Consider the following 55,053-nt stretch of genomic DNA (forward strand, 5'->3'; position numbering starts at 1 on the left):
GGGCTCGCGGTTCAGCCGCCCGGCCTCCGCCTCGAAGGCGTCCGCCCGCCACAGCGACAGCACGATCGTCGGTGCCATCCGGAAGAAGACGACCTCGCCCTCGGCCTCGAAGGCCGGCTCCCAGCCGAGCCCCTCGGCGTAGAACCGGCGGGAGGCGGACGGGTCCGGCACCGCCAGGGTGATGAAGTTCAGTCGCTGGTCCACGACGGCGACCGTAGCCCCGCACCGGTCCCGCGGCGCGCCGGTCGCCGGGGCCACGCCGGGCCGGCCGGGCCGGCGCGAGGCCCTCGAAGGGCCGGGCGCCTTCCGTCCGTAGCGCACCCGGCGCGGCGGGCGGCCCGAACACGCCGGGCCGGCGCCGGTGGCTGATCGCACACCGCACGTGCGAGCCGGGCACGGGCGTGTCGCGGTGCCGGCTGCTAGGGTCGAAGTCCGTGGTCAACCAACCGAGCCGGCTGCCCGGCAACCAGGCCAGCATCCCCCGCCAGATCTTCGTCACCGGCGGCGTCGTGAGCTCCCTGGGGAAGGGGTTGACGGCGTCCAGCCTCGGCCACCTCCTCCGCGCCAGGGGCCTGCGGGTCGTCATGCAGAAGCTCGACCCGTACATCAACGTCGACCCGGGCACGATGAACCCGTTCCAGCACGGCGAGGTGTTCGTCACCGACGACGGCACGGAGACCGACCTGGACATCGGCCACTACGAGCGCTTCCTGGACGTCGAGCTGTCCGGCAAGGCGAACGCGACCACCGGCCAGGTCTACTCCACCGTCATCGCCAAGGAGCGGCGAGGGGAGTACCTCGGCGACACCGTCCAGGTCATCCCGCACATCACCGACGAGATCAAGGCGCGCATGCGCGCGCAGGCCGAGCCGGTGGGCGGCGAGGAGCCGCCGGACGTCATCATCACCGAGATCGGCGGCACGGTCGGCGACATCGAGTCGCTGCCCTTCCTCGAGGCCGCCCGGCAGGTCCGCCAGGACCTCGGCCGCGACAACGTCTTCTTCCTGCACGTCTCCCTCGTGCCCTACATCGCGGCCAGCGGAGAGCTCAAGACCAAGCCGACGCAGCACTCCGTCGCGGAGCTGCGCTCCATCGGCATCCAGCCCGACGCCATCGTGTGCCGCTCCGAGCGGGAGCTGCCCGAGAGCGTCAAGGCCAAGATCGCGTCCATGTGCGACGTCGACCGCGAGGCCGTCGTCATGTGCCAGGACGCGCCGAGCATCTACGAGATCCCGGCCGTGCTGCACGCCGAGGGCCTGGACGCCTACGTGGTGCGCCGGCTCTCGCTGAGCTTCCGGGACGTCGACTGGACGGTCTGGGACCGCCTCCTGGAGCGTGTGCGCCATCCCAAGGACTTCGTCGAGGTCGCCCTCGTCGGCAAGTACATCGACCTGCCCGACGCCTACCTCTCCGTCACCGAGGCGCTGCGCGCCGGCGGCTTCCACCACCGCGCCCGGGTGAAGATCCGCTGGGTCGCCTCGGACACCTGCCAGACCCCCGAGGGGGCCCGCAAGGCGCTCGAGGGCGTCGACGCGGTGCTCGTGCCCGGTGGGTTCGGCGTGCGCGGCATCGAGGGCAAGCTCGGCGCGCTGCGCCACGCCCGCGAGAACCAGGTCCCGACCCTGGGCATCTGCCTCGGCCTGCAGTGCATGGTCATCGAGGCCGCCCGCAACCTGCTCGGCCTCGGCCAGGCCAGCTCCACCGAGTTCGACCCCGCCACTCCCGACCCCGTCGTGGCCACCATGGAGGAGCAGCTCGCGATCGTCGGCGGTGAGGGCGACCTGGGCGGCACCATGCGCCTCGGCCGCTACGAGACCGTCCTGGAGGCCGGCTCCCTCGCGGCCGAGGTCTACGGCGCCGAGCGCGTCACCGAGCGGCACCGCCACCGCTACGAGGTCAACAACTCCTACCGCGAGGTTCTCGACGGCGTCGGGCTGAGGATCTCCGGCCGCTCGCCCGACTCGAGCCTGGTGGAGTTCGTCGAGCTCGACCGCGAGCTGCACCCGTACTACATCGCCACCCAGGCGCACCCGGAGTTCAAGTCCCGGCCCACCCGCGCCCACCCGCTCTTCGCCGGCCTCGTGGGCGCCGCGCTGGAGCGGCAGCGCTCCACCCGGCTGCTGGACATCGAGGAGCCGGAGACCGTCGGCCTCGAGCACGCCGAGCCGGTGGCCGCGGCGGCCGCCGCCGAGAACGGGCGCCGCGAGGCCGGGGCCGAGGAGTGAGCCTGGGCGACGGCGACCCCGCCGGCGCCGGTCCGGCCGACGCCAAGGACCCTTCCCGCGAGGTGGTCAGCACCCGGACGCTGCACGAGGGCCGGGTGTTCGACGTGCTCGCCGAGGAGGTGCGGCTCGACCCGCAGGACGGCGCCCCCGTCCTGCGCGAGTACGTCCACCATCCCGGGGCGGTCGCGATCGTGGCCCTGCGGGAGACGGACGCGGGGGAGGAGGTGCTGCTCCTCCAGCAGTACCGTCACCCCGTGCGCGCCCTCCTCTGGGAGGTGCCGGCCGGCCTGCTCGACGTCGACGGCGAGGACTACGTCGCCGCCGCCGCCCGCGAGCTGTACGAGGAGGCCGACCTGCGCGCCGGCCGCTGGGACGTGCTGGTGGACTACTTCACCTCGCCGGGCGGCTCCGACGAGTCCCTGCGCGTCTACCTCGCCCGCGACCTCACCGACGTCGACGGTGACGAGCGGCACGAGCGGGAGGACGAGGAGCGCGACATGCCCACGGTCTGGGTCCCGCTGGACGCGGCCGTCGCGGCCGTCCACGCCGGCCGGGTGCACAACCCCAGCGCCGTCGTCGGGATCCTCGCGGCCTTCAGCGCCCGCGCGCATGGGTGGGCGACCCTGCGCCCCGCCGACGCGGAGTGGATGCGCTGACGTCATCCGGCCCCGGTCGGGGCCGACGCGACGCAGCCCTCAGCATGCTGACCGCGGCCGCGTCGTGTGATGCGCGCGAGGATGGGCCACCCGGAAGGTGACCGGGTCCCGTGGCCCCCACCTCGCGGGGCGAGGTCGCCGGCGCTCGACCGGGTCCGGTGGCGTCAGTGCGCGGGGACGAGCTCGTCGCGGATGTAGAAGGCGCTGCAGGCGTAGGTTGCGGCGACGACCACCAGCGCGGCGCCCAGCATGTGCAGGCCGACCAGCAGCTCGGGCAGCCCGAGGACGTGCTGCGTGTACCCGATGACGCCCTCGAGGGCGAGGACGGCGAGGAACCACGGCCAGGCGCGGCGGGCCCGGTCCAGGCGGCGGTCGCCACGGGAACGGCCCAGCACCACGGCCGCGGCCACCGCGACGATCACGAGCAGCCAGACGGATCCCGAGTGCAGCTTCGTGACGGTCAGCGGGTCGAGCGCGTAGCGGAAGGCGGCGTCCTCGTCGCCCGAGTGCGGGCCGGCGCCGGTGACGACCGTGCCGAGCGCGACCACCGCCGCCACCAGCGCGGCGAGCACCCAGGGCAGCTGCCGCAGCGCCGGGGGCGCGAGGCGCTCGACGGGCCCGTCGCCCTGGCGCAGCCGCACCAGGAGGTAGGTGGAGAGCGCCACGAGCGCCAGCGAGATGAGCATGTGCGAGCCGACGACGGCCGGATGCAGGTCCACCCACACGGTGATGCCGCCGACGACCGCCTGCAGGGCGATGCCCACCAGCGGCAGCCACGCCAGGCGCCGTAGCGCCGCGGGCCGGGAGGCGGTGGGCTGGCGCCGGTACACCGCCCACAGCAGCGCCACCGCGATGACGCCGAGGACCCCGGTGAGGGTGCGGTTGCCGAACTCGATGTAGGGGTGGATCGAGGTGGCCTCGTGGAACACGGGCGTGAACGACCCCGGCTCACACATCGGCCAGGTGGAGCAGCCCAGGCCGGAGCCCGTCAGCCGCACGGCGCCGCCGGTGACGATGATGCCGACCTGCGCCGCGAGGTTCGCCACGGCCAGCGCCCAGGTGAGCCGGTCCACCCGCGGCGGGGCGGGGGCGAGGGGGGCGCCGCCGCCGGGGCTGGCGCCCTCGTCGGTCGCCGCGCGGGCGCCGTCGTCGGGACGGCTGTTCGTCGTCGTGCTCACCGCACCAGGGTACGTGGGCCGGTGCCGGCGCCAGGACCGTCGGGGCGTGCCGGGGGTGCCCTCCCGGCGTGGGGTGCCGTGCCCGGCCCCGGTCAGTCCCAGCGGAAGAACCGCGCGGCCAGCCAGGAGCCGCCGGCCGCCCACACGGCCAGGACCGCCACGGCGCCCAGGTCCAGCCCGCCGCCCGTGGCCAGCGTGCGCAGGCCCTCGCCCAGGGCACCCGGGGGCAGCAGGAACACGACCGCGGCCAGCGGCTCGGGCAGGGTGCCCAGTGGCACCACCAGCCCGCCGCCGGCGAGCATGAGCACCCACAGCAGGTTGGCCACGGCGAGGACCGCCTCGGGACGCAGCGTGCCCCCGACCAGCAGCGCCAGCGCCACGAACGCCGCGGCACCGAGCAGCACGAGCAGCAGCGACCCGGCCGCCGCCCCGATGCCGGCGCCCTCGCCGCGCCATCCCAGCCCCAGCGCGACCGCGACCAGCACGACGGCCTGCACGGCGAGCACGCAGAGCACGGCCCCGAGCTTTCCGGCCAGCAGGCCGCGCGGCCCCAGCGGGGTGGTGGCGAGCATCCGCAGCACGCCCCAGCGACGGTCGAAGGCCACCGCGATCGCCTGGGAGGTGAACGCCGTGGAGGCGACCGCCAGGGCCAGCACCCCGGCGAGCGCCGCGGGGGCGCGGGTGGCCCCGGGCAGGGGCACCACATCGGTGCGCACCAGCAGCACCAGCGCGATCACCGGCAGGATGAACGTCAGCAGCAGCTGCTCGCCGTTGCGCAGCACGGCGGCGGTCTCGAACCCCGTCTGCGCGAGGACCCGGCGGGCGCCGGGGCGCGTCGTCGTGCTCAACTCTCCTCCTCGTCGGCCGTGCGCAGATCGCGCCCGGTGAGGTCCAGGAACGTGTCCTCCAGCGTCCGGCGGTGCAGCCCGACCCGGGCGCCGGCGTGCCCCGCCGCGGCGAGCGCGGTCGAGACGACGGCGAGCGTCCCGGCGTCGACGTCGTCCTGGGTGAGCACCTCCACGGCCCCCTGCCGGGTCACCACGGCGAGGTCGGCGCGGCCGGCGGCGTCCAGGCCCGCGCGGAGCGCGGCCTCCAGCTCGGCGGGTCCCGCCCCCGGTGGCGGGTCGACCCGTACCCGCGCCCCGCCCGTCAGGGCCGACGGCGTCCCCTCCGCGACCACGGCGCCGCGGTCGATCACCACGACGTGGTCCGCCAGCTCCTCGGCCTCCCGCATCAGATGGGTGGTCAGCACGATCGACGTGCCGCCTGCGCGCAGCTCGCGCAGCAGGTCCCACACCGCCAGCCGGGCCTGCGGGTCCAGCCCCGCGGACGGTTCGTCGAGGAAGACCAGCTCGGGCCGGCCGATGATGGCGCCCGCCAGGGCGAGGCGCTGACGCTGGCCGCCGGACAGCCGCCGCACCGGGGTGCGGGCGACGTCGGCCAGCCCCAGCCGGTCGAGCAGCGCGCCGGGGTCGAGCGGGTCGGCGTGCAGCCGCGACAGGTGCGTGAGGACCGCGCCGGCGCGAGGCGCCATGGGAAGGCCGCCGTCCTGCAGCATCACCCCGACCCGCTCGCGCAGCCGGGCGTCGGCGCCCGGGGCAGCCCGGTCGAGGCCGAGGACCTCCACGGTGCCGCCGTCGGGGCGGCGCAGGCCCTCGCAGCACTCCACGGTGGTGGTCTTGCCCGCACCGTTCGGCCCGAGGACGGCCGTCAGCTCGCCACGCCCGGCGTCGAAGGACAATCCGCGCACCACCTCGCGGGCGCCGTAGCTCTTGCGCAGCCCGCGCACGGCCAGCGCCGGGGTCGCCCGCCGGTCTGTCGGTGCCGGGTGGGACCCTGCTCGGGACGAGGGGAGGACGCGCACCCCGACAGCGTAGGTGGCGCGCGGGGGTGCCCCGGTGCAGGTGGGCCCACGCACCCGCCGCCGCGGGCCTCCCACGGCCCCGCGGGTGGGCGGCCTCACAGCCGGGTGAGGGTGACCTTCCTTGCCGGGAAGGTTTTTGGGCACGACAATGTTTCCTAATGACTGGGGCGGAACGGCCCAGACACCCTGCGGGCGGCGCCCGCAAGCACGAGACGAGTTTCGAGGGAGGTCCACGCCCATGAGCACCTCCGAGGCGACGACCGCCCGCCGCCGCGACCTCGACGAGTCCGGCACCCGTGAGCGCGTGCTGGAGCTGATCGTCGAGCGCGGGCCCGTCAGCGCGGGCACGCTCGCGCAGGTCCTCGAGCTCACCCCGGCCGCGGTGCGGCGCCACACGGCGCACCTGGAGGAGTCGGGCGAGATCGTCGTCCACGAGCCCGCCGGCGGCGGGACGCGCGGGCGGGGGCGCCCCGCCCGGCACTACGTGGCCACCGACGCGGGCCGCGCGGTGCTCAGCGACGCCTACTCCGACCTGGCCACCCACGCCCTGGAGTTCCTCCGCGACGTCGCCGGCGCCGACGCGCTGGAGGCGTTCGCCGACTCCCGGGTGGGGGAGCTCGAGCGGCGGTACGCCCCGCTGCTGGAGCAGGCCGGGCCCGTCCCGGCGGCCCGGGCGCGCGCCCTGGCCACGGCGCTCGCGGCGGACGGGTACGCCGCGACCACCCGCGCGGTGGGGCCCAAGGGCTTCGCGCTGCAGCTGTGCCAGGGGCACTGCCCGGTGCAGCAGGTCGCCGAGGCCTTCCCCCAGCTGTGCGAGGCCGAGACGCAGGCCTTCTCCCGCCTCCTGGGCGTGCACGTGCAGCGCCTGGCCACGCTCGCCACCGGCGGGCACGTGTGCACCACGCACATCCCGCTGTCGGCCGTGCCGACGCCGATGACCACTGCCGGCGCGCCCCGTTCCGCGGCCGGCCCCGCCCCGACGTCCTCCCAGACCACCACGCCGCCCGCGGGCGGCGTCACGGAAGGAAACTGATGACAAGTCCCACCCAGCAGGAGGTCAAGGCGCCCGACGCGCCCATGACCCAGGACGAGACGATCGCCTCGATCGGCAGCTACAACTACGGCTGGCACGACCCGGACGTCGCGGGCGCCAACGCCCGCCGCGGCCTGGACGGCGACGTGGTGCGGAACATCTCGGCCCTGAAGAACGAGCCGGAGTGGATGCTCAAGCGCCGGCTCAAGGCGCTGAACCTCTTCGACAAGAAGCCCATGCCGCACTGGGGCGCCGACCTGTCGGGCATCGACTTCGACACGATCAAGTACTTCGTGCGCTCCACCGAGAAGCAGGCCACGAGCTGGGAAGAGCTCCCCGAGGACATCAAGAACACCTACGACAGGCTGGGCATCCCGGAGGCGGAGAAGCAGCGCCTCGTCGCGGGCGTCGCCGCCCAGTACGAGTCCGAGGTGGTCTACCACCAGATCCGCGAGGACCTCGAGCGTCAGGGTGTCATCTTCCTCGACACCGACACGGGCCTGCGGGAGCACCCGGAGATCTTCGAGGAGTACTTCGGCTCGGTCATCCCCGCCGGGGACAACAAGTTCGCCTCGCTGAACACCGCCGTGTGGTCCGGCGGCTCCTTCGTCTACGTCCCCAAGGGCGTGCACGTGGAGATCCCGCTGCAGGCGTACTTCCGCATCAACACCGAGAACATGGGCCAGTTCGAGCGGACGCTGATCATCGCCGACGAGGGCTCCTACGTGCACTACGTCGAGGGCTGCACCGCCCCGATCTACCAGTCCGACTCGCTGCACTCGGCCGTCGTGGAGATCATCGTCAAGAAGGACGCCCGCGTCCGGTACACGACGATCCAGAACTGGTCGAACAACGTCTACAACCTGGTGACCAAGCGCGCCACGGTCGAGACCGGCGGCACCATGGAGTGGATCGACGGCAACATCGGCTCCAAGGTCACCATGAAGTACCCGGCCGTGTACCTGATGGGCGAGCACGCCCGCGGCGAGACGCTGTCCATCGCCTTCGCGGGCGAGGGCCAGCACCAGGACACCGGCTCGAAGATGGTGCACCTGGCCCCGAACACCTCCTCCTCGATCGTCTCGAAGTCGGTGGCGCGCGGCGGCGGCCGGGCGTCCTACCGCGGCCTGGTCCAGGTGCTGGAGGGCGCCACGCACAGCAAGTCGAACGTGCTGTGCGACGCGCTGCTCGTGGACCAGATCTCGCGCTCGGACACCTACCCGTACGTGGACGTGCGCGTCGACGACGTCGAGATGGGCCACGAGGCCACCGTCTCGAAGGTGAGCGAGGACCAGCTGTTCTACCTCATGTCGCGCGGCATGCCGGAGACCGAGGCCATGGCGATGATCGTCCGCGGCTTCGTCGAGCCCATCGCGCGTGAGCTGCCGATGGAGTACGCCCTCGAGCTCAACAGACTGATCGAGCTGCAGATGGAAGGGGCCGTCGGCTGATGACCGCCACCACCAACATGTCCACCGACCACAGCCGCGCCACCGCCGATGCCGCCCACACCCACGGCGGTGGCTCGGTGCCGGAGGCCTCCCGCGCCGACCGCGCGACGTCCTTCGAGCTGACCGACTTCCCGGTCCCCACGGGCCGGGAGGAGGACTGGCGTTTCTCCCCGGTGGACCGGCTCCAGCGGCTCTTCGCCGGTGACCTCACCGGCACCGGCCCGGCCGTGACGGTCGAGACCGACGACGCGGTGCGCGTCGAGCGCGTCGGGCGCGACGACGCCCGCCTGGGCAGGATCGGCGCGCCGGGCGACCGCGTCTCCGCCGCCGCGTGGCAGTCCTTCGGCGAGGCGCTCGTGGTGACCGTGCCGCAGGGCCACGTCGGCCAGCGGCACACCATGATCGCCATCAACGGCGACGAGGCCTCCGCCGCCGCACCCGCGGCCCAGCACGTGCTGGTCGTGGCCGAGGACCTCAGCGAGTCCCTCGTGGTCCTGGACCACCGCGGCGCCGCCGAGGTCGCCCAGACCGTCGAGATCGACGTCCGGGACGGCGCCCACCTCACGCTGGTGTCGGTCCAGGACTGGGAGAGCGGCGCCGTGCACGTGGGTAACCACCGCATCCGCCTGGGCCGCGACGCGCACCTGAAGCACATCGTGGTCACGCTCGGTGGCGACATCGTCCGCCTGACCCCCGACGTCGCGTTCACTGCCCCGGGCGGGGACGTCGAGCTGCTCGGCCTGTACTTCACCGACGCCGGCCAGCACCAGGAGCACCGGCTGTTCGTGGACCACGCGGTGCCCAGCTGCAAGTCCCGCGCGACCTACAAGGGCGCCCTGCAGGGCGCCGGCGCGCACTCCGTGTGGGTCGGCGACGTGCTCATCCGCCACGAGGCCGAGGGCACCGACACCTACGAGCTCAACCGCAACCTCGTGCTGACCGAGGGCGCCCGCGCCGACTCCGTGCCCAACCTGGAGATCGAGACCGGCGAGATCGAGGGCGCCGGGCACGCCTCCGCCACGGGCCGGTTCGACGACGAGCAGCTGTTCTACCTGCGCTCGCGCGGCATCCCCGAGGCGGAGGCCCGCCGGCTGGTGGTGCGCGGCTTCTTCGCCGAGCTCATCAACCAGATCGGCGTCCCGCTGGTCCAGGAGCGCCTCATGGAGGCCATCGAGCTCGAGCTGAGCAGGACCATGGAGGCCCCGGCCCGATGACCGCCCAGCACGCCTGCGACACCGCCGACCTCGAGCCCGGCGAGGCCATGCGCCTCGACCTCGAGGCCGCGGACGGATCGCCCCTGCCCGTCGCGCTGGTGCGCGACGAGGACGGGGAGTTCCACGCCCTCTCGGACATCTGCTCCCACGGGCAGGTGAGCCTGTCGGACGGCGAGGTCGAGGGCTGCACCGTCGAGTGCTGGCTGCACGGGTCCACCTTCGACCTGCGGACCGGCAGGCCGCTCAGCCTGCCCGCCACCCAGCCCGTTCCCGTCTACCCCGTGACCGTGGACGGGGAGCGCGTCCTGGTCGACGTCGACGCCACCGCCGACGTCCCCGGCTGACGCCCCCCGCACCGCACCCTCAGACCCAGGAAGAGAAGGACCAGATGTCCACCCTTGAGATCAAGAACCTCCACGTCAGCGTCGAGACCAACGACGGCCCGAAGCCGATCCTGCGCGGCGTGGACCTGACCATCCGCTCCGGCGAGATCCACGCCATCATGGGCCCGAACGGCTCCGGCAAGTCCACCCTGGCCTACTCCATCGCCGGGCACCCGAAGTACACCGTCACCGACGGCGAGGTGCTCCTCGACGGCGAGAACGTCCTGGAGATGAGCGTCGACGAGCGCGCCCGCGCCGGCCTGTTCCTGGCCATGCAGTACCCGGTCGAGGTCCCCGGCGTGACGGTGTCGAACTTCCTGCGCACCGCCAAGACCGCCATCTCCGGCGAGGCCCCCGCGCTGCGCAAGTGGGTCGGCGACGTCAAGGACGCCATGACCAAGCTGCGCATGGACCCCGAGTTCGCCCAGCGCGACGTCAACCACGGCTTCTCCGGCGGCGAGAAGAAGCGCCACGAGATCCTCCAGATGGAGCTGCTCCAGCCCAAGTTCGCGGTGCTGGACGAGACCGACTCCGGCCTGGACGTCGACGCGCTGCGCATCGTCTCCGAGGGCGTCAACCGCGTGCACGGGGCCACCGGCCTGGGCGTCATGCTGATCACGCACTACACCCGGATCCTGAAGTACATCCAGCCCGACTTCGTCCACGTCTTCGTCGACGGCCGGGTCGCCGACCAGGGCGGCCGCGAGCTCGCCGACCGGCTCGAGGACGAGGGCTACGACCGCTACCTGACCGCCACGGTCTGAGAGGTACCCGCATGACTGCTGCCGGAACGTCCTCCGCGGTGGCCGGCGTCGCCGCGCTGGCCGCCGGCCCCGCCCGCTCACTGAGCGCGGCGGAGCTGGCGGCCGTGCGCGCCGACTTCCCGCTGCTGGGACGCACCGTGCGTGACGGCCGGCCGCTGGTCTACCTCGACTCCGCCGCCACCTCGCAGAAGCCCCAGTGCGTCATCGACGCCGAGGTGGAGTTCTACGAGCGCACCAACGCCGCCGTGCACCGCGGCGCCCACGCCCTCGCCGAGGAGGCCACCGAGGCCTACGAGGCGGCCCGTGCCGCCGTCGCCCGCTTCGTAGGGGTGGACGAGGACGAGGTGGTCTGGACCAAGAACGCCACCGAGGGCATCAACCTCGTCACGTACGCCATGTCCAACGCCTCGCTCGGCCGCGGCGACGACCGCGCCCGCGAGCTGTTCGGGCTCGGCCCCGGCGACGAGGTCGTGGTGACCGAGGCGGAGCACCACGCCAACCTGGTGCCGTGGCAGGAGCTGTGCGCCCGCACGGGCGCGACCCTGCGGTGGATCGGCCTGACCGACGAGGGGCGGCTGGACCCGGAGACCTTTTCCGTCATCACCGAGCGCACCCGCGTCGTCGCGCTGACCCACGCCTCCAACGTCACCGGGGCGCTGAGCCCGGTGGCCGACGTCGTCGCGCTGGCCCGCCGCGCGGGCGCCCTGGTGGTGCTGGACGCCTGCCAGTCGGTCCCGCACCTGCCCGTGGACCTGCGGGCCCTGGACGTGGACCTCGCCGCGTTCTCGGGCCACAAGATGCTCGGCCCCACCGGCATCGGCGTGCTCTACGGCAAGCGGGACCTGCTCGCGGCCATGCCGCCGTTCCTCACGGGCGGGTCCATGGTGCAGGTCGTGACCATGGAGTCGACCACCTACGCCGCGCCGCCCGCCCGCTTCGAGGCCGGCACGCAGATGGTCGCGCAGGCCGTGGGCCTGCGCGCCGCCGCGGACTACCTCGGCGAGCTCGGGATGGACGCCGTCGCCGCGCACGAGGCGGAGCTGACCCGGCTGCTGCTCGACGGCCTCGCGTCGGTTCCCGGCGTCCGGGTGCTCGGGCCGGCCGACCCGGCCGACCGCCTAGCCGTGGTGGCGTTCGCGGTCGACGGCGTGCACCCGCACGACGTCGGGCAGGTGCTGGACGACGACGGGATCGCCGTCCGGGTGGGGCACCACTGCGCCCAGCCCGTGCACCGGCGCCTGGGCGTGCAGTCCTCCGCCCGCGCCTCGGCCGGGCTGTACACCACCGCCGAGGAGATCGAGATCTTCGTCGACAGGCTCGGCGGGGTGCGGAAGTTCTTCGGGGTGGACCATGGCTGACGCGCTGCAGCAGATGTACCAGCAGGTGATCCTCGACCACGCGCGCGAGCGCCACGGGGCGGGGGAGATCGACCCGTTCGACGGGGAGTCCTTCCAGGTCAACCCGACGTGCGGGGACCAGGTGACCCTCCGGGTCCGGCTCGACCACTCCGCCGGCCGCCCGCGCGTGGCGCAGGTCGGGTGGGTCGGCCAGGGCTGCTCGATCTCGCAGGCCTCCCTGTCCGTGCTCAACGACCTGGTCACGGACAGGGACATCGCCGACGTCGACCACCTCAACGAGACCTTCCGCGAGCTGATGCACGGCCGCGGCAAGGAGCTCGAGCCCGACCGCTCGGATGAGCTCGAGGACGCCACCGCCTTCGTGGGCGTGGCAAGGTTCCCCGCGCGCATCAAGTGCGCGTTGCTGGGCTGGATGGCCCTGCGCGACGCCCTCGCCCACGCCCTGACGGCGGAGCCGTCCGGGCCCGCCCCCGCCGACCCCAAGGAGATCGCATGAGCGAGACCACCAACCCGCCGACGGCGACCAACCCGTCCCCGACCACGGCGGCGGACGTCGAGGAGGCGATGCGCGACGTCATCGACCCCGAGCTGGGGATCAACGTCGTCGACCTCGGCCTCATCTACGGCATCACCGTGGACCAGAACAACGAGGCCGTGGTGGACATGACGCTCACCTCGGCGGCCTGCCCGCTGACCGACGTCATCGAGGACCAGGCGTCGATCGCGCTCGAGGGCCTCGTCTCCGGCGTGCGCATCAACTGGGTGTGGATGCCGCCGTGGGGCCCGGAGAAGATCACCCCCATGGGCCGCGAGCAGCTGCGCGCCCTCGGGTTCAACGTCTGAGCCGCGCCCCGCGGAGGTGTACCTCTACCGGGGCGAGGACCAGCGGTTCGACGTCGGGGTGGACACCGGGTCCCTGGCGGGGGATGACGCGGCGACGGTCCGGCGGATCGTCGGCTACGTCGTTCGCCGTCCCCGGGAGGGCCGGTGAACGGGGCGGCCGGTCCCCGGTGCGCGCACCGCGCCACGGGCAGCGCGACCCCCTCGCTGCGGGGCGGGCGGCGGGGCCGGTCGGGCGGCGCCCGGTGCGCTCAGAGCGGGGAGGCGGCGAAGGTGTCGCAGGCGGCCATGGTGCCCTGCTCGTACCCCGCGGTGAACCAGCGCGAGCGCTGCTCCGCGGAGCCGTGGGTCCACGCCTCCGGGTTCACCTGCTGCCCGGCGCCGGCCTGGATGCGGTCGTCGCCGACGGCCGCTGCGGCGTCCAGCGCGTCCTGGACCTGCGCGGGCGTCGGGGGCTGGATGAAGGTCTGCCCGGAGTCGGGGTCCACCACCGTGGCCGCGCGCCCGACCCACAGGCCGGCGTAGCAGTCCGCCTGGAGCTCCAGGCGGACCCCGTCGGACTCCGGCCCGGTGCCCTGGCGGTCGATCGTGGCCATCGTGCCCTGCTGGTTCTGGATGTGGTGTCCCCACTCGTGCGCCACGACGTACATCTGGGCCAGCGGGGCGTTCTCGGCCCCGAGCTGGGTCTCGAGCTGGTCGAAGAAGGCGATGTCGAGGTACACGGAGGCGTCGGCGGGGCAATAGAACGGCCCGACGGCGGAGGTGGCACTGCCGCACCCGGTCGGCACGGACTGCTCGAAGATCTCGAACCCGGGCAGCTGGTAGTCGATGCCCGCCTGCTCGGGCAGCGTGGTAGCCCAGTACTCGTCGAGCGCGTCGGCGGTGTAGACCATCCGGCAGTCGGTGTACCGGTTCGCGTCCGCGCCGCTCTGGCAGTGCGCGAAGCCGTCCACGGCGCCGGAGGTCGCCGGCTCGCCTGGGCCCCCGACCGTGAGCCCGGAGATGTCCACGCCGGTGAAGAGGTACACCAGCAGGGCGACGAGCCCCGCGCCGCCGCCGATGGCGGCGCCCCGGCCGCCGCGCGAGCGCCGGACCCGCCCGGTGTCGGCGCGGACGTCGTCGTTGAAAGTCATGGCGGTGAACGTAGTGGCCGCCGGGGGCGCCCGCCCCTCGGCGTCGTGCTCCCCGGGGGAGCCGCGGCTCGCCCGCGGGCCGTTCGCGGGAGCACCGGGTGCCGGCGCGTGCGGTGTGACGAACAAGAACTAGGGTCACGGCAGGGGGCGGCCGTAAACTGCTGGGGGTGCGCCGTCGCGCGCCGTCCCCCACACCTGTCGAGGTACGCCCCTGTGATCACCGCCCACGACGTCTCCGTGCGCATCGGCGCCCGCGAACTCCTGCACGAGGCGTCCTTCCGCGTGGACACCGGGATGCGCATCGGGCTCGTCGGCCGCAACGGCGCCGGCAAGACGACGCTGACGAAGCTGCTGTCGGGGCAGGAGGAGACCGCCTCCGTCATCCAGCACACCGGCCAGATCGTGCGCACCGGGGAGATCGGCTACCTCCCGCAGGACCCGCGCACCGGTGACGTTCACGTCCTTGCCCGCGACCGCGTGCTCTCCGCCCGCGGCATCGACGACATCGTGCGCCGCATCCGCAAGGCGGAGCACGCCATGGCCACCGAGACCGGCGACGCCCAGGCCAAGGCGATGGAGCGCTACGCCCGCCTGGACGCCGAGTTCGACGCCCAGGGCGGGTGGGCCGCGGAGTCCGAGGCCGCCCGGATCACCTCGAACCTGGGCCTGCCCACCCGCGTGCTCGAGCAGCCGCTGGAGACGCTCTCCGGTGGTCAGCGGCGCCGGGTGGAACTCGCGCGCATCCTGTTCTCCGGCGTCGACACCCTGCTGCTGGACGAGCCCACCAACCACCTCGACCACGACTCGATCATCTGGCTGCGCGAGTACCTGCGGAGCTACAGCGGCGGCTTCGTGGTCATCAGCCACGACGTCGAGCTGCTGCGCGAGACGGTCAACCACGTCTTCTACCTCGACGCCACCCGTGGCGTCCTCGACGTGTACAACATGGGCTGGGACGCCTACGTCAAGCAGCGTGAGGCCGATGAGCGCCGCCGCCGCCGGGAGCGCGCCAACGCCGAGAAGAAGGCCGGGACTCTCATGGCGCAGGCCGACAAGATGCGGGCCAAGGCCACCAAGACGGTCGCCGCGCAGAACATGGCGCGCCGCGCCGAGCGGCTGCTCTCCGGGCTTGAGGAGACTCGCCGCGCGGACAAGGTCGCGCACCTGCGCTTCCCCGACCCCGCCCCGTGCGGCAAGACCCCGCTGACGGCGGAGGGGCTGAGCAAGTCCTACGGCTCGCTCGAGGTCTTCACCGACGTCAACCTCGCCATCGACCGCGGGTCCAAGGTCGTCATCCTGGGCATGAACGGCGCGGGCAAGACCACCCTCCTGCGCATCCTCGGCGGCGTGGAGGACCCCGACACCGGTGAGGTCGTCCCCGGCCACGGCCTCAAGGTGGGCTACTACGCCCAGGAGCACGAGACACTCGACGTCGAGCGCACCGTGGTGGAGAACCTCCGCTCGGCCGCCCCGGACCTGGACGAGACCGGGGTGCGCAGCGTGCTCGGCTCGTTCCTGTTCTCCGGCGAGGACGCCGACAAGCCCGCCAAGGTGCTCTCCGGTGGAGAGAAGACGCGGCTCGCGCTCGCGGTCCTCGTCGTCTCCTCCGCCAACGTCCTGCTCTTGGACGAGCCGACCAACAACCTCGACCCGGCCAGCCGCGAGGAGATCCTCGGCGCGCTGCGCAGCTTCACGGGCGCCGTCGTCCTCGTCACCCACGACGAGGGCGCGGTCGAAGCCCTGGAGCCGGAGCGCGTTCTGCTGCTGCCCGACGCCGACGAGGACCTCTGGAACGACAGCTACCTCGACCTCGTCACGCTCGCCTGAGCGGCCCGCCGGCGGTCGCGCGGCCGGCGCGTCGTCGTGCGCTCACGCCTGGCCGTCGCCCTCCGGCGCCGCCGGGCGCTCCTCCTGCGGGGCGGGCAGCGCCGCCCGCGGGCCCGCGCCCGCCGGGAGCGCCTGCGCGCGGGAGGTTTGGGTGTACACCTCCAGGTCCTCCTCGAGCTCCGCGCGGCTCATCGTGCGCACCGGGCCCTGCCCGGCCCGCTCGGCGGCCTCCCGCCGCGCCAGGACGACCAGGGCGGCCAGCGCGCCGACGGAGAAGAGCCCCCACTGGAAGGTGTAGGACAGGTTCAGCGCGTAGTTGAACGACGGCTCCGGGAAGGCGCCCAGCTCGGTCGCCGCGGCCGGGTCCTCCTCCGTGGCGGCGACGTACCCGTCGAGCACGGCCACGCCCGCCGCCGCGGCCGCGGCGCCCACGCCGGCCGACTCGAGCACCTGGCCGGGGTCCAGCGCGTGGACCTGACCCTCCGGCCGGGCACGGTCCGACGGCGCCTCCGCCTCGCGGAGCCGGCCCGTCACCGCCACGCGCCCCTCCGGCGGCTCGGGCGCCACCGCGCCGACCGCCTCCAGCCGCGCCGAGGGCAGCCACCCGCGGTCGACGACCAGGAGGGTCGTGCCGCCGTCGACCTCGGCCTCGAACGCGGCCAGCACGTGGGCGGCCGGCGTGCCGTCGACCGGGCGGTTGCGCAGGAGCACCGTGGTGCCGGGGACGTACCGCCCTGTGAGCTCGACCGGCAGCCACTCGTCGGCGGGGCCGACGACCGGCGCGTCCAGGGCGTCGGCGAGGGCGACGGGGGCGTCGTCGTAGACGGCCTCCACCTGCCGCGCCTCGGCGAGGTGCGTCTCGTAGCGGCTCCACTGCCACCGGGCGAGGAAGACGCACGCCACCGACACGGCGACCATGAGCGCGATGAGAGCGAGCCAGCGGGGAGTGGTGAGGAATCCGTAGCTGCGCCGGGGCAGGTCGCTCACCCGTACGTCTCGTCGAGCTCGTCCACGCCGATCACCTCGCGCAGGAAGGAGCGTGCGGAGAGGAACCGGGAGAGGTGCTCGCGGTGCGCCTCGCAGGCCAGCCAGACCTTGCGCCGGCCCGCCCGGTGCAGCCGGGGGTTGTTCCACACGAGCGCGTGCACCGCGGCCTCGCGGCACCCCTTGGCGCTGCAGACAAGCTCGTCGACGTCGCCGGCCGGTGCGGCGTCAGGGCTCATGCGAGGTACTCCGTGTCGGGGTCGTAGGGCAGGCGGGGCAGCTGTCTCGGGGCGTCGGGGTCCGTGGTGGGGATGAGGTTCTCGGCGGGCGCCGGGCGCTCGCGGCCCGCGTTCGCGAGGAGCACGGCCAGCATCGGCAGGAAGATCGCGCCGAGCCCGCAGACCCACTTCCACCAGCCTGGCACCACCAGCAGCAGCAGCATGCACGTGGTGCGGATACCCATGGACGTGAGGTACCGCACGGTCCGGGCGTGCACGTCCTCCGCCAGGGCGCGGGGCGCCGAGGTGATGGAGTAGATCTGCGCCCGCTTGCGGCTGCGAAGGCCCCTCACCCCTCAAGGTTACGCCGCCGCGGGCCCGTGGTCCCGCCCCGGGCCGGGCGCGACGGACCCCGCGGCCCCGCCCCGTCGGGCGGCCCAGCCCCGTCGGGCGGCCCCGCCCTTGGGCGGTCGTCGCCCGGCGGGTGCCGGGTCGGCTACGGTTTCCCCGCAGGTGACCGGCAGACGAAGGGAAGTTGACGGGTGAGCGATCAGGGTGCGCGCAGCGTGCTGGTGACCGGGGCGAACCGGGGCATCGGCCGCGCGATCGCGGAGCGCTTCGTGGCCGCCGGGGACGCCGTCGCCACGATCTACCGCTCCGGCGAGCTGCCCGAGGGCGTGCACGGGGTCGTGGGGGACGTGCGCGACACCGCCTCGGTGGACGCCGCGTTCGCCGCGATCGAGGAGCACCAGGGCCCCGTCGAGGTCGTGGTCGCCAACGCCGGCGTCACCCGCGACCAGCTCCTCATGCGCATGAGCGACGAAGACTTCGCCACCGTGCTGGACACGAACCTCGGCGGCGCCTTCCGCGTGGCGCGCCGGGCGAGCAAGGGCATGGTCCGGCTGCGCCGCGGACGGATCGTGCTCATCTCCTCGGTCGTGGCCATGTACGGCGGGCCCGGCCAGGTCAACTACGCCTCCTCGAAGGCCGGGCTCGTCGGCATGGCCCGGTCCATCACCCGCGAGCTGGGCGGGCGGGGGATCACGGCCAACGTCGTCGCGCCCGGCTTCATCGACACCGCCATGACCCAGGCGCTGCCCGAGAAGAAGCAGCAGGAGTACCTCGGGGCCATCCCCGCCGGGCGCTTCGGGAGCGTGGACGACGTCGCCGCGGCGGTGGAGTTCCTCGCCGGCGACGCCGCGGCCTACATCTCCGGCGCCGTGATCCCGGTCGACGGCGGCCTCGGCATGGGCCACTGACACACATTTCCGGCGCGTCAGCGCCGCCGACCAGCGGGCACGACCCGCGGCAAGACAAGGAGAAAACACGACAATGGGCCTGCTCGAGGGCAAGACGATCCTGGTGACCGGGGTGCTGAAGGACAACTCCATCGCCTTCCACGTGGCGCGGCTGGCGCAGGAGCAGGGAGCCAAGGTCATCCTGTCCTCCTTCGGCCGGCAGTTCCGCCTGACGGAGGTCACCGCCCGCCGCCTGCCGCAGCCGGCCCCGGTGGTCCAGCTCGACGTGCAGAGCGAGGAGGACCTGGCGAACCTCGCCGACGCCGTGCGCGAGCACGCGGACCACCTCGACGCCGTCGTCCACTCCATCGGCTTCGCCCCGCAGTCCGTCATGGGCGGCAACTTCCTGGCGGGGGAGTGGAAGGACGTGGCGACCGCCATCGAGGTCTCCGCCTTCTCCCTGAAGTCGCTCGCCGTGGCCGCGAAGCCGCTGATGGGCGAGGGCGGGTCCGTCGTCGGGCTCACCTTCGACGCCAGCTTCGCCTGGCCAGTCTACGACTGGATGGGCGTGGCCAAGGCGGCGTTCGAGTCCACCGCCCGCTACCTGGCCCGCGACCTCGGCCGCGACGGCATCCGGGTCAACCTTGTCTCCGCCGGCCCGGTCCGCACCACCGCGGCGACCTCGATCCCCGGCTTCGACCAGGTCGAGGGCGGCTGGTCCGAGCGCGCCCCGCTCGGCTGGGACGTCACCGACGCCGAGCCGACCGCCCGCACCGTCGTCGCGCTGTGCTCGGACTGGCTGCCCGCCACCACCGCCGAGATCGTGCACGCCGACGGCGGTGTGCACGCGATGGGGGTCTGAATGACCCACACGCTCGTCCTGCTCCGCCACGCGAAGGCGGAGCCGGAGGGGGAGCTCGGGGACGCGATGCGGCCGCTGGCGGCCAAGGGCCGCAAGCAGGCCTCAGCGCTGGGGCCGCGGCTCGCGGAGATCACCGGGGCTGTCGACGTCGCCCTGGTGTCCTCCGCGCTGCGCACGACCGAGACGCTCAAGCTGGTGGCCGCGGGCCTGCGGGTCCGGGAGCAGACGGTGGTCGAGGACCTCTACCAGGGCGGCCCGCGCAAGGTGCTGGGGCTGCTGCAGGAGCTCGAGGAGTCGGCCGGGACCGTGCTCGTCGTCGGCCACGAGCCGACGATCTCCGGGCTGGCGTACCTCCTCCACGACACCCGCGACGACCTCGCACGCGAGGTGAGCCTCGGGGTGCCGACGGCGACCGCCTGCGTGCTCGAGGTGACCACCGCCTGGCGCGAGCTCGACCGCTCGACGGCGCACCTGACCCGGCTGGTCCGTCCCCGGCACTGACTGACGGTCTCCGCCTCCCCACCAGGTGTGGTGCCAGTCACCTTCCGGGCGCACACTGGAAGGTGCGGCGAAGGGAGTGACCATGTGCTACGACCGCTACTACAGCGAACGCTTCTGGGCAGAGAAGGAGCGGGAGCGCCGCAGCAGGGAAGAGAAGGCCAGGGAAGAGAAGGCCAGGGAGACGGAGACGGTACGGCCCGAGCCGGCCGAGGTCCCCGACGTCATGATCGAGGAGGAGTTCACGCCCGCGGCCCGCTGACGAGGCGGCTGCGCACGCCCGCCGGCGACCCGTCGCCGGCGGGCTTCCGACGCCCTGACCGGCCGGCGGCCCTACGGCCCCGGCCGGTCAGCGGCCCAGCAGCCCGAGGACGGCGTCGAGGCGCGGGAAGCTGACCGCGGCGTCGGCCTCCGCCTGCACCACCGGCTTGGCGCAGAACGCCACGCCGAGACCCGCGGCGGCGAGCATGTCGAGGTCGTTGGCGCCGTCGCCCACCGCGACGACGCGCTCGAGCGCGACGCCGTCGGCCCGGGCCCACTCGCGCAGGTGCCGCTCCTTGGCGGTGCGGTCCACCACCGCGCCGGCCGTGCGGCCGGTGAGCCGGCCGTCGTCGACCTCCAGCACGTTGGCCACCATGTGGTCGATGCCGAGGGACGTGGCCAGCGGGGCCACCACCTCAGCGAAGCCCCCGGAGACGACGCCGACCCGCCCGCCGGCGTCGTGCACGGCGTCGACGAGCTCGCGCGCGCCCGGCGTCAGGGTCACCGCGGCGCGCACGTCGGCGAGCGCGCCCGCGTCCAGGCCGGCGAGCATGGCCACGCGCTCACGCAGGCTCGCCGCGAAGTCCAGCTCGCCGCGCATCGCCCGCTCGGTCACGTCCGCCACGAGGTCCCGGGTGCCGGCGTGCTCCGCGAGCAGCTCGATGACCTCGGCGGTGATGAGCGTGGAGTCGACGTCCATCACCAGCAGCCCCACGCCGTCGGTGGCCAGCTCCCCGGTGACGAGCGCGGTGTCCACGCCGAGCGCGGTGGCGGGGCCCCGCAGCTCCTCTCGCGCCGGCCCGGGCCGTGCGCCGGGCCGCAGCGTGCCCGAGACGGCCAGCCCGTACCAGCCCGGGCGGGAGGTGTCGGTGACCTTGACGGCGTCGGCCACCTGCTCGACGACGGTCACGGCGTGCCTCAGGAGCGCGGCGGGGACGGGACGGGGGGAGACCAGGCCGGCGCGCACGGTGCCGGCGGGGACGGGGGCGCTCACGGGCGGCAAGCCTACGGTCCGCGGCGGGCCCCGTGCGGCGACGTCCGACCCGCGGCACGCTGGGCCCGTGGACGCCACCGTCGTCCTCCTGCACAGCCCGCTCGTCGGGCCCGGGACCTGGGCGGGCGTCGCCGCCGAGCTCGCCGCACGGGGCCACCGGGTGGTCGTGCCCGACCTGCGGGTGGCCCCGGCGCCGCCGCCGTGGTGGCCCGTCGCCGTCGAGAGCGCCGCCGCCCCGCCCGCCGGCACGACCGAGGTGGTGCTCGTGCCGCACAGCAACGCGGGGCTGCTCACGCCGGCGGTGACGGAGCGGCGGGAGGCCCGCGGCGTCCGGGTGCGGGCCTGCGTGTTCGTCGACGCCGCCCTGCCGGGCCCCTCGGGCACCGCGCCGCTCGGCGCGCCGCAGCTGATGCCGCTGCTGCGGGAGCTCGCGGTGGACGGGTGGCTGCCCCCGTGGACCGGCTGGTGGGACGCGGAGGACGTCGCCCGCCTGCTCCCCGACCCCGCGGTGCGCCGGGCGGTGACGGCCGAGGAGCCGCGGCTGCCGCTGGCCTACTTCGAGCAGCGGGTGCCCGTGCCCGCCGGCTGGGACGCGCGGCCGTGCGCCTACCTGTGGTTCGGCGGCGCCTACGACGACGACGCGGCGCGGGCGGTCGCACGCGGCTGGCCGGCGCGCCGGCTGCCCGGCGGGCACCTGCACGCCCTGGTCGACCCGGCCGCCGTGGCGGGCGCCGTGGTCGACCTCGCCGGCCTGCGCGGCTGACACGCGCCTTCGGCGCGCGGCCGCCGCTCAGCGCTTGACGACGGAGCCCTTGGGCACGACGGTGATGCCGGACTCGGTGACGGTGAAGCCGCGCTCGATGTCGCGCTCGTGGTCCAGCCCCACCTGGGCGCCCTCCTCGACCTGGACGTACTTGTCGAGGATCGCGCGGCTCACGGTGGCGTTGCGGCCCACGTTGACGCCGTCGAACAGGACGGAGTCGCGCACGGAGGACCAGGAGTTCACGCGGGTGCCGGGGGAGAGCACGGAGCTGACGACCTCGCCGCCGGAGACGATGACGCCGGGGGAGACGATGGAGTCCAGCGCGTGCCCGAGGCGCTCCCGGTGACCGTAGACGAACTTCGCCGGCGGCAGCCCGGTGTAGCCGGTCAACAGCGGCCACTGGTCGTTGTAGAGGTTGAACACCGGGAAGACGGAGATCAGGTCCTGGTTGGCGTCGAAGAACGCGTCGACGGTGCCGACGTCGCGCCAGTAGTTGCGGTCCCGGTCGGTGGAGCCGGGGACGTCGTTGAAGGTGAAGTCGTACAGCCCCGCGGCGCCGTCCGCCACGAACGCCGGGACGATGGAGCCGCCCATGTCGTGCTTGGACGACTCGTCCTTGGCGTCGGCGCTGACCGCCTCGATCAGGGCGTCGGCGTCCATGACGTAGTTGCCCATCGACGCCAGGACCTCCTGCGGGGAGTCCGCCAGCCCGACCGCGTCCTTGGGCTTCTCGAGGAACTCGCCGATCTTGTGCGGGTTGTCCTGGTCCGCCTGGATGACGCCGAACTGGTCGGCCAGCGACAGCGGCTGCCGGATCCCGGCCACGGTGAGCGGGAAGCCGGAGTCGATGTGCTGCTCCACCATCTGGGAGAAGTCCATGCGGTAGATGTTGTCCGCGCCCACGATGACCACGATGTCGGGACGCTCGTCGTCGAGGAGGTTCAGCGACTGGTAGATCGCGTCGGCGCTGCCGAGGTACCAGTGCTTGCCCACGCGCTGCTGCGCCGGCACGGGGGCGACGTAGTTGCCCAGCAGCGTCGACATCCGCCAGGTCTTGGAGATGTGGGTGTCGAGGCTGTGCGACTTGTACTGGGTCAGCACCACGATCTTGAGGTAGCCGGAGTTGACCAGGTTCGACAACGCGAAGTCGATGAGCCGGTAGATGCCGCCGAAGGGCACGGCCGGCTTCGCCCGGTCCTCCGTGAGCGGCATCAGGCGCTTGCCCTCGCCGCCGGCCAGGACGATCGCGAGCACGCGTGGGGATGCCATGTGCCGACCATATTGCCGTGCCCGCCTCACCGCTCGCGAACGGCAACAAAGTGCATCGTGTTGCCCAGATCACCGCAGATGTGTGCATCCTGGGCGGGCCGCACCGACGCGGCCGCCCTGTGGGCCGACGACGCAGACACAGAAGAATGAGGGCCAGCCATGAGGGTCGACCTCCTCACCCGCGAGTACCCGCCGCACGTCTACGGCGGTGCCGGCGTGCACGTGACCGAGCTGGCCCGGGTGCTGCGGCGCAGCATCGACGTGCGCGTGCACGCCTTCGACGGCCCGCGCATCAACGGTGACTCGGAGCACGACGTCGAGGTGCCGGTCACCGGCTACGACGAGCTTGCCGAGCTGCAGCACGCCAACGCCGCGCTGCGGACGTTCGGCGTGGACCTGCAGATCGCCGCCAACGTGGCCGGCACCGACCTGCTCCACTCGCACACCTGGTACGCGAACCTCGCCGGTACCCTCGGCGGGCTGCTCAACGGCGTCCCGCACGTGCTCTCCGCGCACTCCCTGGAGCCGCTGCGCCCGTGGAAGGCCGAGCAGCTCGGCGGCGGGTACGCGCTGTCCAGCTGGGCCGAGCGCATCGCCTACGAGGGCGCCGACGGCGTCATCGCCGTCTCCGCCGGCATGCGGGCCGACATCCTGCGCGCCTACCCGCAGGTCGACCCAGACAAGGTCCACGTCGTCCACAACGGCATCGACCTGGACGGCTGGCGCCGGCCCCAGGACGACTCCGGGCGCGCCGCCGCGGAGGCCACCCTCGCCCGGCTCGGCATCCAGCCCGGCCGCCCGACGGTCGTCTTCGTCGGGCGCATCACCCGGCAGAAGGGCATGCCGCACCTGCTGCGCGCCGCCGAGCTGCTGCCGCCCGAGGTGCAGCTCGTGCTGTGCGCGGGCGCGCCGGACACCCCGGAGATCGCCGCGGAGGTCACCGGGCTCGTCGAGGGCCTGCAGGACCGGCGCGAGGGCGTGATCTGGATCGAGGAGATGCTGCCGCGCCCCGAGCTCATCGCGGTCCTCGCCGCCTCGACCGTCTTCGTGTGCCCGTCGATCTACGAGCCGCTGGGCATCGTGAACCTCGAGGCGATGGCGGTCGGGCTGCCCGTGGTCGGCACGGCGGTCGGCGGGATCCCCGAGGTGGTCGACGACGGCGTGACGGGCACCCTCGTCCCGCTGGAGCAGGTCGCCGACGGCACCGGGGCGCCGCTGGACCCGCAGACGTTCGAGCGCGACCTCGCCGCGGCGCTGACGGCCATGGTCAGCGACCCCGACCGTGCCGCGCAGATGGGCGTGGCGGCGCGGCGCCGGGTGGAGGAGCACTTCTCCTGGGACGCCATCGCCGAGCGCACCATCGACGTCTACCGGGCGGTGCTGGCCGGTCAGCCGGCCTGACGCCGGCGGCCGTGCGGGCGAGAGCGGAACGGGGCGCCGGCTGCGCTCAGCTCGGCCCGGCGGCCCGGGTGGCGCTCGCCGCGCACAGGGCGTGGCGAGCGGCCCGGCCGACGTGCGCCAGGGCGGCGCTGCGCCGGTCCACCTGCGCGGCCGTGACCGCCCCGCCGTCGTCGTCCAGCGCGAGGTCGACGATGGCGAGAAGCCGGGCGGCCCGCTCCAGGACGTCCACCCGCCGGGGCTCCAGCCCGGGCGGCAGGAGCCGGTCCGGGATGGTCGCCAGGGACAGGTCGAGGAGGTGCTCGGCCAGGTCGGGCCTGTCCCGGGCGACGTCGAGGTCCTCCAGCGCCTCGACCGCCTCGGTGAGCGCGAGCTGGATCTCCCGGCGGGCCTGGGAGAGGGAGTCGATGCCCGCGAGCAGCAGGCTCGGCGCGGGCACCAGGTCCGTGATGTCCTCCTCCACCAGCCAGGTCACCAGCTCGCCCGGCTCGACGGGGCTGCCGTACGCCGAGCGCATGGGCACGACGACGCCGCACACCTCCGCCCCCGCGCCGTTGGTGCGGCGCAGCAGCAGCCCCTCGCCGGCGTCCAGCAGGTCCGCCGAGCGCGCGGCAGGGGCCCCCATCGGGTCCCCGGCGCGCGGCAGCACGGCGCCGACCTCGTCCACCGGGGACAGCTCGGCCAGCAGCCGGTGCAGCGCGGCGGTGGAGGAGACGCCGATGCCGCCCCGGCGGCCGGCGGCGTCCCCGGGGTCGTGCAGGCCCGGCCCGTGGGCCGTGGCGCCGCGGGCGTGCACCTCGTGGTGCTCGCCCGCCCGGGCGACCGCGCGGGCGGCTCGGTAGGCGGAGTCGCGGTCGCGGACCACCGGCAGCCACAGCGCGAGCGTCACCGAGGCGGGGAGCTCGAGGATGGGTGGGCCGGACACGGGGACAACGATACGAACATCCGCACGGGCCAGCGCCCGCGGCCAGGCACACGGCGCTGCCGGCGGGTGCCGGACGGCGCCCGCGATCCCGGACTCCCGGGGCGCCCGGCGGGGGCGCGGAGGGTGTCCGCCCGCGCGTGGGAGGCGGGGGCGAGCGCGTCGCCTCGACTAGGGTCGTGCCCATGGGTGATGTGCTCGAGCTGGACGCCGTCTCGGTGCGCCGCGGGACCAAGACGATCCTCGACAGCGTGAGCTGGTCGGTGGACGAGGGGCAGCGATGGGTGGTGCTCGGGCCCAACGGCGCGGGCAAGACCACGGTCATCCAGCTCGTGGCGGGACGGCTGCACCCGACGTCGGGCACCGTCACGATCATCGGCGAGCAGCTGGGCAAGGTCGACGTCAGCGAGCTGCGGCCCCTCGTCGGGCTCGCGTCCGCCGCGCTGGACCAGCGGCTGCCCGCGGGCGAGACGGTCATCGACGTGGTGCTCACCGCCTCCTACGGCATCACCGGGCGCTGGCGCGAGCGGTACGAGGAGCTCGACGTCGACCGGGCGCAGGCGCTGCTCGAGGTGTTCGGCGTCGGCCACCTCGCCCACCGCACCTACGGCACCCTCAGCTCCGGCGAGCGCAAGCGCGTGCAGGTGGCCCGGGCCCTCATGCCCGACCCCGAGGTGCTCCTCCTGGACGAGCCGGCCGCCGGGCTGGACCTCGGGGGCCGCGAGGAGCTCATGCAGGCGCTCGCCGAGCTCGCGGGGGACCGCCGCTCGCCCGTGATCGTGCTCGTCACCCACCACGTCGAGGAGATCCCGCCGGGCTTCACCCACGCGCTGCTCCTGCGCGAGGGCACGGTGGAGGCGGCCGGCCCGATCGACGACGTCATCACGCCGCAGCATCTCTCCCGGGCGTTCGGCCTCGAGCTGGAGGTGGAGCGCCACCGCGACCGCTTCAGCGCACGCGCGGCCCGGGCGGGCGAGCGGGCGGCGCTGCCCGCCTCCTGACCCGTCGCCGGCCGCCTCGGACGGCGTGGCCGGCCGCCTCCCGACGACCTGGCTGCCCGCCTCCCGGCCTTCGACCTCTCGCCTTCTGGCGACCCGGCTACAAGCCCCAGGGCACGTATCGGACGCCAGCGGACGGTTCGGGGCCGAAGCGGTCCGGCAGACGGTGTGCGACCGCTAGGATCTGAGTGACAGTCCGCTGCGTCGGTGCACGCCACCGGCCCGGCACGAGAGGGAGTCGAGACGATGGCGTGGCTCTGGTGGCTGGGTGCGGCGCTCGTGCTCGGCGTCGTCGAGCTGATCACCGTCGACCTGATCTTCCTGATGTTCGCGGGCGGTGCGGCCGCCGCGACCGTCGTCGCGCTGCTCGGCGGGCCGTTCTGGGCGCAGGTGCTCGTCTTCGCCGCCGTCTCCGTGGTCCTGCTCTTCGGCGTGCGGCCCTGGGCCAAGCGCATGCTCGAGCGCTCCACCCCCGAGACGCGCACCAACGTCGAGGCCCACGTGGGCCGCGAGGCCACCGTGCTGATGGACGTCACCGATCGCGCCGGGCGCGTGAAGCTCTACGGCGAGGTCTGGACGGCCCGCGCCGCGCGCCCGGGCGTCGTGCTGCCCGCCGGCACGACCGTGCGTGTGGTCCGGATCGACGGGGCGATCGCCGTCGTCGAGGCCACCGCGGACACCACCCTGTACGGCTGACCCGACGAACCGAAGGAGCGACATGATCGACAACGTCGGCAACATCGTCGTCACGTTCATCCTCATCCTGCTCGCCGTGGTGGTGATCACCGCGATCTGGCGGGCCGTGCGCATCGTGCCGCAGGCCGTGGCGCTGATCGTGGAGCGGCTGGGGAAGTACCAGACGACGATGCACGCCGGGCTCCACTTCCTCATCCCCTTCGTCGACCGCGTGCGCTCGAGCGTCGACCTGCGCGAGCAGGTCGTCTCCTTCCCGCCCCAGCCGGTCATCACGTCCGACAACCTCGTGGTCAGCATCGACACGGTCATCTACTTCCAGGTCACCGACCCGAAGTCCGCCACGTACGAGATCGCCAACTTCATCACCGGCATCGAGCAGCTCACGGTCACCACGCTGCGCAACGTCATCGGCTCGATGGACCTGGAGCAGACCCTCACCAGCCGCGACCAGATCAACGGCCAGCTGCGCGGGGTGCTCGACGAGGCGACGAGCCGGTGGGGCATCCGCGTCAACCGGGTCGAGCTCAAGGCCATCGACCCGCCCGCCTCCGTCCAGGGCGCGATGGAGCAGCAGATGCGCGCCGAGCGTGACCGCCGCGCCGCGATCCTCACCGCCGAGGGCGTCAAGCAGTCCCAGATCCTGACGGCCGAGGGCGAGAAGCAGTCGGCGATCCTGCGCGCCGAGGGGCAGGCGCAGGCCGCCATCCTCAAGGCGCAGGGCGAGTCCCGCGCCATCCTGCAGGTGTTCGACGCCATCCACCGCGGCAACGCCGACCCGAAGCTGCTGGCGTACCAGTACCTGCAGACCCTGCCGAAGATCGCCGACGGCACCTCCTCGAAGATGTGGGTCATCCCGACCGAGTTCACCGCCGCCCTCGGCGCGATCACGTCGGCGTTCGGCGGCGACGGCCGCATGGGCGACGGCGGGAACGGCGGCGACGGCGGCTCCCCGGTGGACTTCGGCCCGCAGGGCAGCGCGCTGGCCGAGGGCCTGCGGGACACCAACCTGCAGGACCCAGACGAGGCGCTTGCCGAGGCGCGCAGCTCGGCCCAGCGGGCCACCTCGGAAGCCACGACCGCTGGCACCGCGTCCGGAATGCCGTTCTCTCCGACGGCCGAGCAGGGCCAGCGCCCGGCCGAGGACGAGGCTGCCCGCGGCGGGCGGCGCGCGGCCCCCCGCGCGGCCGCGGACGACGCCCTGGCCGCCGCGGGGGAGCGGGCCCGGCGCGAGGCCCTGCGCCGCGCCGAGGAGCTGAGCGAGGGGGAGGACGCCTCCCGCTTCGCCCCGCCCGGAGACACCAGGGACGAGGGCACCCCGCCCGCCCGCTGAGCCGGCGCCGCGGCCAGCCGCGGTGCCGGCCGCGGACGACGTGCCCGAGTGCTTCCCCACGGGGCCCGTCGCCGTCCATCCTGTAAGGCGGGGCGGCGACGGGAGGCTGCCATGTGCGCGGTGCTGGCGCTCGCGGGCGACACGATGCTCGGTCGTGGCGTCGCGGAGTGCCTGGCCGAGGACCCCGCGGCGCCGCTCGTCGGGCCGCGGCTGCGCGAGGTACTGGCGGGCGCCGACGCCGTCGTGCTCAACCTCGAGTGCTGCGTCTCCGACCGCGGGGAGCGCTGGCCCGCCCCCGGCAAGGCCTTCTTCTTCCGCGCCCCGCCACTGGTGGCGCAGCGCCTGGCCGAGCTCGGCGTCCGTGCGGTGACCCTGGCCAACAACCACGCGCTCGACTACGGCTACGAGGGGCTCACGGACACCCTCGACCACCTCACGGGGGCAGGCATCGTCACCGTCGGCGCCGGTCACGACCTGCGGGAGGCCCGGCGGCCGGCGTCGTTCCGGGTGGCGGCCGAGCCCCTGATGCTCGTCGCGCTCACCGACCACCCGCCGGACTTCGCCGCCGGGCCGCGCACACCGGGCGTGGCCTTCGCCGACCTGCGCCGCGGCGTGCCCGCCTGGGTCGGCGCGGCCGTGCGCGAGGCGGCGCTGGCCGCCCCGGTGGTCGTGACGCCGCACTGGGGGCCGAACATGGTCCCGGAACCCGTGGGCCACGTGCGGCGCGCCGCCGACGAGCTGGGCGCCGTCGGACCGGCGCTGGTGGCCGGGCACTCCGCCCACGTCGTCCAGGGCGTGGCCGGGCGGGTGCTGTTCGACCTCGGCGACTTCATCGACGACTACGCCACCCACCCGCTGCTGCGCAACGACCTGGGCGCGCTGTGGCTGGCGCACCTGGAGGCGGGCGTGTTCGACTCCGTCGAGGTGGTGCCGCTGCGGCTGTACCGGGCGGTCACCGAGGTCGCGACCGGCCCGGACGCCGCCTGGGTGCGGCGCCGCCTCATGGCCGCCTGCGCGCGGCTCGGCACCCCGGTGCGGGGCGTCGACGGCCACCTGCTCATCTCGCTCGACGACGCCGGCTGACCGCCGCGCGCGCCGCCGCGGCGCAGCCGTCCGTCCGGTTTCGCTGTCGGTGGAGAGCCGCGGCCCGCCCGGGACGGGCGCATAGTGTGAGCTGGGCCGCGGCCGGCGCGGCGCGACTCACGAAGAGGGCCCATGCTGCTCAAGGTGCTCCGGCGGTTCCTGCGCCCCTACCGCCGCGACGTCGCCGCCGTCGCGGTCCTGCAGGTGGTCCAGGCCCTCGCCGCGCTGTCCCTGCCGACGCTCAACGCCGACATCATCGACAACGGCGTCGTCCGCGGCGACACCGCGTACATCATGCGCACCGGCGCGGTCATGCTCGCGATCACCGGCGTCCAGATCGTCTGCACGATCGCCGCCGTCTATCTCGGCGCCCGTACGGCGATGGGCGTCGGGCGCGACCTGCGAGCGGCGACCTTCGACCGGGTGCAGCGCTTCTCCGTGGCGGAGGTGGGCCGCTTCGGGGCGCCCTCGCTCATCACCCGCACCACCAACGACGTCCAGCAGGTCCAGATGGTCACGCTGATGACGTTCACCATCATGGCGATGGCGCCCATCATGATGGTGGGCGGCGTGGTGATGGCCCTGCGCCAGGACGTGGGGCTGTCCGCGCTGCTGCTGGTGATCCTGCCGGTGCTGCTGGCCGTCATGGGCGTCGCGGTGCGGAAGATGCGCCCGCTGTTCCGGCAGATGCAGGAACGGATCGACCGGATCAACCAGCTCATGCGGGAGCAGGTGGCCGGGGTCCGGGTGATCCGCGCGTTCAACCGTCAGGCCGACGCGCGCGAGCGGTTCGCCGGCGCCAACGCCGCGCTGACGCACACCGCGCTGGCCGTCGGCAAGCTGATGGCGGTGCTCTTTCCCGCCGTCATGCTCATCATCAACGTGTCCTCGGTCGCCGTCGTCTGGTTCGCCGCCGGCCGGATCGACAGCGGCGAGATGCCGGTCGGCGCCCTGGTCGCCTTCCTGAACTACCTCATGCAGATCCTCATGTCCGTCCTCATGGCGGTCATGATGTTCATGATGGTGCCGCGGGCGGAGGTCTCGGCCGAGCGCATCGACGAGGTGCTGGCCACCGAGCCCGCCATCGTCGCCCCCGCCGAGCCGGTCCGGCTCGCGGCGCCGGCCCGCCCCGGGCGGGCGGCGGCGTCCGACGACGTGGCCACGGCGCGCGGGCTCGTCGTCGAGCTCGACGGCGCCACCTTCGGCTATCCCGGCGCGGACGCCCCGGTGCTGCGCGACGTCCACCTGCGGCTGGAGCCGGGCCGGACGACGGCCGTCGTCGGCACCACCGGCTCCGGCAAGACCACGCTGGTCAACCTCGTCCCGCGCCTGGTGGACGTCACCGGCGGAGCGGTGCGGCTCGGCGGCGTGGACGTGCGCCGCCTGGACCCGGCCGAGCTGCGCGAGCACATCGCCGTCGTCCCGCAGAAGGCCTACCTGTTCTCCGGCACGATCGCCTCCACCCTGCGTCACGGCCGCTCGGACGCGACCGACGCGGAGCTGTGGGCGGCGCTGGAGGCGGCGCAGGCCCGCGACTTCGTCGAGGACCTGCCCGAGGGGCTCGCCGCCCCGGTGGAGCAGGGGGGCGCCAACTTCTCCGGCGGGCAGCGCCAGCGCCTGGCCATCGCTCGGGCGCTGCTGCGCCGGGCCGACGTGTACTGTTCGACGACTCCTTCTCGGCCCTCGACTACGCCACCGACGCCCGCCTCCGCGCGGCGCTGCCCGCCGCGACGGGCGGTGCCGCGGTGCTCGTCGTCGCCCAGCGCGTGGCGACCATCCGCGACGCCGCCCAGATCGTCGTGCTCGACGGCGGCACCGTCGTCGCGGCCGGGACGCACCAGGAGCTGATGGGGTCGAGCCCGACCTACCAGGAGATCGTCCTGTCCCAGCTCAGCGCGGAGGAGGCGGCATGAGCGGCCCCGGCCTCCACGGCCGGCCGGGCATGGCGCCGGCCGCGAGGTCGATGCACTTCGGCGCCTCCCTGCGCCGGCTGCTGCGCACGCTCCGGGCCGAGCGCACGTGGCTCGCCCTCGTCCTCGTGCTGGGGGCCGCCTCCGTCGCGCTGTCCGTGCTGGGTCCCAAGGTGCTCGGCGACGCCACCAACATCATCTTCAACGGGGTCGTCGGGCGGACGCTGCCCGAGGGCGTCACCCAGGAGCAGGCCGTGGCCGGCCTGCGGGCACGCGGCGAGGGCCAGCTCGCCGACATGGTCTCCGGCATGGACCTCGTGCCCGGCCAGGGCATCGACTTCGAGGCGCTGGGTCGCACGGTCCTGGCCGTGCTGGCCATCTACGTGCTCTCCGCCCTGTTCCTGTGGCTGCAGGGGCGGATCCTCGCCCACGTCGTCCAGCGGACCGGTGCGCGGCTGCGCACGGCCGCCCAGGCGAAGGTGGACCGGCTGTCCCTCGCGCACCTGGACCGCCAGGCCCGCGGCGACGTGCTCTCCCGGGTCACGAACGACATCGACAACGTCACGCAGAGCCTGCAGCAGACGCTGTCCCAGATGGTCACGAGCGTGCTCACCGTGGTGGGCGTGCTGGCCATGATGTTCTGGCTGTCGTGGCAGCTCGCGCTCATCGCGCTGGTCACCGTCCCGCTCTCGGCGGTGATGACCATGGTCATCGCCAAGCGGTCCCAGCCGCAGTTCGTGGCGCAGTGGAAGTCCACCGGGGACCTGGGCGGGCTGGTGGAGGAGGCGTTCACCGGCCACGAGGTGGTCACCGCGTTCAACGCCGAGGAGGCCTTCGCCCGCGCCTTCTCCGAGGAGAACGAGCGGCTGCACCGGGCGAGCTTCCGGTCGCAGTTCATCTCCGGCACGATCATGCCGGCGATGACCTTCGTCTCGAACCTCAACTACGTGCTCGTCGCCGTCGTCGGCGGCCTGCGCGTGGCGTCCGGGGCGCTCACCCTCGGCGAGGTGCAGGCGTTCATCCAGTACTCGCGCCAGTTCAGCCAGCCGCTCGGCCATCTCGCCTCGATGGCCAACCTCGTACAGTCCGGCGTCGCGTCCGCCGAGCGCATCTTCGAGCTCATGGACGCCGCGGAGGAGGCGCCCGACCCGGAGCCCGGCGCCCGCCCGGCCGCTGTGCGTGGCCGCGTGGAGCTCACCGGCGTGAGCTTCCGCTACGAGCCGGACACCCCGCTCATCGAGGACCTGGACCTGGTGGTCGAGCCCGGCCAGACGGTCGCCGTCGTCGGCCCCACCGGTGCGGGGAAGACCACGCTGGTCAACCTGATCCTGCGGTTCTACGAGATCGACGGCGGGCGCATCCTGCTCGACGGCGTCGACACCCGGGAGATGACGCGGCAGGACCTGCGCGACCAGATCGGGATGGTGCTGCAGGACACCTGGCTGTTCCGCGGCACGATCGCCGAGAACATCGCCTTCGGCCGGGCGGGCGCCACCGAGGAGGAAGTGCGCGCGGCCGCCCGCGCGACGAGCGTCGACCGCTTCGTCAGGTCACTGCCCGAGGGCTACGGCACGGTGATCGACGACGAGGGCGGCGGCGTCTCCAGCGGCGAGAAGCAGCTGGTCACGATCGCCCGGGCGTTCCTGTCCGACCCGCAGATCCTCATCCTCGACGAGGCGACCAGCTCGGTGGACACGCGCACCGAGCTGCTCGTCCAGCACGCCATGGCCGAGCTGCGCAAGGGCCGGACGAGCTTCGTCATCGCGCACCGGCTCTCCACGATCCGCGACGCCGACGTGATCCTCGTGATGGAGCGCGGGCGGATCGTCGAGAAGGGCACGCACACCGAGCTGCTCGCCGCGCACGGGCCCTACGCCCACCTGTACGAGTCGCAGTTCGCCTCAGCGGTGACCGGGGGCGCCTGAGGGCCGGGGGAGAATGGCCCGGTGCCGCTCATCCGCATCACCGATCCCGACGACGACCGCCTGGGCGACTACACCCACCTCACCGACGTCGCCCTGCGCTCGAAGCACGAGCCGGCCAAGGGCCTGTACGTCGCCGAGAGCTCGAACGTCATCCGCCGGGCCGTGGAGGCGGGCCACCGGCCGCGGTCGTTCCTCATGGCCGAGAAGTGGCTCACCTCCATGGAGCCGGTCGTCGCCGCGGCGGCGGGCGGCGCGGACGTCCCGGTGTTCGTGGCCGAGGAGCCGGTGCTCCGCGCGATCACCGGGTTCCACCTGCACCGCGGGGCGCTCGCGGCGATGCACCGCCCGCCGCTCGCCGGCGTCCGCGAGCTGCTCGAGAGCGCGCGCGGCGGCCGGGGCGCCCGGCGCGTCGCCATCCTGGAGGACATCGTCGACCACACCAACGTCGGTGCCATGTTCCGCAGCGCCGCCGGGCTCGGGGTGGACGCCGTTCTGGTCACGCCGCGGTGCGCGGACCCGCTCTACCGGCGGTCGGTGCGGGTGTCGATGGGCACGGTGTTCCAGGTGCCCTGGACCCGCCTGACGACGTGGCCCGGCGGGGTGGACAAGCTGCGCGACGCGGGCTACACCGTCGCCGCCCTCGCGCTCAGCGACGACTCGGTCACCCTGGAGGAGTTCGCCGCCTCCCCGGCGGTGACCGGGCCGGACTCGCGGGTCGCGCTGGTGCTCGGCACCGAGGGCGACGGGCTGGCGCGCCGCACCATCGAGGCGGCGGACGTGGTCGTGCGCATTCCCATGGCCGGCGGCGTGGACTCGCTGAACGTGGCCGCCGCGTCCGCCGTCGCGTTCTGGGCGACCCGCGCCTAAGCCGCCGCCGGCCCGCCCGCCGGGCAGGCGCCGCCCGGCGGGCGGACGTCGAGGACGAGGGAGTCGGGGACGCGCGCGACGCCGAGCAGCTGACGCACCACCGGCGGCGCCCACGCGCGGGTGGGGTCACGGACCAGGCGCGGAGCGCAGAGCTCCACCCGCCGCCCGCGCACCACGACTATGCACCCGCCCGCGGCGAGGACGTTGCGCACCCAGTCCGTCTCGCGCCCGTAGGTCAGGGCGATCCGGTACCGGGCCCCGTCGCGGAAGATGTTCACCGGGACGGCGTACTCCCGGCCGGTCCGCCGCCCGCGGTGCACCACCACGGCGAAGCCCGGCAGCCGCGCCGCGAGCGGCCGCATCACCCGGTTCAGCGCGCGCCGGTTCAGCCGGCCGACCCACCGCGGGAGCGGACTCATCGCAGGATCTCCACCATCAGCACCCAGGCGTCGAGCATGGAGCCGATGATGGTGAGGACGACACCGCCGGCGACCCACGCCAGCCCGGCCCCGGACCCCGCCAGCAGGACGGCCGCGCCCACCAGCAGCGGCACGAGCTGCAGCAGGACGAGCGGGACCCGCAGGATCCGCCCGAGCAGGGCGACCTCCGTGAGCCGGGCGGACTGGCGCAGGTAGACGACGTGGAGCAGCGTCGCGACCGCCGCGCACGCCAAGACCTCCGCCCCGAGCAGCGCGGCGGGTTGCTCCGGGATCAGGGCGACGCCGGAGACCACCACGACCAGCACGAGCGAGCCGACGGCCGCACCGGCCCGCGCCGGCAGGGAGGGGAAGGACAGGATCGCCTTGATGTTGACCGAGATCGCGACCATCACCAGCCCGGCGAGCGCGGCCGAGCCCCCCGCCATGGCGACGAAGAAGTCCTCCCACCCCGCGGTGGGCGCGACCGCCATGGCGGGCACGCTAGCTTGGTGAGCCGGCCGCGGCCACGGATGAGCGGCGCGACGTGCGGCCACCACGCGCGGGTGGAGCTGACGGGGCGCGCGACGCGCCGTCGAGGGACGCCCGCCGGGCGGGCGGGGCTCCACAAGGGGGCCCGTGCCCTCGTGTCCACAGCGACGGGTCGCTGCGCCGCCGCGCCGCTCCGCCGTCGCGCACGCTGCTGCCGAGGAGCCGCCTCCGGCGGCGCGGAGGGGGGCGGACGATGGATCGGAGCACGGGCGAGGCCGGACGGGCCGAGGCGGCGGGGGAGCTGTACGGGCCCCGCGGTTGGAGCGTGCGTGCCGGCGTGTGGGAGGTGCTCGCGCCCTTCACCGCCCGCGGGCACGTGCCGTGGGCCTACCCGGGCGTGGGGGCGGCGGTGGGCGCCGACGGCCGGCCGGGCCGGGATCACGTGGCCTTCGCGGGGCTCGACGGCGCCGCCGCCCTGGAGCTGCTGGAGCGGCTGCCGCCGGCGCAGCTGGTGGACCGGCAGAACGCCGCGCCGACGCTGGGCTCGATGCTGTGGGCGGCGGCGCGGCACCCGGGCACGGTCGAGGTGCACGGCTACGGCATCGGCCCGCAGCGCGCCGACGAGCGCGTCAGCGCCGAGGGCCTGGTGGTGTACGCCTTCGCCGACCTCGCGGTGAGCCCCAACCACGCCCCCGGCTGCCGGTGCCAGGAGCTGTGGGCCCTCGTGGAGGACGTCCTGGAGCTCGAGGGGGACGGCGGCTCGCCGGACGAGATCCACCGCTCCCGGCCGCCGTGGGCGCGCGACCGGGAGGGATGGTGGCTGTGGTGGGACTGACAGCTGCACCGCGCTGCGCGGCCCCGAGGCGGCGGGTGCGAGGTGGTAGCCACCGTCAGCGGTCAGTCGCCGACGGCGGGGCGCTCGGTCACGCGGAGGTCGGCCGGCGAGCGCTCGCGCCGGCTGAGCAGGAGGAACGGCAGGCCCAGGACGGTGATGCCGGCGCTGACGACGAACGACGGCGCGTACCCCCACACATCGGCGGTCCGGCCGAGCAGGGGCTGCGCCCACACCCCGCCGGCGGAGGTGTTGAGCGAGTCGAACGAGAGGATCGTCGCCCGTTGCTGCGAGGGGATCATGCCGTTGAGGTAGGCCTGGCGGACCGGCTCGGCGGCGGCGTAGAGCAGGCCCCACACGACGATGACCACCATGACCACCCAGAACTCCGCCACCGTGCCGATGAGCGCGAGCGCCGCCGCGCTGGCCGACGCGGCCACCAGGAGGGCGGAGGTCCGCCGGCGGAAGAGGCGTCGCAGCCGCGGCGCGGCGAGCCCGCCGAGCATCTGGGAGCCGGCCACGATCGCGGCCACGAGCCCGGCGATCGAGTATGCCGAGGGGTCGCCGTAGAGCTCGAGCAGGTAGGGCTGCAGCGCGTAGAACACGTAGATCCCGACGCCGCCGGTGACCAGCGCCTCGAGCATGAGCCACCGGACCGCGGGGCGGCGCCAGCCGTGGTCGACGGACGCCCGCAGGATGCGGCGGACCTCCTCGGTCGCCGACGCGCCGCGCCGCGGGGTGAAGCCCAGGTCGCGCATGACCAGGTACGCCACCAGGAACATCGCCACGAGGATGACGCCGCGCAGCACGTACGGGACGCCGAGGTCGGTCGCCTGGGCGAGCACGCCCCCGCCGACCGAGCCGAGCAGCATCGCGGCCCCGGAAATCACCTGACCGCGGCCGAAGACGGCCTCCAGGTCACCGGTGAAGCCGACCGCCTCCAGCGCGTCCACCAGCCACGCCTCCACCGCGCCGGAGAAGAACGTGAACCCGAGCCCGATGAGCACCGAGACGACCGCCCAGAGCCAGAACGCGGCGTCGGCGTACCAGAGCAGGACGTACAGGAGGGTGGAGACGGCGAGCGTCACCGTGCCGAGCAGGTAGGAGGAGCGGCGTCCCACGGTGTCCGCGACCACCCCGGTCGGCACCTCGAACAGGACCATGCCGGCGGTGTAGAACGCGTTGGCGGCGAAGGCCTCGAGGTTGGTCAGCCCGGCGTCGAGCAGGAAGATCGTGTTGATGCCCCAGATCAGCGACGCGGCCAGCGTGTTCCCCAGCAGCAGCACCAGGTAGACCCGCACGATCGACCGCGACGTCGCCATGGTGGCTCAACGACCCGGCTCCCGTGGCTCTTCCCGCACGCGCCGCGTGACCTCCGGCGACACCCGCGCTCACACGGCGCCGGGGTACCCGTGCTGCCGCCAGGCCTCGTAGACGGCGATGGCGGCGGAGTTGGACAGGTTGAGCGACCGGATGCCGGGCACCATGGGGATGCGGAGGCGGTCGGTCAGGCGGCCGTCGGCGAGGATCTCGGCCGGCAGGCCGGTGGGCTCCGGCCCGAAGAGGAGCGCGTCGCCCGGCTCGTACGCGACGTCGGCAAAGCTGCGGCTGGCGTGACCGGTGAACGCGTAGACCCGGCCCGGGGCCACCGCGGCCAGGGCCGCGTCGAGGTCGCGGTGCACGTGGACGTCGGCCAGGTCGTGGTAGTCCAGCCCGGCGCGGCGCAGGTGCGCGTCCGACAGGTCGAAGCCCAGCGGCTCCACCAGATGCAGGGTGGTGCCGGTGCACGCCGTCATCCGGATGGCGTTCCCGGTGTTCGGGGGGATGCGGGGCTCGTAGAAGATCACGTGGAACACAGGCGTCCATGCTCCCACGGACCCCGGCCGCGCCCTTCGCGGCGCACCATGGTGCGACCGGCCCCTTGCCGCGCACCCGGGACGCGACGCGACCGGACCGTTACAGCGCCCCGCCCGCCGCGGCGGGAGCGTCCGCCGACTCCCCGCTGTCGCCGATGCGCTCGCGGGCGACGTAGTTCTCCAGGTCGAACAGGTTCGCCCCGGCGCGTTCCGCCACGGTCAGCAGCGTGGTCGCGGCCGCGACCTCCTCAACCTGCTCCTTGAGGAACCACAGCATGAACTGCTCGCCGAGCGGGTCGCTCTCCGCGCGCGCCGCCTGGAAGATCGCCTCGATCTGCGCCGTCACCTGCTTCTCCTGCTGGAGCGCGAGCGCGATCGGCTGGGTGGGCTCGGTGAAGTCGTTGCGCACGGGGGAGCCCGGCGGGATCTCCACCGGCAGGTTCCGGTCGAGCATGTACTGCACGATCATCATCGCGTGGTTGCGCTCCTCCACGGCCTGCCGGTAGTAGTGGCGCGCCACCTGCGGCAGGTCGTGCCTGTCGAACCACACCGCGATGGCGATGTACTGCTGATGGGCGTCGAACTCGTGGCCCACCTGCTCGTGGAGGAGCCGCAGGAAGCTGGACGTCGTCGCCGCGCTCATGGCGACAACCTAGCGCCGTCGCCCGCGCCGGTCGACGGATTCGCGGGTGGCCGGCCCGCCGCTGTGCGCCGCCGGCCGGTGGCCCTCGTCAGGCGGTCGGCACCTCGAGGCCCAGGGCCTCCACGACCTCGGCGCCGGGGAGCGCGGCCAGCACCTCGCCGGGCAGGAGCAGCTTGGACGAGCGCCTGCCGGAGCCGACGATCGCCGGGCCCGCGGTGACGCGGCCGTCGAGCAGCAGCCGCCAGCCCGCCGGGACGCCCACCGGGGTGATGCCGCCGTACTCCATGCCCGAGGCCGCCACGGCCTGCTCCATCGGCCAGAACGAGGCCTTGCGCACGTCCAGCAGGCGCCGGACGGCCCCGTTGACGTCGGCGCGGGTGGTGGCGCGCACGACGCAGGCGGCCACCCGCTCCTCCCCGCCGCGCTTGCCGGCCACCAGCACGCAGTTGGCGGACGCCTCCAGCGGCAGGCGGTAGGCCTCCGTCATCGCGGCCGTGTCGGCGAGGCCGGGCTCGATCGCGGCGACCAGCACCCGCGCGGCCGCGTCCGGGGCACGCTCGGCGAGGGCGGCGAGCGCCGCCCGGACCGGCTCGGCGAGCAGGTCCGGGCGGCCCAGCGCCGGCGTCCACCGCAGGGCGCCGAAGGCGACGGCGCCCGGCTCGCCGGGCACCGCCGCCGGGGGGACGGGTTGCGCGCTCGAGGGCGTCTCCATCCGTTGTCCCGTGTCAGCTCTTGAACGTGGTCACCAGGACCGCGCGGGCGAGGGTGTGCGCCCGCGCCGCGCCGTGGGCCAGCCCGGGCATGGTGTCCTCGTCCAGCTCGAGGGTCTCGGTGTCCAGCGCGTGCACGGCGAAGTAGTAGCGGTGCTCGCGGTCCCCGCGCGGGGGGTACGCGCCGGTGTAGGCGTGCTCGCCGTCGTCGTTGCGCAGGTGGAAGGCCGCGCCGGGGAGCATGAGGTCCGACTGCCCGGCGCCCTGCTCGAGCTCCGTGATGTCGGCGCCCAGGTCCACCACCGTCCAGTGCCACCAGCCCGACGGCGTGGGGGCGTCGGCGTCGAAGCAGGACACCATGAACCCGCGGGTTCTCTGGGGGAAGCCCGACCAGGACAGCTGCGGCGAGACGTTGCCGCCGTCACGGCTGTGCAGCGCCGGCATGGGGCGGCCGCCCGCGATGTCCGTGGAGGTCAGCGTGAAGGAGGGGACGGCGGGCAGCTTCTCGTAGGGGTCCTGGGCAAGCGGGCGGTCAAGACTCATCGATTACCTCCGGTGCTCGGCGGCGGGCCGGTTTAACGGCGGCCCTCGGTTCCCAACCTAGGCGCTGATGCGGCCGGACGTCGCGAGGCCGGCGTGGCGCGCCTGGCCTGGGGCGATGCACCGGAGCGTCGGCTGTGGGCGGCGTGCCGGCGACGGCGGTCGCGGGGTCAGGTGCCGACGGTCGCGGCGTCGGGTGCGCGCGGGCGCTTCCCGAACCCCGGGGGGAGGGGGATGATGCGGCCCAGGGAGGTCACGATGCAGGTGCCGAGGCCGAGCGAGGAGGACAAGGCACGATTCCGCGCGCTCCTCCCCGACGACCCGCGCGTCGAGGTGAGGCCCATGTTCGGCAACCTCGGCGCGTTCATCGGCGGCAACATGTTCGCCGGCCTCCTCGGCTCGGACATCGGGGTCAAGCTGCCCGAGGACGAGCTGGCAGACCTCCGGCGCCGCGGGGCCGGCGACTTCGGCCCCCCGGATCGCCCGATGGGAGGCTACGTCTCCGTGCCGGAAGAGGGCGACGCGCGGGCGCTGCTCGAGCGGGCGGCCACCCACGCCGCGACGCTGCCGCCGAAGAAGAAGCGCTAGGCCAAGCCGGGCGGCTCTTCGGCCGGGTCCGGGCCCACCGGCGGCGCCGTCCCGGGGTCGGCGCCGTCGTCGTAGCCGCTCGTGTCGCGCTCGATCTCGTCGGGCCGCACCTCGACGACCTCGCCCGCCGGGGTCAGGTGAAACATCGTGAACGCCATCGCGTCGTGGTCGTGGACGCCATGCGGCTCGTGCCCCTCGTGGGTGCCGTGCCCGTCGTCCGCCCCGCCCATGCCCCGCGCCTCCTCGCCGTGCGCGTCGTGGTGGCCGCCGCCGGCGGCGGCCACCGCGTCGAGGCCTCCCCGCCCGCCGACGGGGCTTCCCTGTCCGCCGGCGGGGCCGTGCTGCCGCCCGCCGCCGGGCACCGGACCGGCGGCGCCGGCCAGGCTCCGCGCGTCCGGCTCCGGGCCGGTGCCGGGCTGGGGCCGGGCGCCCGCCGGGATTGCGTCACGGAACGGCGCGACGGGCGGCGCCTGCCCGGCGCGGCCCGCGACGGTGGTCGCCGTGAGCTCGACGGCCCACGTCCCCACCGTGAGCGGCGCGCCCGGGCCGCCCGGGGCGTCGTAGCCGTCGGTGTCGACGATCGAGGCGGCGATCGTGGCCGTCCCCGTCTGCGGCATCCCGACGGGCCCGCGCGCCTCGTACGCCACGGGCACGAGCGCCGCCACGATCTCCGAGACGGGGTCGTGCTCCACGGTCACGACGTCCGGGTCGCCGGGGGCGAAGCCGTCGCCGGTGACACCGGTGAGCCGGAACGTCACCGGCTGGCACGTCCGCACCGAGAACGCCACCGGCATCTGCGCGGCGCTCCGCTCCGGCACCTCGCCGAACGGGACCGCCGGGCTGGCCAGCGTGATGCCGGGCAGGTCGGTCCGGTACCGGCCGAGCCGCTGGTGGTCCTGGACGTCGTTCGGCCGCCGGTGCAGCACGGCCGCGAACCAGGACGGCGTGGCGAGGTTGACCATGGGGTCGTCCCCGTTGTGCCCGGGGTCCGCCGTCCCGGCGGCCTGCGGCCGGTGCTCGGGCGTGGTGGTCCTGCGCTGCCAGATCGCCCAGAGCCGGTCGACGTTGCAGTGGTGCAGCCAGAAGACCGGGTCGTTCACCGCCGTCGCCGGGAACGTCATGTGGCCGCCGTCGCGCGGCCGGCCCTGCGGGTCGAGCTCCCAGGCGTCGCCGATCCACACGTGGACGCCGTCGTGGAGGATGCGCTCGAGGTACTTGCGGAACGAGGCGAGGACCTGCGCGTCCGTCAGCGGCGTGGAGGCGTCGTTCCACGGCGGGCCGTCGTACACACCGGGCCACGGGCCGCCGGCCGGGACGCCGACCCCCAGGCCGAAGAGCGCCTCCTCGCGCGAGGGCAGCTGGGCCGGCGTCGGGACGCCGCGGGAGCGCTTGAGCGTGAGGTCGGCGTCGCCCCGCCGCCTGATGTTCATCCGCCACGACGCGGGACTGCCGAACGGCCCCGTGGTGACGTACCCGGTGGTGGGACCGGGGCCGGCGTTGCCGAACCCGCCCATGAGGTCGGTGGTGAAGGGCCAGCCGGGGGAGGCGGCGTCGCGGTCGGTGGTCCAGTCCCAGTACGGGATCGTCAGCTCGGCGTCGCCGCTGACCTGCTGCAGGTCGAGCTCGAGCTGGTGGAGGAACTCCCGGTGCCAGGGCCCGAACGCCGGGCCGCGGTGCGCGCCGAGGCCGACGGTGTTGTGCAGCCAGACGTAGTCGTCGTACCGGTTCGGGGTGCCGCCGCCGGCGACCACCGCCGCCTGGGCCGCCGGGATCCTGCTGGGTGCCGAGGCCTTGAGGTCCAGGAACGCCTGGACGAGCCGGGCCTTCTCGCCGCGGGTCAGCTGCGAGACGTTCTTCCGGCATGTCATCCGGCACCGCCGTCGTCGAGGGGGTCGCCGCAGGGAGGCGCGCACCTGGGAAGGTAGCCGGAGGGCGTTATCGCCGCGTTACGGCCGGCCGGTCGGGGTCGCCGCCGGGATGTGGGTGGGGGGCGCGAGGCTGTGCCGGTCGGTTGACAACGCGGACCCTCCGACGAAGACTAGAGATCGAACGGGTGTTCGAAAACAGTGGCGGCGGGTGTCCGCGCCGGGAGCGAGGAGGAGCCATGGGGACCGTGCTCACGGCCGTCCACGACGCGCTCCACCACGACGCCCACCCACCCGCCCAGGGGCCGGTGTCCCGGGCCGACGGTGCGGCCGGGACGCGTCCGCCGGGGCGGGCCACCGACCCGCAGGCGCGGCTGGCCGCGGCGCGCGCCGCGCTGAGCCGGGCGGAGATGGCCGCGGGCCTGCGCACCCGGTTGACGCGCACCCATGCATCCCCCGGCGGGGCGGGCGCCCCGGCGGGCGCGCCGGCCTCCGGCGCCGGTCCGCACCTGATGACCAGTCCCGCCCTGGCCGCCGTGGCGCCGGTCCCCCCGGCGTCCCCGGCGCCCGGTCCCGACGGCGACCCTCCCGACGCCGCGGAGGGTTACCTCCCCGTGCCCGGCGCCCTGGCCCCGCTCTTCCCCGGCGGGGCCCTGGCCCGCGGCAGCGTCGTGCAGGTGACGGGCTCGACCTCCGTGCTCCTGGGCCTGGCGGGTGCCGCCAGCGCGGACGGGGCGTGGTGCGCGCTCGCGGCCCTGCCCGACGTCGGGTGGCGCGCAGCCGCCGCGGCGGGCGTGGCCCTGGACCGGGTGGCCGTGGTGCCGCGGCCCGGCCCGGACGCCGCCGGGGTGGTCGGGGCGCTCGTCGACGGCTTCGACGTGCTCGTCGTCGGCCGCTGCCCGGCGCTGGGCGAGCGCGACCGGCGCCTGATCGGTGCCCGGCTGCGCACCCGGGGCGCCGTGCTGCTGAGCACCCATCCCTGGCCCGGCGCCCAGCTGGTGCTCCGGGCGGCGGGGCAGAACTGGGACGGCCTCGGCCAGGGCTGGGGCCACCTGGAGGAGCAGGAGTTGACGGTGCGCGCCACCGGCCGGGCGGGGGCCGCCCGGGCCCGCGAGGTCCGCGTCCACCTCGGCCGGGGCGGCCTGCTCGCGGCCGCGCAGGGGCCGCTCGTCACCGTCGCTGACCCGCCCGGCGCCCGCCTCCTCGCGCCCGACGCCGGGTCGCTCACCCGCGCGGCCGCGCCGCCCGCGGCCGGCCCGGCCGCCGCGGCGCCGGACGACGCGCCGCTGCTGCAGGCGGTGTGACGTGGCCCCGGTGAGCCAGGCGGCGCGCCGGGGCGTGCTGTGGGTCCCGGACTGGCCCGTCGCCGCCGCCGTCGCCGAGGGCACGGTCGACCCGCAGGTGCCCGTCGCCGTGCACGACGGGCGTGGCGTCCTCGTGGCCTCCGCCCCCGCCCGCGCGGCCGGGGTGCGCCGCGGCATGCGCCGGCGCAGCGCCCAGCAGGTCTGCCCCGAGCTGGTGCTGCTGGCCACCGACCCGGCGCGCGACGCCCGCGCGTTCGAGCCGCTGGTGCAGGCCGTGGAGACCGTGGTCGCCGAGGTGGAGGTGGTCCGCCCGGGGATGGTGGTCTTCCTCGCCCGCGGCCCCGTGCGCCACGTCGGTTCCGAGGAGGCGCTCGCCGACCAGCTGGTCGGCACGGTGGCCACCGAGACCGGTGCCGAGTGCCAGGTGGGCATCGCCGACGGCCTGCTCACCGCCATGCTCGCCGCCCGCGCCGGGGTGCTCGTTCCGCCCGGGGCCACCGGCGCCTTCCTCGCCGCGCAGGACGTCGGCGCCCTGGCGCACGCCGCCAGCACCCGCCAGGTGGCCGCGGAGATCGACGAGCTCGTGGACCTGCTGCGGCGCCTGGGGCTGCGCACGCTCGGCGCCTTCGCGCGCCTGGAGACCGGCGACGTCGCCGCCAGGTTCGGCACCCGTGGCCTGGCGGCCCACCGCCTGGCCCGCGGGCTGGACGCCGCGCCGGCGACCTCCCGCCGCCCCGAGGACGACGTCGTGGTGGCCACCGAGCTCGACCCGCCCGCCGAGCGCTCGGATGTCGCCGCCTTCGCCGCGCGCGCCCTGGCCGAGCGGCTCTCCGAGCGCATGCTGCGCCGCGGGGTGGTGTGCGCCCGGCTGCAGGTCGCGACCCGCACGGAGGACGGCAACGAGCTGGTGCGCACGTGGAGCATCGACGGCGCCCCGACCGCGGCCGAGCTGACCGACCGGGTGCGGTGGCAGCTGGAGGGGTGGCTGTCCGGGCGCAGCGGCCGGGCGCCGTCGGCCCCCCTGACCCACCTGGGGCTGACCGCCCAGGAGGTCAGCCCCGCCGGCGCGGTCCAGGACGGGCTGTGGGGCCGCTCGCTGCGCGGGCAGGTCCAGGCGGGCCGCGCCGCGCTGCGGGTGCAGGGCCTGCTCGGCGCCGAGGGTGTGCTCGTCCCCGTGCTCCAGGGCGGGCGGGACCCGCGCTCGGCGGCCCGCCTCGTGGCCTGGGGCGACGAGCCGGCCCCGCTGCGCCGCCCGGACGCGCCCTGGCCCGGGCAGATTCCCGAGCCCTGGCCGGCGACCGTGCCGGCCGAGCCGGTGGCGGTGCGCCTCGTCGACGCCGCCGGCGCCCCGGTGGGGGTGGACGCCCGCGGCCGCGCCAGCGCCGCGCCGGCGTGCGTCGTCGTGCCGCCCGCGCCCGCGGCGCCGCCCGGGCAGCCGGGCGCGGCGGTGGTGGAGGCGGGGGAGTACCCGCTGCGCGGCTGGGCCGGGCCGTGGCCGGTGACCGAGCGGTGGTGGTCCGCCGAGGGGCGCCGGCGCGCCTACGTCCAGGTGGTGCCGGACGGCGCGCCGGCGCTGCTGCTCGCCCTCGAGGGCGGCACCTGGCAGGTGGAGGGCGTGTACGACTGACCGTGCCACCGCGAACGCGGGACACCCGGCCGCCGGCGCTGCCAGGATCGTGCCGTGACCGTGTGGATCTGCCGGACGTGCGCCGTCGAGCACGCCGACACCGCAGAGCCGCCCGAGGTGTGCGCGATCTGCGCCGACGAGCGCCAGTGGGTGCCCGCGGAGGGGCAGCAGTGGACGACCATGGCCGAGCTGCGCACCGCGGACCGCAAGATGGCGGTGGAGGAGGTGGAGCCGGGCCTGTTCGGGATCACCGTCGCCCCGCGGGTGGGCATCGGCCAGCGCGCGCTGCTGGTGCGCACCGGCGCCGGCAACCTGCTGTGGGACCCCACCGGCTATCTCGACGACGACGGCGTGCGGCGGGTCCGCGAGCTCGGCCGGGTGCTCGCGATCGCCGCCAGCCATCCGCACATGTTCGGCGCGCAGGTGGAGTGGAGCCGCGCGCTGGGCGGCGTGCCGGTGCTCGTCAACGCCGCCGACGCGCGCTGGGTCGCTCGGCCGGACGGCGCCATCGAGCCGTGGTCGGGCACCCACGAGGTGGCGCCGGGGCTGACGCTGCACCAGCTCGGCGGGCACTTCCCGGGCAGCGCCGTCGCGCTGTGGGCGGACGGCGCGGACGGCGCCGGGGTGGTGCTGAGCGGGGACACCGTCTTCCCCAACCCCGACCGGAAGAGCGTGGGCTTCATGCGGAGCTATCCCAACCTCGTCCCGCTCTCCGGCGCCGTGGCGGGCCGGCTCGCGCGCGACCTCGAGGCGCTGGCGTTCGATCGCTTGTACGGCAACTTCGGCGGGGTGGTGCCGAGCGACGCCAGGGCGGTGGTGCGGCGCTCGGCCGACCGGCACGCGGCCTGGGTGCGCGGGGACCACGACGACGAGACCTGAGGTCGGCGCCGCGGAGACCGCGCCGGTACGCTCCCGGCGTGATCCGGCGCTTCGACGAGGTCAGCACCCCCCGCCTGCTCATGCGGCGCTGGCGCGAGGAGGACCGGGAGCCGTTCGCTGCGATGAACGCCGATCCGGAAGTGATGCGGTACTTCCCGGCCGTCCTGGACCGCGCGGAGAGCGACGCCCTGGTCGACCGCATCGAGCTGCACCTGGTCCGGCACGGCTTCGGGCTGTGGGCCCTCGAGCTTCGCGCGACGGGCGACCTCCTCGGGTTCACCGGTCTGAACCCGATGCCCGACGGGGTACCCGGAGCCGGTGGCTACGAGATCGGCTGGCGGCTCGCCCGTGGCGCCTGGCACCAGGGCTTCGCCACCGAGGCCGCGCGGGCCGCGCTCGACGTGGGGCTCGGGTCGCTGGGGCTGCCGGAGATCTGGTCGATGACGGCGCTGGTCAACACGCCCTCGCAGGCGGTCATGCGGCGGCTCGGCATGCGGCGGCACGGCGAGTTCGACCACCCGCGCGTCCCCGAGGGCCCGCTGCGCCGTCACGTGCTCTACCGGTTGGCGGCCGACGAGGCCCGGAGGCCGGCCCCGGCGGCGGAAGGTCCCGCGCCCGGGGAGGGTGGGGCCTAGCCGCGCTCGCGAGCATGGGCGAACGGTTCTCTGTCGAACAGACGTTCGATATCATGGTGGCATGTCGGCGCGGTACGCCGAGCTGCACGCGCACTCGGCCTTCAGCTTCCTCGACGGCGCAAGCCAGCCCGAGGAGCTCGCCGCCGAGGCCGCCCGGCTGGGCCTGGAGGCGCTGGCCCTGACCGACCACGACGGCCTCTACGGCGTCGTCCGGCTGGCCGAGGCCGCCCGCGCCCTGAGCCTGCCCACCGTGCTCGGCGCCGAGCTGAACCTGGGCACCACCGGGCGGGCCGGCGCCAGCGCCGGCGCGGTGATGGACCCCGACGGCACGCACCTGCTCGTGCTCGCCCGCGGGCCGGAGGGGTACCGGCGCCTCTCGCGGGCCATCGCCCAGGCGCACCTGGGGTCGGGGGCCAAGGGGCGGGCCGATTACGTCCTGGAGGACCTCGCCGCCCAGGCGGCGGGGGAGTGGCTCGTGCTCACCGGCTGCCGCAAGGGGGCGGTCCGCCGGGCCCTCGAGGGCGGCGGCCGGAGCGACGGCGCGCGGGCCGCCCGCGCCGAGCTCGACCGGCTCACCGCCCTGTTCGGGCGCGACAACGTCGCGGTGGAGATCACCGACGGCGGCTCGCCGCTGGACTCCGCCCGGAACGACGCCCTCGCCGGCCTCGCCCGGGCCGCGCGTCTGCCGCTGGTCGCCACCGGTGCGGTGCACTGCGCCCGGCCGGGCGACCAGGTGCTCGTCGACGTCCTGGCGGCCACCCGGGCGCGGGCCAGCCTGGAGGAGATCGACGGCTGGCTTCCGGCCGCCCCGGCGCACCTGCGCTCGGCCGCCGAGATGGCCGCCCGGCACCACCGCCACCCCGACGCCGTCGCCGCCTCCGTGGCGCTCGCCGCCGAGTGCGCCTTCGACCTGCAGCTGGTCGCCCCGGACCTGCCGCCGCACCCCGTCCCGCCCGGCCACACGGAGGCCACCTGGCTGCGCGAGCTGACCTACCGCGGCGCCGCCGAGCGCTACGGCCCGCGGGGGGCGGAGCGGGTGCCCGGCGCCTACGACATGATCGAGCACGAGCTCGGCATCATCGAGGACCTGCACTTCCCCGGGTACTTCCTCATCGTCCACGAGATCGTGGAGTTCTGCCGCAGCCGGCACATCCTGTGCCAGGGCCGGGGGTCGGCGGCCAACTCGGCGGTGTGCTTCGCCCTGGGGATCACCGCCGTGGACGCCGTCCAGCACCGCCTGCTCTTCGAGCGCTTCCTCTCGCCCGGGCGCTCGGGGCCGCCGGACATCGACCTCGACATCGAGTCGCGCCGTCGCGAGGAGGTCATCCAGTTCGTCTACGAGCGCTACGGGCGCGAGCACGCCGCCCAGGTGGCCAACGTCATCTCCTACCGGCCCCGCTCCGCGGTGCGCGACGCCGCCCGCGCCTTCGGCTACGGCGTCGGCCAGCAGGACGCGTGGTCCAAGGGGATCGAGCGGTGGCGGAGCCTGCGGGGGCCGGACGGCCAGCACGGCGTGGTGACCCGGGACGGGCCCGCGCCGGAGCCCGCGGACGACCTCGGCGGCATCCCGGACCACGTCGTCGACGTCGCCGAGCAGATGCTGCGGCTCCCGCGGCACCTCGGGATCCACTCCGGCGGCATGGTGCTGTGCGACCGGCCCGTCATCGAGGTGTGCCCGGTGGAGTGGGCGACCATGCCCGGGCGCACCGTGCTGCAGTGGGACAAGGACGACTGCGCCGATGCCGGCCTGGTCAAGTTCGACCTGCTCGGCCTGGGCATGCTCACCGCGCTGCGGCTGGCCTTCGACGCCATCAACGCGGCCGAGGGGCGCGGCACGCCCGGCGGTCCGCCCGAGCTGGGCCTGCACAGCCTGCCCCAGGAGGACAGGTGCGTGTACGACCTGCTGTGCGCGGCGGACACGGTCGGGGTGTTCCAGGTGGAGTCCCGCGCGCAGATGGCGACGCTGCCCCGGCTGCGGCCCCGGTGCTTCTACGACATCGTCGTCGAGGTCGCGCTCATCAGACCCGGCCCGATCCAGGGCGACTCGGTCAACCCCTACATCAACCGGCGTGTGGGCCGGGAGGAGGTGACCTACCTGCACCCGCTGCTCGAGCCGGCGCTGTCGAAGACCCTCGGCGTGCCGCTGTTCCAGGAACAGCTCATGCAGATCGCGATCGACGTCGCCAACTTCTCCCCGGCCGAGGCGGACCAGCTGCGCAAGGCCATGGGGTCGAAGCGCTCGACCGAACGCATGGAGGCCCTGCACGGCCGCCTCCTGGCGGGCATGCAGGACAACGGGGTCACGGGGCCGGTGGCCGAGGCGGTCTACGAGAAGCTCAGGGCCTTCGCGGACTTCGGCTTCCCCGAGTCCCACGCGTTCTCCTTCGCCTACCTCGTGTACGCCTCGGCCTGGCTCAAGGTTCACCATCCCGAGGCCTTCTACGCCGCGCTGCTGGCCGCTCAGCCGATGGGGTTCTACTCGCCGCAGTCGCTCGTGGCCGACGCCCGCCGGCACGGGGTCGCGGTGCTGCGTGCCGACGTCAACGCCTCGGCGGTGCAGGCCGAGGTGGAGCGGGCGTCCGGTGGTGGCGGGCGGGTGCCCGGCGGTGAGGAGCGGGCGCCCGGTGGTGAGGAGCAGGGGCCCGGTGGTGGCGAGCGGGTGCAGGGGGAGCCTGCCCGGTCGCAGGCCGAGCTGGTCCATCCCCATCCCGACCTCGCGGTGCGGCTGGGCCTGGCGCCCGTACGAGGCGTGGGGGAGAAGACCGCCGAGCGGATCGTCACCGAGCGGGAGAAGGGCGGGGAGTACAGGGATCTCGCGGACCTCGCCCGGCGCGTCGACCTGTCCGCCGCCCAGCTCGAGACCCTGGCGACCGCCGGCGCGCTGGGGTGCTTCGGTCTCGAGCGGCGCGAGGCGTTGTGGGCCGCGGGTGTGCTCGCGGGAGAGCACGGCACCCGGCACGCACGGGGGCGCGGTCGGGGTGGCACCACCCGCGCCCGGTCGGCGGAGGACGGCAACGGCGTGTGGTACCAGCCGCCGTTGCCGGGTACCGCCGTCGGGACCGATGCTCCCGCGTTGCCCGGGATGGACCCGGTCGAGACCGCCGTGGCGGACGTCTGGGCCACCGGGGTCTCGCCGGACTCGTTCCCGACCCAGTTCCGCCGGGCGGACCTGACAGCGGACGGGGTGCTGTCGGTGGCGGACCTGGCCAGGCGCGGGCCGGGGGAGCGGCTGCGGGTGGCCGGTGTGGTGACGCACCGCCAGCGGCCCGGGACGGCCGGCGGGGTGACCTTCCTGTCGCTGGAGGACGAGACGGGCCTGCTCAACGTCGTCTGCTCGGCAGGCCTGTGGGCGCGCTACCGGCAGGTCGCCCGCCGCAGCGCCGCGCTGGTGGTGCGCGGCACCCTCGAGCGGGCCGACGGCGTGACGAACCTCGTCGCGGACGAGCTCTCCCCGTTGAGCCTCGTGGTGCCGTCCGTCTCCCGCGACTTCCGGTAGGTGATCGTCCCTCCACCAGTCACAGCGCAGGGACTGTCACCGCCGGCCGGGGCCACTTCCGCCTCAGTCGACGATGCGGTCCGTCCGCCGGACGACGCCGCGGGCGGCGGGCAACGCTCCCTCCAGCGGCGGCTCCACCTGCCGCAACGCGGAGTAGACCGCCCAGATCACGGCCAGCAGAGGGATGGCGATGACGGCGCCGAGCAGGCCGCCGAGGAACGTCCCGGCGGTGACGCCGAGCGCGACCACGACAGGGTGCAGGGACACCTGCTTGCCCATGACCAGCGGCTCGAGGATGTGTCCCTCGATCTGCCCGATGGCCGCCACGCCGATCGTGACGATGAGGGCGGCGACGAAGCCCTCGGCCGCGAGGGCGACCACGGCCGCCACGATCATCGCGGCGGGCGCGCCGATGAGAGGGATGAACGCCCCGATGAAGACCAGCACGGCGAGCGGCGCCGCCAGCGGCACGCCGACGATGGACAGAAGGATGAAGGCCAGCACGCCGTCGAAGCTGGCCACGATCATCGTTCCCCTGGCATAGCCGGAGAAGGTGTACCAGCCGGCGCTCGCGGCGGCGTGCATCCGCTCGCGGTTCCGCATCGGGAGCTGGCTGAGGAACCACTGCCACATGTCCTTGCCGCGGGCGAGGAAGAAGATGGTCACGAACAGGCTCAGGGCGAGCACGGTGAAGATCAGGACGAGGGCGCCGGCGTTGCTGAACAAGGTTCCTGCGAGGTCCGCGGCGTTCTCCTGCAGATATGTGCTCGCCTGGTCGACGAGCTGGTTGATCGCCTCGTTGATCTCGGCCTGGGTGAAGTGGAACGGTAGGGGCCCGCTCTCGAAGAACTCGAGGATGGTGTCGATGCCGTCGCCGAACCGTGCCGCGAGGGTCGACCACTGGCCGGCGACGGAGGTGATGACGTACGTCAGCAGTCCGGCGACCACACCGAAGCCGCCCAGCAGCGCAAGCACGGTCGCCAGGGGGCGGGGCATGTAGCGGGCCAGCCCCGTCACGATCGGGTCCAGCACCGACGTCACCACGAGGGCGATGAAGACGGCGATGAAGACCGCCTGGATCCGCGAGGTGGCGAAGACGATCATCCCGACGACGACGACGATCCCGATGAGCAGCCAGGAGGTCAGGCCGTACTTGCGGATCCACCGGGGCACGCCGTCGCCCGGTTCCACCCGTGCCGCCCGCTCGGGCAGGCGCCGGAGGGTGAGGCGCGCGGCGGCGGACGGGCGCATGGCCAGGTACGTCGTCTGGTTCGTCGTGGGCCGCGTCCGTGGCGGCTCGTCCGGCTGGGTGATGACGTGGTCGATGGAGCTGGGCCGTGAGCGGCGCACGCGGTGCGGCACGCGTCGTCCGACCTGCCGGCCCACCTGGCTCAGCACGCGCCTCGATCGGTCGCCCCACGTTTCCATCGGTCTCAGTCTGCACCACGCGTGGGCCAGCTCACGTGTCCGCGGTGCCGGGGGGAGTGCGTCGGCCCGGTCAGCGAGCTGGATCAGACCAGCCGGGCCCAGGCCTTCGCCTCAGCGAGCTCGGTCAGGGCGCCGGTGCGGTCGCCTAGCTCTGCCGCCCGCCAGAGCGCGGACTCGCACGAGCGCGCCAGCGACCAGGCGGCCACCCGGTCCGGCTCGAGGCCGCCGGCGGCAGCGCAGAGCACCCTCGTCCGGGCACGCAGGGCCGCCGTCCCCTCCCCGGCGACGGGATCGCCGAGCTGGCTGAGCATCGGCCAGGGGTCGTACGCCGGGTCGCCGGTCATCGGCTTGGGGTCGATGGCGACCCAACGGTCGCCGTCCGCGTCCCGGGCGAGGACGTTGCCGGGGTTGTAGTCCCCGTGGAGCAGGACCCGGCGTCCGGCGCCGGCGGGCAGCTCCTCGAGCAGCGTCGCGGCCTCGGCGACCAGGCCGCGGTCGGCCTCCAGCGTGGTGGCGTGCCGCTGCAGACGCTCGCGCAGCAGCTGGGCCCAGCCCGTGGCCACGTCCGCGAGGTCGGCGACGCCCGACGGGTTCGCGCCGCCGACGTCGGCGCCCACGCCGTGCAGCATCCCCAGCAGCTCGCCGGCCAGCTCCAGGCGCGTCTCGTTGCGGCCCTCAGCCAGCGGGCGGTCCTCCGCCAGGGAGTGGCCCGGACGGCAGCGGCGGAGCAGCAGGGTCGCGGCCCCGGCGTCGAGATCGAGCAGCTCAGCGGCGCCGCGGCCGGCCCACGCCCGCAGCGCGACCGCCTCTCCCGCCGTCTCCGGGTGCGGGAAGACGATCTTGACCACGGCGTCGTCACCGTCGGCGGTGCGCGCCGGGGCCGTCCACGCGGCCCGTCCACCCTCGAACGGTGGCTCGAGGCGCAGCCCCCACCGCGTGCGCGCGCGGTCCACCAGGACGGGCAGGCGGCGCAGCCAGACCTCGCCGTCCCGGGTGGGCGCGAGCGCCGCGGCGAGGGCCGCCGGCACGGGCACCGGGTCCGGGCCGCTCGGTGCCTGCCCGCTCATCAGGCGACCGGCACCGCGACGCCGAGCAGCGCGGCGAGCTCGGCGGCGTCGGCGGCGACGGCGTAGGCGCCGTCCGCCTCGTCCTGGTGGCCGTAGCCCCAGCCGGCCAGCACGGCGGGCACGCCGTGCGCGGCGGCGCCCTCGACGTCGTGGTGGCGGTCGCCGACCATGACGGCGCCCGTGACGTCCGCGCCCGCGGCGCGCAGGGCCGCGAGCGCGTCCTGGACCACCTCGGCCTTGGTGCTGCGGGCGTCGGTCGCCCCGCACACGGCGGTGAAGCACTGAGCCAGGCCGGTCCCTTCCAGGATCGGCGAGGCCATGGTCAGGAGCTTGGAGGTGGCGAGGGCGAGGGGCAGCCCGGCGTCGTGCAGCGCGCGCACGAGCTCCGGCATGCCGGGGTAGACATCGACGTCGAGCATGCGGCCGGTGTACGTCGCGCGGTAGACCTCGACGACGTCCTCGAGGTCCGCCGCCCGCACGCCGCCGATCTCGGTCAGACCCACGCGGATGGGCGGGCCGACGAACCGGCGCAGCTGGTCCGGGGCGGGCGCGGGGTACCCGAAGGCGGTCAGCGCCTCGACGATCGAGGTCGTGATGGCGGCGCCGGAGTCGGTGATGGTGCCGTCAAGGTCCAGGAGGACCGCGGTGGGGCGCAGGGGTGCCGGGGCGGCGGCCGAGGTGAGGGTGCCGGTGGGCGAGGTCATGGGTGGGGCGCTCCTTAGGGGGGACCAGCCCAGGGTAGGCGGCGGTCGCCGTCCTAAGGTGTGCCGGTGACCACACCCGTGCGTGCCGACGGGCTCCGGCCGCGCACGCCGGCGTACCGGCGGGCGCTGCTGGCGCTGTTCGGCACCGGGCTGGCCACGTTCGCCCTCCTGTACATGGTCCAGCCCCTGCTCGCGCTCGTCGCCGCGCAGTTCTCGGTGGGCGCCACCGAGGCGAGCCTGCTGCTCTCGGTGCCGACCGCCGCCATCGCGCTGGCCGTGCTGCCGCTGGCGCGCCTGTCGGAGCTGCTGGGGCGGGCGCGCGTGATGGGCCTGGGGCTGGCCGTGGCCGCGGTCGCCGGCCTGGCCCTCGCGGCGGCCCCCGGCTGGCCCGCGCTGCTCGCGCTGCGCGCCGTGCAGGGCGTGGCGCTCGCGGGCGTGCCGGCGGCGGCGCTGGCTTGGGTCGCGGAGGAGATCCATCCCTCCGCGGTCACCCGGGTGGGGGGCCTGTACATCGCCGGGACGACGGTCGGCGGCATGGCCGGGCGCCTGCTCGGCGGCGTGGCGGCGGACGTCTGGGGCTGGCGCGGCGCGGTGCTGCTCGTCAGCGCGCTCGCGGCGCTCGCCGCCGCCGCCGGGCTGTGGCTCCTGCCCGCCGCGACGCGCCGGCCGCCCGGCGGCGCACCGGCCACCGCTGGCGCTACCGGCCGGCGCGCGGCGCGGGTGCGGGCTTACCTGGTGGGCGGGCTGGGCATGGCGATGTTCGTGGGCGTGTTCAACGTCGTCGTCTTCCGCACCACCGGAGCGCCGTACGACCTCGGTGCCGCCGCGGCGTCGTCGTTCTTCCTCACCTACCTCGCCGGCACCTTCACGTCCGCGCTCGCGGGCCGGCTCACCGGGCGCGTGGGCCTGCGGTGGGCCGTGCTGATCGGCCTGGCGGGCTGCGCCGTCGGGCTGGCGGTCACGCTCGCGGAACCGCTCGCCCTTGTCTGGCTCGGCCTGCTGCTCGTCGCCGCCGGCTTCTTCCTGGCCCACGCGGTGGCCAGCTCGACGGCGCCGCGGCTGGCCGAGCGCCCCTCCGCGGCTTCCGCCCGCTACACGCTCGCGTACTACCTGGGCTCCTCCGCCGGCGGGGTGCTGCTCGGCCAGGCCTGGGAGCGCGCCGCCTGGGGCGGGGCCGTCCTCGCCGGTCTGGCGCTGCTCGTGGCCGCGGGCCTGGCCGCCGCGGGGCTCCCCGGCCGGCGGGTCGCGACGCGCGGACGCGGCTGAGGCACAGGGCGCCGCGTGCCGGGGCACCGCGCACGCGACCGCCTGCCGCGGCACCGAGGCGCGCCGCCGCTACGGGCACCGGCGCACGCCGCCGTCCGCGAGCATTGCCGTGCGGCGCGCCGGACGAGGCCGTGGCAGGCTGGCAGCAGCGCCAGCACGCGCCGCGAGGACGTCAGGAGGTACCCGTGGGGAAGGTCGGAACGCTCATCAAGGTGGCCGTCGCCGCCGGGCCCACGGTGTGGGAGACCGTCCGCAGGCTCGCTCCCGTGCTCACCAAGCTGCGGCAGGAGAACCCCGAGGTGTTCAACGCCGTCACCGAGCAGGTTACGCGTCTGGCGCGGGCCCGCCGGGAGGGGCGGGGCCCGGAGGCGCTGCGCCGCCGCATCGACGTCCTGCGCGAGCAGGTGGCCTACCTCGTGGCCTCGGCCGACGACGAGGGGGAGCGCCGTCGCGCCGAGGGGTGGCGCCGTCAGCTGGACAAGCTGGAGGCCTCCCTGCCGCTGCTCGGCGCCATGAGCAGCCATGCCGGCGCCCGCGAGGCCAAGCACATCGACGAACGGATC

55 protein-coding genes and 1 pseudogene (2 of these 56 cut by a window edge) are annotated in these 55,053 nt (G+C 74.8%); 34 read left to right on the plus strand and 22 right to left on the minus strand.

Features of this window, described 5'->3' with window-relative positions; translation table 11 throughout:
• Positions 1–204 carry the beginning of a VOC family protein gene (locus ACF0H8_RS08790; RefSeq protein WP_395288566.1) on the minus strand. It extends 249 nt beyond the left edge of the window, so 204 of the gene's 453 nt are visible here — the first part of the coding sequence; the start codon lies at positions 202–204; its stop codon lies beyond the left edge, outside the window.
• Positions 205–434: 230 nt separating this feature from the next.
• Between ACF0H8_RS08790 and ACF0H8_RS08795 the strand changes: the two genes are divergently transcribed.
• Positions 435–2,225 carry a CTP synthase gene (locus tag ACF0H8_RS08795; protein ID WP_395288567.1) on the plus strand — a complete coding sequence of 597 codons (1,791 nt, stop codon included), beginning with the start codon at positions 435–437 and terminating at the stop codon, positions 2,223–2,225.
• Between the two features lie 2 nt (positions 2,226–2,227).
• Positions 2,228–2,881: an NUDIX domain-containing protein gene (locus ACF0H8_RS08800; protein WP_395290845.1), complete on the plus strand. Its 654-nt coding sequence runs from the start codon at positions 2,228–2,230 to the stop codon at positions 2,879–2,881.
• A gap of 164 nt (positions 2,882–3,045) precedes the next feature.
• Here ACF0H8_RS08800 and ACF0H8_RS08805 read toward each other — a convergent pair whose 3' ends face one another.
• The 3 genes from ACF0H8_RS08805 to ACF0H8_RS08815 form a co-directional block, all read right to left on the minus strand.
• Positions 3,046–4,059, minus strand: coding sequence for a heme A synthase (locus tag ACF0H8_RS08805; protein ID WP_395288568.1), 1,014 nt, complete (start codon positions 4,057–4,059; stop codon positions 3,046–3,048).
• A gap of 92 nt (positions 4,060–4,151) precedes the next feature.
• The gene (locus ACF0H8_RS08810) at positions 4,152–4,907 is read right to left on the minus strand and encodes an ABC transporter permease (RefSeq protein ID WP_395288569.1); all 756 of its coding nucleotides are present in this window, start codon (positions 4,905–4,907) and stop codon (positions 4,152–4,154) included.
• Positions 4,904–5,923 carry an ABC transporter ATP-binding protein gene (locus ACF0H8_RS08815; RefSeq protein ID WP_395288570.1) on the minus strand — a complete coding sequence of 340 codons (1,020 nt, stop codon included), beginning with the start codon at positions 5,921–5,923 and terminating at the stop codon, positions 4,904–4,906. The genes ACF0H8_RS08810 and ACF0H8_RS08815 overlap by 4 nt, the downstream gene beginning before the upstream one ends.
• Positions 5,924–6,161: 238 nt before the next feature.
• On the opposite strand from ACF0H8_RS08815, the gene ACF0H8_RS08820 reads away from it, so the two are divergent.
• From ACF0H8_RS08820 to ACF0H8_RS08860, 9 genes are read left to right on the plus strand one after another with little or no spacing between them, the layout of a single operon-like run.
• Complete coding sequence (locus tag ACF0H8_RS08820; protein ID WP_395288571.1) at positions 6,162–6,956, plus strand: helix-turn-helix transcriptional regulator; 795 nt, start codon at positions 6,162–6,164, stop codon at positions 6,954–6,956.
• Positions 6,957–7,000: 44 nt separating this feature from the next.
• Positions 7,001–8,407 (plus strand): Fe-S cluster assembly protein SufB, encoded by a 1,407-nt coding sequence (gene sufB, locus ACF0H8_RS08825; RefSeq protein ID WP_395290846.1) that lies wholly within the window; start codon positions 7,001–7,003, stop codon positions 8,405–8,407.
• Positions 8,407–9,621 (plus strand): Fe-S cluster assembly protein SufD, encoded by a 1,215-nt coding sequence (gene sufD / locus ACF0H8_RS08830; RefSeq protein ID WP_395288572.1) that lies wholly within the window; start codon positions 8,407–8,409, stop codon positions 9,619–9,621. The genes sufB and sufD overlap by 1 nt, the downstream gene beginning before the upstream one ends.
• Positions 9,618–9,965, plus strand: coding sequence for a non-heme iron oxygenase ferredoxin subunit (locus ACF0H8_RS08835; RefSeq protein ID WP_395288573.1), 348 nt, complete (start codon positions 9,618–9,620; stop codon positions 9,963–9,965). Before sufD ends, ACF0H8_RS08835 begins: the two co-directional genes overlap by 4 nt.
• A 44-nt stretch (positions 9,966–10,009) precedes the next feature.
• Complete coding sequence (gene sufC, locus ACF0H8_RS08840) at positions 10,010–10,768, plus strand: Fe-S cluster assembly ATPase SufC (RefSeq protein WP_395288574.1); 759 nt, start codon at positions 10,010–10,012, stop codon at positions 10,766–10,768.
• 11 nt (positions 10,769–10,779) lie between these two features.
• Positions 10,780–12,126, plus strand: a complete 1,347-nt coding sequence (locus tag ACF0H8_RS08845; protein ID WP_395288575.1) for a SufS family cysteine desulfurase — start codon at positions 10,780–10,782, stop codon at positions 12,124–12,126.
• Positions 12,119–12,622, plus strand: a complete 504-nt coding sequence (gene sufU / locus ACF0H8_RS08850; protein WP_395288576.1) for a Fe-S cluster assembly sulfur transfer protein SufU — start codon at positions 12,119–12,121, stop codon at positions 12,620–12,622. The genes ACF0H8_RS08845 and sufU overlap by 8 nt, the downstream gene beginning before the upstream one ends.
• On the plus strand, positions 12,619–12,969 hold the full coding sequence (locus tag ACF0H8_RS08855) for a metal-sulfur cluster assembly factor (protein WP_395288577.1): 351 nt from the start codon (positions 12,619–12,621) through the stop codon (positions 12,967–12,969). Before sufU ends, ACF0H8_RS08855 begins: the two co-directional genes overlap by 4 nt.
• Before the next feature lie 16 nt (positions 12,970–12,985).
• Positions 12,986–13,117, plus strand: coding sequence for a hypothetical protein (locus tag ACF0H8_RS08860; protein ID WP_395288578.1), 132 nt, complete (start codon positions 12,986–12,988; stop codon positions 13,115–13,117).
• Positions 13,118–13,217: 100 nt separating this feature from the next.
• Here the strand turns inward: ACF0H8_RS08860 and ACF0H8_RS08865 are convergent, their stop codons facing one another.
• Positions 13,218–14,099 carry a neutral zinc metallopeptidase gene (locus tag ACF0H8_RS08865; RefSeq protein ID WP_395288579.1) on the minus strand — a complete coding sequence of 294 codons (882 nt, stop codon included), beginning with the start codon at positions 14,097–14,099 and terminating at the stop codon, positions 13,218–13,220.
• Between the two features lie 213 nt (positions 14,100–14,312).
• Here ACF0H8_RS08865 and ACF0H8_RS08870 point away from each other — a divergent pair, with 213 nt between their 5' ends.
• Positions 14,313–15,926 carry an ABC-F family ATP-binding cassette domain-containing protein gene (locus ACF0H8_RS08870; protein ID WP_395288580.1) on the plus strand — a complete coding sequence of 538 codons (1,614 nt, stop codon included), beginning with the start codon at positions 14,313–14,315 and terminating at the stop codon, positions 15,924–15,926.
• 42 nt (positions 15,927–15,968) lie between these two features.
• On the opposite strand, the gene ACF0H8_RS08875 is transcribed toward ACF0H8_RS08870, so the two are convergent.
• Genes ACF0H8_RS08875 through ACF0H8_RS08885 form a run of 3 tightly spaced genes read right to left on the minus strand, consistent with a single transcriptional unit; the run spans position 15,969 to position 17,481 of the window.
• The gene (locus ACF0H8_RS08875) at positions 15,969–16,913 is read right to left on the minus strand and encodes an SURF1 family protein (protein WP_395288581.1); all 945 of its coding nucleotides are present in this window, start codon (positions 16,911–16,913) and stop codon (positions 15,969–15,971) included.
• Positions 16,910–17,149, minus strand: a complete 240-nt coding sequence (locus tag ACF0H8_RS08880; RefSeq protein WP_395288582.1) for a hypothetical protein — start codon at positions 17,147–17,149, stop codon at positions 16,910–16,912. The genes ACF0H8_RS08875 and ACF0H8_RS08880 overlap by 4 nt, the downstream gene beginning before the upstream one ends.
• Positions 17,146–17,481, minus strand: coding sequence for a DUF3099 domain-containing protein (locus ACF0H8_RS08885; RefSeq protein WP_395288583.1), 336 nt, complete (start codon positions 17,479–17,481; stop codon positions 17,146–17,148). Before ACF0H8_RS08885 ends, ACF0H8_RS08880 begins: the two co-directional genes overlap by 4 nt.
• A 189-nt stretch (positions 17,482–17,670) precedes the next feature.
• Between ACF0H8_RS08885 and fabG the strand changes: the two genes are divergently transcribed.
• The 4 genes from fabG (at position 17,671) to ACF0H8_RS08905 (ending at position 19,988) form a co-directional block, all read left to right on the plus strand.
• On the plus strand, positions 17,671–18,387 hold the full coding sequence (fabG, locus tag ACF0H8_RS08890) for a 3-oxoacyl-ACP reductase FabG (RefSeq protein WP_395288584.1): 717 nt from the start codon (positions 17,671–17,673) through the stop codon (positions 18,385–18,387).
• Positions 18,388–18,460: 73 nt separating this feature from the next.
• A complete protein-coding gene (gene fabI, locus ACF0H8_RS08895) occupies positions 18,461–19,228 on the plus strand; it encodes an enoyl-ACP reductase FabI (RefSeq protein ID WP_395288585.1) in 768 nt (255 codons plus the stop codon).
• Positions 19,229–19,729: a SixA phosphatase family protein gene (locus ACF0H8_RS08900; protein ID WP_395288586.1), complete on the plus strand. Its 501-nt coding sequence runs from the start codon at positions 19,229–19,231 to the stop codon at positions 19,727–19,729.
• A gap of 76 nt (positions 19,730–19,805) precedes the next feature.
• Positions 19,806–19,988: a hypothetical protein gene (locus ACF0H8_RS08905; protein ID WP_395288587.1), complete on the plus strand. Its 183-nt coding sequence runs from the start codon at positions 19,806–19,808 to the stop codon at positions 19,986–19,988.
• Between the two features lie 87 nt (positions 19,989–20,075).
• Here ACF0H8_RS08905 and serB read toward each other — a convergent pair whose 3' ends face one another.
• Positions 20,076–20,981, minus strand: coding sequence for a phosphoserine phosphatase SerB (gene serB / locus ACF0H8_RS08910; RefSeq protein WP_395288588.1), 906 nt, complete (start codon positions 20,979–20,981; stop codon positions 20,076–20,078).
• A 67-nt stretch (positions 20,982–21,048) separates the two neighbouring features.
• Here serB and ACF0H8_RS08915 point away from each other — a divergent pair, with 67 nt between their 5' ends.
• Positions 21,049–21,744, plus strand: a complete 696-nt coding sequence (locus ACF0H8_RS08915; RefSeq protein WP_395288589.1) for a hypothetical protein — start codon at positions 21,049–21,051, stop codon at positions 21,742–21,744.
• A gap of 27 nt (positions 21,745–21,771) precedes the next feature.
• Here the strand turns inward: ACF0H8_RS08915 and ACF0H8_RS08920 are convergent, their stop codons facing one another.
• Positions 21,772–23,013 carry a glucose-1-phosphate adenylyltransferase gene (locus ACF0H8_RS08920; protein WP_395288590.1) on the minus strand — a complete coding sequence of 414 codons (1,242 nt, stop codon included), beginning with the start codon at positions 23,011–23,013 and terminating at the stop codon, positions 21,772–21,774.
• 159 nt (positions 23,014–23,172) lie between these two features.
• Between ACF0H8_RS08920 and glgA the strand changes: the two genes are divergently transcribed.
• Positions 23,173–24,414 (plus strand): glycogen synthase, encoded by a 1,242-nt coding sequence (glgA, locus tag ACF0H8_RS08925; protein WP_395288591.1) that lies wholly within the window; start codon positions 23,173–23,175, stop codon positions 24,412–24,414.
• A 46-nt stretch (positions 24,415–24,460) separates the two neighbouring features.
• Here glgA and ACF0H8_RS08930 read toward each other — a convergent pair whose 3' ends face one another.
• Positions 24,461–25,336 carry a hypothetical protein gene (locus ACF0H8_RS08930; protein WP_395288592.1) on the minus strand — a complete coding sequence of 292 codons (876 nt, stop codon included), beginning with the start codon at positions 25,334–25,336 and terminating at the stop codon, positions 24,461–24,463.
• A gap of 182 nt (positions 25,337–25,518) precedes the next feature.
• Between ACF0H8_RS08930 and ACF0H8_RS08935 the strand changes: the two genes are divergently transcribed.
• From ACF0H8_RS08935 to ACF0H8_RS08965, 7 genes and pseudogenes are all read left to right on the plus strand, one after another.
• Positions 25,519–26,334 carry an ABC transporter ATP-binding protein gene (locus tag ACF0H8_RS08935; RefSeq protein ID WP_395288593.1) on the plus strand — a complete coding sequence of 272 codons (816 nt, stop codon included), beginning with the start codon at positions 25,519–25,521 and terminating at the stop codon, positions 26,332–26,334.
• Positions 26,335–26,577: 243 nt separating this feature from the next.
• Positions 26,578–27,027, plus strand: a complete 450-nt coding sequence (locus ACF0H8_RS08940; protein WP_395288594.1) for an NfeD family protein — start codon at positions 26,578–26,580, stop codon at positions 27,025–27,027.
• A 22-nt stretch (positions 27,028–27,049) separates the two neighbouring features.
• Positions 27,050–28,357, plus strand: coding sequence for an SPFH domain-containing protein (locus tag ACF0H8_RS08945; RefSeq protein WP_395288595.1), 1,308 nt, complete (start codon positions 27,050–27,052; stop codon positions 28,355–28,357).
• A gap of 111 nt (positions 28,358–28,468) precedes the next feature.
• Complete coding sequence (locus ACF0H8_RS08950) at positions 28,469–29,440, plus strand: CapA family protein (RefSeq protein ID WP_395288596.1); 972 nt, start codon at positions 28,469–28,471, stop codon at positions 29,438–29,440.
• A 132-nt stretch (positions 29,441–29,572) separates the two neighbouring features.
• Positions 29,573–31,353 (plus strand): annotated as a pseudogene (locus ACF0H8_RS08955) (ABC transporter ATP-binding protein).
• Positions 31,350–33,275 (plus strand): ABC transporter ATP-binding protein, encoded by a 1,926-nt coding sequence (locus ACF0H8_RS08960; protein ID WP_395288597.1) that lies wholly within the window; start codon positions 31,350–31,352, stop codon positions 33,273–33,275. The pseudogene ACF0H8_RS08955 and the gene ACF0H8_RS08960 overlap by 4 nt, the downstream one beginning before the upstream one ends.
• A gap of 21 nt (positions 33,276–33,296) precedes the next feature.
• Entirely contained in the window at positions 33,297–34,142 is an 846-nt protein-coding gene (locus ACF0H8_RS08965) for a TrmH family RNA methyltransferase (protein ID WP_395288598.1), read from the plus strand.
• On the opposite strand, the gene ACF0H8_RS08970 is transcribed toward ACF0H8_RS08965, so the two are convergent.
• Both ACF0H8_RS08970 and ACF0H8_RS08975 read right to left on the minus strand, forming a co-directional pair.
• Entirely contained in the window at positions 34,139–34,561 is a 423-nt protein-coding gene (locus ACF0H8_RS08970; RefSeq protein ID WP_395288599.1) for a nitroreductase family deazaflavin-dependent oxidoreductase, read from the minus strand. The genes ACF0H8_RS08965 and ACF0H8_RS08970 overlap by 4 nt on opposite strands.
• Complete coding sequence (locus ACF0H8_RS08975) at positions 34,558–35,052, minus strand: hypothetical protein (RefSeq protein ID WP_395288600.1); 495 nt, start codon at positions 35,050–35,052, stop codon at positions 34,558–34,560. Before ACF0H8_RS08975 ends, ACF0H8_RS08970 begins: the two co-directional genes overlap by 4 nt.
• A 251-nt stretch (positions 35,053–35,303) precedes the next feature.
• Here ACF0H8_RS08975 and ACF0H8_RS08980 point away from each other — a divergent pair, with 251 nt between their 5' ends.
• Positions 35,304–35,885 carry a hypothetical protein gene (locus tag ACF0H8_RS08980; protein ID WP_395288601.1) on the plus strand — a complete coding sequence of 194 codons (582 nt, stop codon included), beginning with the start codon at positions 35,304–35,306 and terminating at the stop codon, positions 35,883–35,885.
• Positions 35,886–35,947: 62 nt separating this feature from the next.
• Here ACF0H8_RS08980 and ACF0H8_RS08985 read toward each other — a convergent pair whose 3' ends face one another.
• The 5 genes from ACF0H8_RS08985 to ACF0H8_RS09005 form a co-directional block, all read right to left on the minus strand.
• Positions 35,948–37,204 (minus strand): MFS transporter, encoded by a 1,257-nt coding sequence (locus ACF0H8_RS08985; protein WP_395288602.1) that lies wholly within the window; start codon positions 37,202–37,204, stop codon positions 35,948–35,950.
• Positions 37,205–37,273: 69 nt separating this feature from the next.
• Complete coding sequence (locus ACF0H8_RS08990; RefSeq protein WP_395288603.1) at positions 37,274–37,738, minus strand: tRNA (cytidine(34)-2'-O)-methyltransferase; 465 nt, start codon at positions 37,736–37,738, stop codon at positions 37,274–37,276.
• A gap of 100 nt (positions 37,739–37,838) precedes the next feature.
• Positions 37,839–38,381, minus strand: coding sequence for a ferritin (locus ACF0H8_RS08995; protein WP_395288604.1), 543 nt, complete (start codon positions 38,379–38,381; stop codon positions 37,839–37,841).
• Positions 38,382–38,469: 88 nt separating this feature from the next.
• The gene (locus ACF0H8_RS09000; RefSeq protein WP_395288605.1) at positions 38,470–39,093 is read right to left on the minus strand and encodes a YbaK/EbsC family protein; all 624 of its coding nucleotides are present in this window, start codon (positions 39,091–39,093) and stop codon (positions 38,470–38,472) included.
• Positions 39,094–39,106: 13 nt separating this feature from the next.
• The gene (locus tag ACF0H8_RS09005; protein WP_395288606.1) at positions 39,107–39,634 is read right to left on the minus strand and encodes a YbhB/YbcL family Raf kinase inhibitor-like protein; all 528 of its coding nucleotides are present in this window, start codon (positions 39,632–39,634) and stop codon (positions 39,107–39,109) included.
• A 255-nt stretch (positions 39,635–39,889) separates the two neighbouring features.
• Here ACF0H8_RS09005 and ACF0H8_RS09010 point away from each other — a divergent pair, with 255 nt between their 5' ends.
• Positions 39,890–40,219 carry a TfoX/Sxy family protein gene (locus tag ACF0H8_RS09010; protein WP_395288607.1) on the plus strand — a complete coding sequence of 110 codons (330 nt, stop codon included), beginning with the start codon at positions 39,890–39,892 and terminating at the stop codon, positions 40,217–40,219.
• On the opposite strand, the gene ACF0H8_RS09015 is transcribed toward ACF0H8_RS09010, so the two are convergent.
• Positions 40,216–42,087, minus strand: coding sequence for a tyrosinase family protein (locus ACF0H8_RS09015; protein ID WP_395288608.1), 1,872 nt, complete (start codon positions 42,085–42,087; stop codon positions 40,216–40,218). The genes ACF0H8_RS09010 and ACF0H8_RS09015 overlap by 4 nt on opposite strands.
• 236 nt (positions 42,088–42,323) lie before the next feature.
• On the opposite strand from ACF0H8_RS09015, the gene ACF0H8_RS09020 reads away from it, so the two are divergent.
• The 5 genes from ACF0H8_RS09020 to ACF0H8_RS09040 all read left to right on the plus strand — a co-directional run bounded on the left by ACF0H8_RS09020 (position 42,324) and on the right by ACF0H8_RS09040 (position 50,025).
• On the plus strand, positions 42,324–43,388 hold the full coding sequence (locus tag ACF0H8_RS09020) for a hypothetical protein (RefSeq protein ID WP_395288609.1): 1,065 nt from the start codon (positions 42,324–42,326) through the stop codon (positions 43,386–43,388).
• A 10-nt stretch (positions 43,389–43,398) separates the two neighbouring features.
• Positions 43,399–45,015: a DNA polymerase Y family protein gene (locus ACF0H8_RS09025; protein WP_395288610.1), complete on the plus strand. Its 1,617-nt coding sequence runs from the start codon at positions 43,399–43,401 to the stop codon at positions 45,013–45,015.
• Between the two features lie 54 nt (positions 45,016–45,069).
• A complete protein-coding gene (locus tag ACF0H8_RS09030; RefSeq protein ID WP_395288611.1) occupies positions 45,070–45,894 on the plus strand; it encodes a hydrolase in 825 nt (274 codons plus the stop codon).
• Between the two features lie 38 nt (positions 45,895–45,932).
• A complete protein-coding gene (locus ACF0H8_RS09035) occupies positions 45,933–46,529 on the plus strand; it encodes a GNAT family N-acetyltransferase (protein WP_395288612.1) in 597 nt (198 codons plus the stop codon).
• Positions 46,530–46,590: 61 nt separating this feature from the next.
• Positions 46,591–50,025: an error-prone DNA polymerase gene (locus tag ACF0H8_RS09040; RefSeq protein ID WP_395288613.1), complete on the plus strand. Its 3,435-nt coding sequence runs from the start codon at positions 46,591–46,593 to the stop codon at positions 50,023–50,025.
• A gap of 63 nt (positions 50,026–50,088) precedes the next feature.
• Here the strand turns inward: ACF0H8_RS09040 and ACF0H8_RS09045 are convergent, their stop codons facing one another.
• From ACF0H8_RS09045 to ACF0H8_RS09055, 3 genes are all read right to left on the minus strand, one after another.
• Positions 50,089–51,453 (minus strand): AI-2E family transporter, encoded by a 1,365-nt coding sequence (locus ACF0H8_RS09045; RefSeq protein ID WP_395288614.1) that lies wholly within the window; start codon positions 51,451–51,453, stop codon positions 50,089–50,091.
• 83 nt (positions 51,454–51,536) lie between these two features.
• Positions 51,537–52,520, minus strand: coding sequence for an aminoglycoside phosphotransferase family protein (locus ACF0H8_RS09050; protein ID WP_395288615.1), 984 nt, complete (start codon positions 52,518–52,520; stop codon positions 51,537–51,539).
• The gene (locus tag ACF0H8_RS09055; RefSeq protein WP_395288616.1) at positions 52,520–53,224 is read right to left on the minus strand and encodes an HAD hydrolase-like protein; all 705 of its coding nucleotides are present in this window, start codon (positions 53,222–53,224) and stop codon (positions 52,520–52,522) included. The genes ACF0H8_RS09050 and ACF0H8_RS09055 overlap by 1 nt, the downstream gene beginning before the upstream one ends.
• Positions 53,225–53,290: 66 nt before the next feature.
• Between ACF0H8_RS09055 and ACF0H8_RS09060 the strand changes: the two genes are divergently transcribed.
• Both ACF0H8_RS09060 and ACF0H8_RS09065 read left to right on the plus strand, forming a co-directional pair.
• Complete coding sequence (locus ACF0H8_RS09060; RefSeq protein ID WP_395288617.1) at positions 53,291–54,490, plus strand: MFS transporter; 1,200 nt, start codon at positions 53,291–53,293, stop codon at positions 54,488–54,490.
• A gap of 185 nt (positions 54,491–54,675) precedes the next feature.
• Positions 54,676–55,053, plus strand: the 5' portion of a protein-coding gene (locus ACF0H8_RS09065) for a hypothetical protein (protein ID WP_395288618.1). Its footprint extends 72 nt past the window's final position; 378 of the gene's 450 nt are visible here — the first part of the coding sequence; its start codon is at positions 54,676–54,678; the stop codon falls past the right edge of the window.

It is taken from the genome of Georgenia sp. AZ-5 (assembly GCF_043952095.1).
Lineage (GTDB): Bacteria > Actinomycetota > Actinomycetes > Actinomycetales > Actinomycetaceae > Georgenia.

Coding starts and splice junctions, on each gene's coding strand:
- ACF0H8_RS08820 (WP_395288571.1), top strand. CDS start 6,162: ATGAGCACCTCCGAGGCGACGACCGCCCGCCGCCGCGACCTCGACGAG.
- sufB (WP_395290846.1), top strand. CDS start 7,001: ATGACCCAGGACGAGACGATCGCCTCGATCGGCAGCTACAACTACGGC.
- sufD (WP_395288572.1), top strand. CDS start 8,407: ATGACCGCCACCACCAACATGTCCACCGACCACAGCCGCGCCACCGCC.
- ACF0H8_RS08835 (WP_395288573.1), top strand. CDS start 9,618: ATGACCGCCCAGCACGCCTGCGACACCGCCGACCTCGAGCCCGGCGAG.
- sufC (WP_395288574.1), top strand. CDS start 10,010: ATGTCCACCCTTGAGATCAAGAACCTCCACGTCAGCGTCGAGACCAAC.
- ACF0H8_RS08845 (WP_395288575.1), top strand. CDS start 10,780: ATGACTGCTGCCGGAACGTCCTCCGCGGTGGCCGGCGTCGCCGCGCTG.
- sufU (WP_395288576.1), top strand. CDS start 12,119: ATGGCTGACGCGCTGCAGCAGATGTACCAGCAGGTGATCCTCGACCAC.
- ACF0H8_RS08855 (WP_395288577.1), top strand. CDS start 12,619: ATGAGCGAGACCACCAACCCGCCGACGGCGACCAACCCGTCCCCGACC.
- ACF0H8_RS08865 (WP_395288579.1), bottom strand. CDS start 14,099: ATGACTTTCAACGACGACGTCCGCGCCGACACCGGGCGGGTCCGGCGC.
- ACF0H8_RS08880 (WP_395288582.1), bottom strand. CDS start 17,149: ATGAGCCCTGACGCCGCACCGGCCGGCGACGTCGACGAGCTTGTCTGC.
- fabI (WP_395288585.1), top strand. CDS start 18,461: ATGGGCCTGCTCGAGGGCAAGACGATCCTGGTGACCGGGGTGCTGAAG.
- ACF0H8_RS08900 (WP_395288586.1), top strand. CDS start 19,229: ATGACCCACACGCTCGTCCTGCTCCGCCACGCGAAGGCGGAGCCGGAG.
- ACF0H8_RS08920 (WP_395288590.1), bottom strand. CDS start 23,013: ATGGCATCCCCACGCGTGCTCGCGATCGTCCTGGCCGGCGGCGAGGGC.
- glgA (WP_395288591.1), top strand. CDS start 23,173: ATGAGGGTCGACCTCCTCACCCGCGAGTACCCGCCGCACGTCTACGGC.
- ACF0H8_RS08935 (WP_395288593.1), top strand. CDS start 25,519: ATGGGTGATGTGCTCGAGCTGGACGCCGTCTCGGTGCGCCGCGGGACC.
- ACF0H8_RS08940 (WP_395288594.1), top strand. CDS start 26,578: ATGGCGTGGCTCTGGTGGCTGGGTGCGGCGCTCGTGCTCGGCGTCGTC.
- ACF0H8_RS08945 (WP_395288595.1), top strand. CDS start 27,050: ATGATCGACAACGTCGGCAACATCGTCGTCACGTTCATCCTCATCCTG.
- ACF0H8_RS08950 (WP_395288596.1), top strand. CDS start 28,469: ATGTGCGCGGTGCTGGCGCTCGCGGGCGACACGATGCTCGGTCGTGGC.
- ACF0H8_RS08960 (WP_395288597.1), top strand. CDS start 31,350: ATGAGCGGCCCCGGCCTCCACGGCCGGCCGGGCATGGCGCCGGCCGCG.
- ACF0H8_RS08970 (WP_395288599.1), bottom strand. CDS start 34,561: ATGAGTCCGCTCCCGCGGTGGGTCGGCCGGCTGAACCGGCGCGCGCTG.
- ACF0H8_RS08975 (WP_395288600.1), bottom strand. CDS start 35,052: ATGGCGGTCGCGCCCACCGCGGGGTGGGAGGACTTCTTCGTCGCCATG.
- ACF0H8_RS08980 (WP_395288601.1), top strand. CDS start 35,304: ATGGATCGGAGCACGGGCGAGGCCGGACGGGCCGAGGCGGCGGGGGAG.
- ACF0H8_RS08985 (WP_395288602.1), bottom strand. CDS start 37,204: ATGGCGACGTCGCGGTCGATCGTGCGGGTCTACCTGGTGCTGCTGCTG.
- ACF0H8_RS08995 (WP_395288604.1), bottom strand. CDS start 38,381: ATGAGCGCGGCGACGACGTCCAGCTTCCTGCGGCTCCTCCACGAGCAG.
- ACF0H8_RS09000 (WP_395288605.1), bottom strand. CDS start 39,093: ATGGAGACGCCCTCGAGCGCGCAACCCGTCCCCCCGGCGGCGGTGCCC.
- ACF0H8_RS09005 (WP_395288606.1), bottom strand. CDS start 39,634: ATGAGTCTTGACCGCCCGCTTGCCCAGGACCCCTACGAGAAGCTGCCC.
- ACF0H8_RS09010 (WP_395288607.1), top strand. CDS start 39,890: ATGCAGGTGCCGAGGCCGAGCGAGGAGGACAAGGCACGATTCCGCGCG.
- ACF0H8_RS09015 (WP_395288608.1), bottom strand. CDS start 42,087: ATGACATGCCGGAAGAACGTCTCGCAGCTGACCCGCGGCGAGAAGGCC.
- ACF0H8_RS09020 (WP_395288609.1), top strand. CDS start 42,324: ATGGGGACCGTGCTCACGGCCGTCCACGACGCGCTCCACCACGACGCC.
- ACF0H8_RS09040 (WP_395288613.1), top strand. CDS start 46,591: ATGTCGGCGCGGTACGCCGAGCTGCACGCGCACTCGGCCTTCAGCTTC.
- ACF0H8_RS09045 (WP_395288614.1), bottom strand. CDS start 51,453: ATGGAAACGTGGGGCGACCGATCGAGGCGCGTGCTGAGCCAGGTGGGC.
- ACF0H8_RS09050 (WP_395288615.1), bottom strand. CDS start 52,520: ATGAGCGGGCAGGCACCGAGCGGCCCGGACCCGGTGCCCGTGCCGGCG.
- ACF0H8_RS09055 (WP_395288616.1), bottom strand. CDS start 53,224: ATGACCTCGCCCACCGGCACCCTCACCTCGGCCGCCGCCCCGGCACCC.